General features: G+C 45.0%; 25 protein-coding genes and 1 other RNA gene. 17 read left to right on the top strand and 9 right to left on the bottom strand.

The window, feature by feature from the left end:
- The 3 genes from VMW01_13655 to rho form a co-directional block, all read right to left on the bottom strand.
- The coding region (locus VMW01_13655) for a hypothetical protein (GenBank protein ID HUW07297.1) at positions 1–196 on the bottom strand (196 nt) is incomplete at its 3' end.
- Positions 197–288: 92 nt separating this feature from the next.
- Complete coding sequence (nifJ, locus tag VMW01_13650) at positions 289–3,819, bottom strand: pyruvate:ferredoxin (flavodoxin) oxidoreductase (GenBank protein HUW07296.1); 3,531 nt, start codon at positions 3,817–3,819, stop codon at positions 289–291.
- A gap of 217 nt (positions 3,820–4,036) precedes the next feature.
- On the bottom strand, positions 4,037–5,869 hold the full coding sequence (gene rho, locus VMW01_13645; protein HUW07295.1) for a transcription termination factor Rho: 1,833 nt from the start codon (positions 5,867–5,869) through the stop codon (positions 4,037–4,039).
- Between the two features lie 306 nt (positions 5,870–6,175).
- Here rho and VMW01_13640 point away from each other — a divergent pair, with 306 nt between their 5' ends.
- The 11 genes from VMW01_13640 (at position 6,176) to VMW01_13590 (ending at position 17,208) form a co-directional block, all read left to right on the top strand.
- Positions 6,176–7,039 (top strand): RNA polymerase sigma factor RpoD/SigA, encoded by an 864-nt coding sequence (locus VMW01_13640; GenBank protein HUW07294.1) that lies wholly within the window; start codon positions 6,176–6,178, stop codon positions 7,037–7,039.
- Between the two features lie 62 nt (positions 7,040–7,101).
- Positions 7,102–7,752, top strand: a complete 651-nt coding sequence (gene rpe, locus VMW01_13635; GenBank protein ID HUW07293.1) for a ribulose-phosphate 3-epimerase — start codon at positions 7,102–7,104, stop codon at positions 7,750–7,752.
- A 391-nt stretch (positions 7,753–8,143) separates the two neighbouring features.
- Positions 8,144–8,974: a prephenate dehydratase gene (locus tag VMW01_13630; protein ID HUW07292.1), complete on the top strand. Its 831-nt coding sequence runs from the start codon at positions 8,144–8,146 to the stop codon at positions 8,972–8,974.
- A 23-nt stretch (positions 8,975–8,997) separates the two neighbouring features.
- Complete coding sequence (locus VMW01_13625) at positions 8,998–10,167, top strand: aminotransferase class I/II-fold pyridoxal phosphate-dependent enzyme (GenBank protein ID HUW07291.1); 1,170 nt, start codon at positions 8,998–9,000, stop codon at positions 10,165–10,167.
- 2 nt (positions 10,168–10,169) lie between these two features.
- Positions 10,170–11,021 carry a prephenate dehydrogenase/arogenate dehydrogenase family protein gene (locus tag VMW01_13620; protein ID HUW07290.1) on the top strand — a complete coding sequence of 284 codons (852 nt, stop codon included), beginning with the start codon at positions 10,170–10,172 and terminating at the stop codon, positions 11,019–11,021.
- Between the two features lie 4 nt (positions 11,022–11,025).
- Positions 11,026–12,114, top strand: coding sequence for a chorismate mutase (locus tag VMW01_13615; protein ID HUW07289.1), 1,089 nt, complete (start codon positions 11,026–11,028; stop codon positions 12,112–12,114).
- Positions 12,115–12,169: 55 nt separating this feature from the next.
- On the top strand, positions 12,170–13,201 hold the full coding sequence (gene aroB, locus VMW01_13610) for a 3-dehydroquinate synthase (GenBank protein ID HUW07288.1): 1,032 nt from the start codon (positions 12,170–12,172) through the stop codon (positions 13,199–13,201).
- 23 nt (positions 13,202–13,224) lie between these two features.
- Positions 13,225–13,863 (top strand): type I 3-dehydroquinate dehydratase, encoded by a 639-nt coding sequence (locus VMW01_13605; GenBank protein ID HUW07287.1) that lies wholly within the window; start codon positions 13,225–13,227, stop codon positions 13,861–13,863.
- A complete protein-coding gene (locus tag VMW01_13600) occupies positions 13,856–14,794 on the top strand; it encodes an NAD(P)-binding domain-containing protein (GenBank protein HUW07286.1) in 939 nt (312 codons plus the stop codon). The genes VMW01_13605 and VMW01_13600 overlap by 8 nt, the downstream gene beginning before the upstream one ends.
- Positions 14,763–16,001, top strand: coding sequence for a 3-phosphoshikimate 1-carboxyvinyltransferase (gene aroA / locus VMW01_13595; protein HUW07285.1), 1,239 nt, complete (start codon positions 14,763–14,765; stop codon positions 15,999–16,001). Before VMW01_13600 ends, aroA begins: the two co-directional genes overlap by 32 nt.
- A 238-nt stretch (positions 16,002–16,239) precedes the next feature.
- The gene (locus VMW01_13590) at positions 16,240–17,208 is read left to right on the top strand and encodes a chorismate synthase (protein ID HUW07284.1); all 969 of its coding nucleotides are present in this window, start codon (positions 16,240–16,242) and stop codon (positions 17,206–17,208) included.
- A gap of 34 nt (positions 17,209–17,242) precedes the next feature.
- Here the strand turns inward: VMW01_13590 and VMW01_13585 are convergent, their stop codons facing one another.
- On the bottom strand, positions 17,243–19,576 hold the full coding sequence (locus tag VMW01_13585; GenBank protein ID HUW07283.1) for an ATP-binding protein: 2,334 nt from the start codon (positions 19,574–19,576) through the stop codon (positions 17,243–17,245).
- Between the two features lie 156 nt (positions 19,577–19,732).
- Positions 19,733–20,134: a transfer-messenger RNA gene (gene ssrA / locus VMW01_13580) on the bottom strand.
- A 130-nt stretch (positions 20,135–20,264) separates the two neighbouring features.
- Here ssrA and VMW01_13575 point away from each other — a divergent pair.
- Positions 20,265–21,485 carry an NAD(P)-dependent oxidoreductase gene (locus tag VMW01_13575; GenBank protein ID HUW07282.1) on the top strand — a complete coding sequence of 407 codons (1,221 nt, stop codon included), beginning with the start codon at positions 20,265–20,267 and terminating at the stop codon, positions 21,483–21,485.
- Positions 21,486–21,566: 81 nt separating this feature from the next.
- Here VMW01_13575 and VMW01_13570 read toward each other — a convergent pair whose 3' ends face one another.
- Together VMW01_13570 and VMW01_13565 are read right to left on the bottom strand one after the other, a co-directional pair.
- Positions 21,567–21,920 carry a DsrE family protein gene (locus tag VMW01_13570; GenBank protein ID HUW07281.1) on the bottom strand — a complete coding sequence of 118 codons (354 nt, stop codon included), beginning with the start codon at positions 21,918–21,920 and terminating at the stop codon, positions 21,567–21,569.
- Between the two features lie 2 nt (positions 21,921–21,922).
- Positions 21,923–22,189, bottom strand: a complete 267-nt coding sequence (locus tag VMW01_13565; protein ID HUW07280.1) for a SemiSWEET transporter — start codon at positions 22,187–22,189, stop codon at positions 21,923–21,925.
- A gap of 261 nt (positions 22,190–22,450) precedes the next feature.
- Here VMW01_13565 and VMW01_13560 point away from each other — a divergent pair, with 261 nt between their 5' ends.
- The 3 genes from VMW01_13560 to VMW01_13550 are packed head-to-tail and all read left to right on the top strand — an operon-like array spanning position 22,451 to position 26,636.
- Positions 22,451–24,883 (top strand): TonB-dependent receptor, encoded by a 2,433-nt coding sequence (locus tag VMW01_13560; protein ID HUW07279.1) that lies wholly within the window; start codon positions 22,451–22,453, stop codon positions 24,881–24,883.
- Positions 24,884–24,911: 28 nt separating this feature from the next.
- Positions 24,912–25,655 (top strand): hypothetical protein, encoded by a 744-nt coding sequence (locus tag VMW01_13555; GenBank protein HUW07278.1) that lies wholly within the window; start codon positions 24,912–24,914, stop codon positions 25,653–25,655.
- A 57-nt stretch (positions 25,656–25,712) separates the two neighbouring features.
- A complete protein-coding gene (locus VMW01_13550) occupies positions 25,713–26,636 on the top strand; it encodes a TIGR01777 family oxidoreductase (protein ID HUW07277.1) in 924 nt (307 codons plus the stop codon).
- On the opposite strand, the gene VMW01_13545 is transcribed toward VMW01_13550, so the two are convergent.
- Positions 26,633–27,013 (bottom strand): VanZ family protein, encoded by a 381-nt coding sequence (locus tag VMW01_13545; protein HUW07276.1) that lies wholly within the window; start codon positions 27,011–27,013, stop codon positions 26,633–26,635. The two genes, VMW01_13550 and VMW01_13545, sit on opposite strands and share 4 nt — an antisense overlap.
- Positions 27,014–27,743: 730 nt before the next feature.
- Between VMW01_13545 and VMW01_13540 the strand changes: the two genes are divergently transcribed.
- Positions 27,744–37,430 carry a hypothetical protein gene (locus VMW01_13540; protein ID HUW07275.1) on the top strand — a complete coding sequence of 3,229 codons (9,687 nt, stop codon included), beginning with the start codon at positions 27,744–27,746 and terminating at the stop codon, positions 37,428–37,430.
- Positions 37,431–37,698: 268 nt separating this feature from the next.
- Here VMW01_13540 and VMW01_13535 read toward each other — a convergent pair whose 3' ends face one another.
- The gene (locus VMW01_13535; GenBank protein ID HUW07274.1) at positions 37,699–38,847 is read right to left on the bottom strand and encodes an ATP-binding protein; all 1,149 of its coding nucleotides are present in this window, start codon (positions 38,845–38,847) and stop codon (positions 37,699–37,701) included.
- A 1,540-nt stretch (positions 38,848–40,387) separates the two neighbouring features.
- On the opposite strand from VMW01_13535, the gene VMW01_13530 reads away from it, so the two are divergent.
- Positions 40,388–41,421: hypothetical protein (locus VMW01_13530; GenBank protein HUW07273.1), on the top strand; the 1,034-nt coding region annotated here is incomplete at its 3' end.

Here is a 41,421-nt window from a genome sequence, read left to right as displayed (position 1 = left end):
TAAACTCGTAGCCGTCGAATCGGCTAACACCATTGGCTGTTGCAATCCAAATGTAGCCTTTTCTATCTTGAATTACATGGTATGTTTCAGAGGAAGGGATATCCTCGCCACCCCGAAAATGGATGTAGGGTGGAGTTTGTCCAACCATGGAAAAGTTGGTTAGAACTAAGAAAAACAGGATGACTAACTTCCTCACTGGAACGATGATGTTTATCGGTGAATATAAATAAAATTAAAACAAAAAAAGAGCGAGGTAACCCCCGCTCTCCTTAAGTTTATCAAATAGTTCTACTTTGAGAAATCCTGCTTCGAAAGCCGAACATATCCATTATACCGCCATTCCGCATTCTTCTGCGCAACAGCAAACAACTCAGAGGCCTCCGCTGGGAAAGACTTCTGAAGGGAGGTATACCTTACCTCGCCTTGTAGGAAGTCTTGGAACTTGCTCCAGTCTGGCTCTTTGCTATCAAGGGTGAATGGATTCTTACCCTCTGCTTCCAACATGGGGTTGAAGCGATACAGATGCCAATATCCAGACTCAACGGCGTGCTTAGCTTCGCGTTGAGTTGCTCCCATACCTGCATGTAAACCATGGTTGATACATGGAGCGTAGGCAATAATGAGCGATGGTCCAGGATAAGCTTCTGCTTCCTTTAGTGCCTGGAAGTATTGGTTCTGGCTGGCGCCCATGGCAACCTGTGCAACATATACATAGCCATAGGACATGGCCATCATACCGAGGTCCTTTTTACGAACCCGCTTTCCTGCTGCAGCAAACTTAGCAACGGCACCAACTGGGGTCGATTTGGACGACTGTCCACCGGTATTTGAGTAAACTTCGGTATCCAAAACCAGCACGTTTACATCTTCACCTGATGCCAATACGTGGTCAAGTCCACCGTATCCGATGTCGTAAGCCCAACCGTCACCACCAAAGATCCATATAGACTTCTTCACCAGATATTGCTGAAGATCTAGAATTTGCTTAGCAACAGGCGCAGTCTCTTTCTTCAAAATGGCAACGAGCTTGGCTGAAGCAACCTTCGACTTTTCGGAATTGTTCATGCCATCGAGCCACTCTTGCATAGCCGCTTTAGCCTCTGCACTAACCTCTCCATTCAAGCCCTCAGTCATAATGGATGCAAGGCGGCTGCGGAGATTGTCAACACCTGTAGCCATACCAAATCCAAATTCTGCATTGTCTTCAAAAAGTGAGTTAGCCCAAGCAACTCCCTTGCCCTCTTTATTGGCACAGTATGGAGTGGCAGGTGCAGAACCACCATAAATAGAGGAACATCCCGTAGCATTGGCTACCATCATGTGATCGCCATAAAGCTGGGTGATTGCCTTAATATAAGGGGTTTCGCCACAACCTGCGCAAGCACCGGAGAACTCAAATAGCGGTTGAGCAAACTGGCTGTTCTTAACTGTTTTTGTTTTATCGAGGACGGTATCTTTGTAGCCAACCTTAGTGTGCATGTAATTCCAGCGAGCATCTTCTACCATTTGGCTTTCAAGCGGCTGCATAACAAGTGCTTTTTTAGGTGCTGGACATACATCAACACAGTTACCGCAACCGGTACAATCCAGCGGGCTAATCTGTATCTTAAAGGAGTATTCCTTAATTCCACCATTACCCTTAACAGCCTTAGTGCCTTCTGGAGCGTTCTTAAGTTCCTCTTCGGTAAGTAGGAATGGACGAATTACAGCATGAGGGCAAACATAGGAGCATTGGTTACACTGGATACAGTTTTCACCAATCCACTCAGGAACATTAACGGCAATGCCACGCTTTTCGAAGGCAGTGGTACCTGCTGGGAAAGTTCCATCCTCACGACTGGTAAATGCACTTACAGGAAGGTCATCACCCTTTAGACTATTAATTGGGTCTACCACTTGTGAGATAAATGCTGGTGCATTGTGGCGAGCATTTGATGCATCGGCACCTAGCTTAGCCCACTCTGCTGGTATCGCAATCTTGGTAACGTCACCACCGCGGTCAACTGCTGCGTAGTTCATCTTAACAATATCTTCACCCTTACGGCCGAAGCTCTTGTCAATGGCTTTCTTCATGCTCTTAACGGCAAGGTCCGAAGGAATAACCTCAGCAATTTTGAAGAAAGCACTCTGCATAATGGTGTTGGTACGGTTGCCTAGTCCAATCTCCTCTGCAATAGCTGTTGCGTTGATAATGTAAAAGTTGACCTCGTTTTCTGCGAGCTGCTTCTTAATACTATTGGGCAACTTCGACTTGGTTTCTTCAACATCCCATAGGCTGTTCAACAGGAAGGTGCCTCCTTTACGGATGCCCTTAAGCATATCGTACTTACCAAGATATGAGGGTACATGGCAGGCCACAAAGTCTGGAGTATTTACAAGGTAAGGTGAACGAATTGGTTTATCACCAAACCGAAGGTGTGAAACGGTAATTCCACCAGACTTTTTGGAGTCGTAGGCAAAGTAAGCCTGAGCATACTTTTCGGTATTGTCACCAATAATCTTAATGGAGTTCTTGTTGGCTCCAACGGTTCCATCCGAACCAAGACCGTAGAACTTTGCCTGGAAGGTTCCCTTTGCACCAAGATTAATCTCGGGTCCAAGAGGGAGTGACTTGAAGGTCACGTCGTCAACAATGCCAACGGTGAATTGATTCTTAGGCTCTGCCATCTTGAGGTTCTCAAAAACGGCAATCATCTGTGCTGGTGTAGTATCCTTTGAGCTTAGGCCATAGCGTCCACCAACAACGAGAGGAGCATTAGCCTTTCCGTAGAAAAGTTCCTTAATATCTAAATAAAGAGGATCACCATTGGCACCGGGTTCCTTAGTACGATCGAGCACGGCAATACGCTTAGCCGATTTTGGGAACGCCTTTAGGAAATGCTTAATGGAGAATGGTCGGTAAAGGTGAACGTTGATAAGACCTACCTTCTCTCCTTTGGCATTAAGGTGGTCAACAACCTCCTTCAAGGTATCGCAAACCGAACCCATGGCCACAACGATGTTCTCCGCGTTGGGGTCGCCATAGTAATCAAAAAGATTGTATTCACGACCAGTAAGCTTACTTAACTCCTTCATGTAGCCTTCCACTGTTTCTGGAATGGCATCATAAAAGCTATTAGCCGCTTCGCGAGCCTGAAAATAAATATCGGGGTTTTGAGCGGTACCTCTGGTTACAGGGTGCTCAGGGTTTAGTGCTCTATCGCGGAAGGCTTGAAGTGCTTTCTGATCAACAAGACCAGCAAGTTCTTCCATATCGAGAGCCTCAATTTTCTGAATTTCGTGAGAAGTTCTAAAGCCGTCGAAAAAATGGAGGAAAGGAACGCGCCCCTTAATAGCTGCAAGATGGGCAACTGCTGCCAAATCCATAACTTCCTGAACGCTGCTGGTTGCCAGCATGGCAAATCCAGTTTGGCGAGTGGCCATAACGTCACTGTGGTCTCCAAAAATGGAAAGAGCCTGAGCAGCAAGGCTTCGAGCCGAAACATGGAAAACACCGGGGAGCAACTCACCAGAAATTTTGTACATGTTGGGAATCATGAGCAGGAGGCCCTGCGATGCAGTATAGGTAGTGGTTAGAGCACCCGACTGAAGAGAGCCGTGGAGTGCACCTGCTGCACCTGCTTCGCTTTGCATTTCAACAACCTTAACTGGTTGTCCAAAGATGTTTTTCCTACCAAATGCGGCCCATTCGTCAATATACTCAGCCATGGTTGACGACGGAGTGATGGGATAAATAGCCGCAACTTCGCTAAACATGTAAGCGATGTGAGAGGCAGCGTAATTACCGTCGCAGGTAATAAACTTCTTGCTTTTTGCCATTGTGGTATAGTTGTTTTATAATGTATAAACTAGGCTAACAAAAAAACATTCAAAGTTAGCACAAATTGAAAAATCTCGACTATGTTATTGAGCAAGTTCTGCGCATAATTGACTTATTCATTCTCAATTCAAATAATACTCAAACTACTCAAGATCACTGTACGCCAAAAAAAGTGCGGCTTAACACCGCACTTTCTCATGGTTGTATTAGATGCTTTTAGTCGCTATTCATGGAAATCAAAAACTCATCGTTGGATATCGTTTTAACCAACCTATCGCGGAGGAATTCCATTGCTTCAATAGAGTTCATGTCGGTAAGGTAGTTACGCAGGATCCAAAGTCGACGAAGAACATCCTTGTCCACCAGCAGGTCTTCACGACGGGTGCTGGAGGCAACAATGTCCACAGCAGGGTATACACGCTTGTTGGACAACTTCCGGTCGAGCTGCAGCTCCATGTTACCAGTTCCTTTGAACTCCTCAAAAATAACGTCATCCATTTTTGAACCGGTTTCGGTGAGTGCAGTGGCAAGAATTGTAAGGGATCCACCGTTTTCGATGTTACGAGCAGCGCCAAAGAAGCGTTTGGGCTTATGGAGCGCGTTAGCGTCAACACCCCCCGAAAGCACCTTGCCTGAAGCCGGTTGCACGGTATTAAAGGCACGTGCCAGACGAGTAATGGAGTCGAGTAAGATAACCACATCGTGGCCACACTCAACCAACCGTTTTGCCTTCTCAAGCACGATATTTGCAACCCTAACGTGCCTATCGGCAGGCTCGTCGAAGGTGGAGGCAATAACCTCAGCCTTTACGCTACGAGCCATGTCGGTAACCTCCTCAGGGCGCTCATCGATGAGCAGCACAATCATGTAAACTTCGGGGTGGTTGTCGGCAATTGCGTTGGCAATAGCCTTTAATAACATGGTTTTACCCGTTTTGGGCTGAGCAACAATTAGTCCGCGCTGCCCTTTACCAATGGGAGCAAACATATCCACAATTCGTGCAGAGAGATCGCGGTTACCATTGCCAATGAGGTTAAACTTTTCGTTGGGGAAAAGGGGTGTGAGATAGTCGAAGGAAACCCTGTCGCGAATATATTCTGGGTCACGACCGTTAATTTCAACAACCTTAATTAGAGGGAAATATTTCTCACCTTCTCTTGGTGGACGGATACTGCCGGTAACTGTATCGCCTGTTTTGAGACCAAAGAGCTTAATTTGAGATTGCGAAACATATACATCATCGGGCGAACTGAGATAGTTATAGTCCGAAGACCTTAAGAATCCATATCCATCGGGCATGATTTCAAGAACCCCTGTGGTGTTAATCAATCCATCGAAGTCAAAGCGATCTTGGCGTTTCTCAATACTTTTTTTCGCAAAAGGCAGCTGCACTACGCGAGGCTCATCCGCAACCGGAGGAGTGGCAGGGGCAACTTGAGCAACCTCCTGCTGTGAAGCAGCACCAGTCTCAATCTCAGTATTTAATCTCTCTTCTGCAATGATTTCTTCGGAAACCTCAGGAATATCGGCAGAAAGTTCGATGGCTGTGGTATCTTCAACACGTTGCCTGTTATCAGTCCAAGGTCGACCTTCTGGCGCATCTTTTCTCTTAAAGCGTTTACGCTCGCGAGACCTCTGGTCCGAATCGCCATGTTGTTCCTCTTTTGCAAAACGGGCAGAGGGAAGGATTACCTTGCGCACCTCTTCCTTCTTAACCTCCTTAACCGCTTCGGGTTTCGTTTCCAAAGGCCGACTCTCCGGCATTATCTGATTTTCACGAGGTACCAGTGGTCTAGCCTCTTCTCTACGAATATGTTCCTTCTTAACCAACGGTTCCTTTACTATTTCCTTTGGCTGCTCCCGTCGTCTTTCTATGGGCTCCCTTTTCTTAGGGTCTTTAATGTTTACATCCAGAACAGCCTGCGCATCAAGGATTCTATAAATTAGTTCCTGTTTCTTCAGAGATTCTATTCTTTTAATGTTCAATGTTTTGGCAATTTCCCGCAGTTCGGGAAGAAGCTTCTTATTCAGCTCCAGAATATCGTACATAACGTTATGTAAGGTTGGTAAATACTAGAAAAATATATGCTTTGCTGAGCAATTCGAAAATAATTGACAAGTGAGAATTGGAGCCACTACTGTTGAGGTGGGTACCTCAAGGGGTTGAACCCTAGTGTTTAATGGTGCAATAATAAACAAAATCTTTGAAAGAATGATTGTTTTGACCATTTTTTTTTAAAAAATATGTATAAAAAGACCAAAAAAAGGTCAATGCTTTTTTATTCTCATTCCTTTTATTACTTTCAGGGCGTAAAGAAACCGATTTTGTTCCCTGACCTGACCTGCACTTTACCTATGAGACAGCTCAAAATCACTAAGCAAGTAACCAACCGAGAAACCCCGTCGCTTGACAAGTATTTGCACGAGATTGGAAAGGTTGACTTGCTGTCCACAGAAGAGGAGGTAAGTCTCGCTCGTAAAATTAAGCATGGCGACGAAGCAGCACTACAGCAGCTAATTAAGGCAAACTTACGCTTTGTAGTTTCGGTTGCCAAGCAATACCAAAATCAAGGATTAAGCCTACCGGACCTGATTAACGAGGGTAACCTTGGTTTAATTAAGGCCGCGCAACGCTTCGACGAATCACGAGGATTTAAATTTATATCCTATGCAGTGTGGTGGATTCGCCAGTCGATCCTCCAGGCTCTTGCCGAACAAGCACGTATTGTACGCCTACCCCTCAATAAAATTGGCAGCCTCAACAAAATTAACAAAGCATTTTCGGAATTAGAGCAGCGTTTTGAACGTGAGCCAACCGTAGATGAACTTTCAGAAATACTAGAAATTGCGCCTCGCGATATTAAGGAGGCAATGAAAAGTTCCAATCGCCCTATCTCGATGGATGCCCCCATCAGCAACGACGACGATGGGAATATGTACGACGTGATGCTGAATACCGATACGCCAAGTCCCGACAAGGGCCTGCTTAACGATTCGCTCCGCCGAGAAATTGAGCGCGCTTTGGCGACCCTTACCGACAGGGAATCCACCATCGTAAAGCTTTACTTCGGGCTAAATGGTGCTCCGCCACACACCCTCGACGAAATTGGGCTCGAACTTGATCTTACGCGCGAGCGGGTTCGGCAGATTAAGGAGAAGGCCATAAAGCGACTTAAACATGCTACCCGAAGTAAAATACTCAAAACATATCTTGGCTAGAACCATCCCCCGGCTTTTGGGGGATTTTTTATTTTCATTAGCTTTGCTAAAAATAGTTATCCATGGATACAATTGTTGCCCCTTCGCTCCTATCTGCCAACTTTGGCAATCTTAAGGATGATATTGAAATGGTAAACCGCAGCCAGGCCGACTGGTTCCACTGCGACATTATGGACGGGTTATTTGTTCCAAACCTTTCCTATGGCTTTCCCATTATTGAGCAAATTAAGCGGTTGGCCAAGAAACCATTGGATGTGCACCTCATGATTGTTGACCCTGACCGATACCTAGAACGCTTTAAGGAGGCCGGTGCCGATATCCTGACCGTTCATATTGAAGCATGCACTCACCTCCATCGAACACTTCAGAAGATAAAGGCCTTAGGCATGAAGGCTGGCATCGCCCTTAACCCGCACACTGCTGTTAGCCAGCTTGAGGAGATTGTAACCGATGCCGATTTGGTGCTCATTATGTCGGTAAACCCAGGATTTGGTGGACAAAAATTTATAGAGAATAGCTATGCAAAAATTGCTCGTCTACGCGAAATGGCTGAACAGAAACATCACTCCCTTATAATAGAGGTCGATGGTGGCGTGGACACAGCTAATGCAGCAAGGCTCCACAGCGCAGGCGCAAACGCATTGGTTGCTGGCAATGCCATTTTTAAGGCAAAAAACCCTGAGGAGGTAATTGCAAAGCTAAAAATGTCTTAGTTTCTACGGAACTGTTTTTCATATTAAAAAAAACACTATAATTGTAACATTCAAAAGCACAATAATGATAAGCCAGAATTCATATTACGCCAACTCTTATTACTTTTTCTTTAGCGGAAGAAGGGGCTTGGCTTTGGTATGATTTTTAGATAGATAGTTTGAAATACCAAATAGAAAGCCCCGCGAAAACGGGGCTTTTTTAATTTATGATTATGAACAACCAACGGTACATGCAACTCTCCTCCCCTTGCCTCCAAAATGGAGCAGGTCAGTTTTACTTTTTCTATTACTATTTCTTCGACAACTGAGGGAACTAAGAAAGTGTGTGCAAACAAGACTTTTGAGGTTCCCCAGATGGGGAGCCTCTTTTTTTTATTAAAAGATAGGAATAATGAACCCTTCAAAAGTAGCAATCCAAGGAATTCTAGGCTCATTTCACGAGATGGCAGCCCAGCAATATTTTATGCACCCCATCGAGATTGATGAATGTATGACCTTTCGCCAACTGGTTCAACATGTTTCGGATGGTATCGCCAGTTTTGGTTTAATGGCAGTAGAAAATTCGGTCGTAGGCAGCATTCTGCCAAACTATGCGCTGCTGAGGGAGACAAAGCTCTTTGTTACGGGGGAGATTTACCTTCGCATTGTCCAGAACCTGATGGCTCTGCCCGGTGAAACGGTTGATTCAATAGGGGAAATTCACTCCCATCCGATGGCGCTTGCCCAATGCAGCCAATTTACCAATAGGTTGGCGAGCGTTAAGCTCGTAGAGGTAGACGATACCGCCCTAGCTGCTCAGCAAATTGCACAAAAGGGTCAACATGGCACTGCTGCAATTGGTAGCAAGCTTGCCGCCATTCAGTATGGATTAAATATCATCGCCGCCTCTATTGAATCGAATAAGGAGAACTACACACGATTCCTCATTGTAGAAAAGAAACCCCAGCAGTTAGAAGGGGCAAATAAAGCCAGCCTCTGCTTTTCAGTTGACCACCAGGTAGGTAGCCTAGCCACAACGCTTAAAATATTGGCCGAAAACGGAATCGACCTCACCATGCTTCAGTCGCTTCCAATGGTTGGCCGAAGCTGGGAGTACTACTTCCATGCTGATATAACCTTCACCAATTACAACCGATACCGCAGCACGCTGGAGCAAGTCCGGCAAAGGGTAAACTCGCTGCAACTAATTGGCGAATATCCACAAGGAAAGGTAGTATTATAAACAAAATCTTAATTCGGAATGCAATGATTGTCCCAACATCCAATAGGCTTATCCAGGTAGAGGAATACTTTTTCTCAAGAAAACTCTCAGAAATTGAGCGGCTCAAGCAACAGGGCATTGAGGTTATTAACCTAGGCATTGGCAATCCCGATTTGCCCCCACCCCCCGAAATGTTCGCCAGCTTGGCAGCAGCAAACAACCTTGAGCACAGCAATGGCTACCAGAGCTATAAAGGAATACCAGAACTTCGGAAATCCTTTTCCAATTGGTATAAGCGCTTCTTCAACGTCGATTTAAACCCCACCACAGAAGTGCTGCCGCTTCTTGGTTCCAAGGAAGGAATCATGCACCTCTCCATGGCTTTTTTAAATCCAGGTGATGAGGTATTGGTTCCCAACCCCGGCTATCCAACCTACGCCAATGCCGCGCTGCTCGCTGGAGCCACACCTATACCTTATCTTTTGGAGGAGGCAGCGGGATATCACCCAGATTTCTCTCTTCTTGAAAGTCTTGATTTGAGTAGGGTGAAGATGATGTGGGTAAACTACCCGCACATGCCCACAGGAGCAAAGGCTACGCCAGAGCTTATGACTCAGCTCGTTGAATTCGGAAGGAGGCACAATATCCTCATCTGCGCCGACAATCCCTACAGCTTTATCCTTAACGAAAACCCCGCAAGTATTCTATCAATTCCTGGGGCCAAGGAGGTGGCCGTTGAGCTGAATTCTCTAAGCAAGTCGCACAACATGGCGGGTTGGAGGGTTGGCATGTTGGCTGGACAAGAGTCCGTTGTAAAAGCGGTGTTGCAGCTTAAGAGCAACATGGACTCCGGCATGTCGCTTCCCGTTCAGCTGGCAGCGGCGGCAGCTTTAAACGTCGAGGACGATTGGTACAGCATGCTGAACAAGCACTACAGCATTCGACAAGAACTTGCGATTAGCATGGCTGAGATGCTTGGTTGCAGAGCAAATGCCAACCAAGCAGGCATGTTTGTTTGGGCAAAGATTCCAGACTGGGTATTCAGCACGGAGACCTTCTGTGATGAGATACTAAAACAAACAAGGGTATTTTTTACACCCGGAACCGTGTTTGGCTCAGCTGGAGAAGGATACCTGCGAATTTCACTTTGCGCAAGCGAAAAAACGCTTGCCGACGCCCGGTGTAGACTTCAGTCGTTCGATATACATCGCTAGCCATGGAAAAGCAGATTATAACCATTATTGGAGCTGGAATGATGGGTTGTTCATTGGCAGCAAGTCTTGGCCATTCTTGGCATATAGTTGGCGTAGATAACTCACCTAAAAATTTATGCTTTGCCTTGGATAAAGGCTACATACATGAAGCCCTGCCAATGGAAATGGCTGTAGCCATATCCAACATAGTAATTTTCGCTACACCAGCCGATGTTACGCTAAAGCTAGTATCCTCAATACTTGATACAGTAGGAGTGAATACGGTGGTCATGGATATTTCCTCTACCAAGGAGGTTATATGCCAACGTATTGCCGATCATCCTTACCGGTCGAAGTTTGTAGCTGCACACCCCATGACCGGTAGCGAAAAAACAGGGCCACAGTTTGCTGTTCCAAACCTTTACGAGGGCAAAAGGATTGCTATCTGTGAGTCGGAAAAGAGTTCGGGTAAAGCCCTTTTGGCGGTAAGTAAGCTCATTGTGGAACTAAAGATGAACCCATTCTATCTCACACCCAAATTACACGATTCCATTATGGCTGATATTTCACACCTACCACAAGCAACCGCATTCTGCCTTAGCAATGCAATAAACGGTAGCGATGGAATTTTAGAATGGGTAGGAACAGGCTTTGAATCCACCACCAGAATTTCCGGAAGCACAGCTGAAGTATGGCTTCCCGTTCTTTTTCAGAACAAAACCAACGTGGCAAAAGGAATTCGAAAGTTGATTGAGAATCTTGAAGCAACCGTCGATGCCCTTGAATCGGATAATGTTGCTGCAATGCAAGCCATTATAGTAAAAGCTAACGCACTACAGAACAAAATTGAACAGTTAAAACAACTCAAGGAATAAGAAAATGGAAACAAAAAGATTCGATGGAATAGTTCCTCCCAAGGAGTGGCTACTAGGAATTAACGAGCCGCTAATTATTGCAGGACCTTGCAGCGCCGAAACGGAGGAACAGGTAATGGCAACCGCCACACAGCTCAAAGCAGATGGCCGTGTGCATATTTTTCGCGCCGGTATTTGGAAACCAAGAACCCAACCCAACTCCTTTGAAGGTGTTGGCAGCGTTGGGCTAGAGTGGCTACGACGCGTTAAGAGGGAAACCGGGTTGGCAGTTGCCACCGAAATTGGTTCCGCCAAGCATGCTTTTGAAGCCATTAAGTATGGCGTAGACCTACTTTGGATTGGCGCTCGCACCACCTCCAATCCCTTTGCAATGCAGGAAATTGCTGAGTCGCTTCGTGGCGTTGACATTCCTGTGTTAGTGAAAAATCCGCTTAGCCCCGACCTCGACCTCTGGCTTGGTGCAATAGAGCGACTACACGCTGTAGGAATACGCAAGTTGGGTGCCATTCACCGCGGATTCTTCACTTGGGAAAAAACCGAACTGCGGAATCAACCATCCTGGCATATACCCCTGGAAATGATGCGCAAATTTCCCGAACTACCTGTGCTTTGCGACCCCAGCCACATTTCAGGAAAGCGGGAGCTCGTGCCATCCCTTGCTCAGCGAGCTTTCGACATTAGAATGCATGGCCTTATGGTGGAAACTCACATTACACCCGAAACTGCTTGGAGCGATGCACGGCAACAACTCACCCCTGAAAGTTTCGGCACAATGCTGTCCAGCCTCATACAGTCTAGTGAGGTAGAGCCTAACAACCTCCACCTTAACAACCTGAGGGCGGAAATCGACGAGATCGATGACCAGTTAATTAGTATATTAGCCCGTAGAATGCATACCGTTGAAAAGATTGCAGCATTAAAAAGTGAAGAAAACCTTAATGTGATTCAACCTAAACGCTGGAAGGATGTTATGATAAAGGTAAAGACAACCGCACAAAATCGGGGTCTTCGACCAACCTTTGCCGAAGGGCTTTTCAATGCAATTCATGAAGAGTCAGTATTACTTCAGGCCGATATTCTTCGAGAAAAATGAGACCTAGTATTGAATAATGGTCTAAATTTATGCTGTAATTCCAAATAGCACCGCCATGAAAAAAATAAACGTGCAAGGCCAACACTCCTCTTCTACCATCTTAGTTGGGGAAAGCCTTCTAAAGCTAAAGGAATACATCCCCGAGGAGAATACCTTTATTATTACCGACAAAAATGTTTATCAGCTCTACCAAAGCCACTTCCCTCGAATGCCACTCTTTATTATTGAACCGGGAGAAGAATCCAAATCGCTTAAGGTTGCTGAAGAAATCTACCGATGGTTACTTCAGGAAAATGCTGATAGAAAGTCGTTTATTGTTGGAATTGGCGGTGGAGTGGTATGCGATGTAGCCGGGTTTATAGCCTCAACTTACATGCGTGGAATTCGATTCGGATTTGTTTCGACCACCCTCCTTTCACAGGTAGACGCCAGCGTTGGCGGAAAGAATGGCCTCGATCTTGACGGCTACAAGAATATAATTGGTACATTTAACCAGCCTGAGTTTGTGATTTGCGATACAGCATTGCTGTCCACACTTCCCATTACTGAGCTCCGATGTGGTTTTGCTGAGGTGGTTAAGCATACCCTCATTGCCGATAAGGCAATGTTTGAGAGGTTGGAAGTCAATTACCACAAGGCCCTTTCGCTCGAAAAAGAAATAATAGATGAGCTGGTTATCAACAGCATCAGCATTAAAGCAGCTATTGTTTCGCTCGATGAACGCGAAAAGGGGGAGCGACGCAAGCTAAACCTTGGCCACACGTGGGGCCACGCCATCGAAAAGATAACTGGAATACCCCACGGTGAAGCGGTAAGCATCGGCATAGCTTTTACTGCTTGGCTCTCTGAAAAACGAGGGCTACTCAAGTCGAAAGAGAAGGAAAGAACCATTGCTCTACTTAAAAACTTGGGATTGCCCGTCTCCACCGATGTGTCGCGTGAAGCCGCAGTGGAAGCAATGTTGCGTGACAAAAAACGTGAGGGTGGAAATCTTCATTTTGTGATGATGAATGGGATTGGACAGGTTAAAATTGATAATATTCCTGTGGATAAGCTCAAGGAGTGCATACTTGGAGCAGATCATTAATCGCTCCTAAACGAAACAAAACAATGATTTGTGTAAGCCTTTCGGGTCTCAAAACCTCTGAAATTCTAAATGAAATAAAAGAGTTGCCGATGGTAGAACTTCGGCTCGACCTGATGGACAATAGCCTTGCCGATATTGAGAAAATCTTTCGGTCGCATGCAAACCTTATTGCAACCTGCCGACCAAATAAGTTGAGCGACCAGGAACGGAAGAAACGTCTATCAGCTGCCATTGCTGGCGGAGCAGCCTATGTTGATATCGAAAATGAGGCTGGGCAGGAATGGAAAAATGAGATCAAAGAGATGGCCCACCAAAATAGGGTAAGGGTGATAATCAGTAGCCATAACTTTCAGGAAACACCCGCTTCCACAGAACTTATTAGTCTGATACAAGCCATGCAATCACAAGGAGCAGAATTGGTTAAGCTAGCGTGCCAGTGTAACTCAAAAGAGGATTCAGCTCGTATTCTATCGCTCTATGCTCATTTCACAAAGCTTATTGCTATTGGTATGGGTCCACTGGGAATAGTAACACGCATAGCAGCTCCATTTCTGGGAGCACCCTTTACTTTTGCTGCTGGCAAAGCAGGAATTACCGCTCCCGGCCAGCTACCATACCACGAAATGCAACAAATTTTTCAAATAATAAATAAAGGTGAGTAAGAAACTAATTTTTGCAGTATTTGGGAACCCCGTGCTACATAGCAAAAGCCCCCAAATGTTCAATCACGTATTTGCCCAAGAAAAGGTTGATGCCTTCTACACGCGTGTTTGGTTGGACGACGGTCACGATGTGGTTGACACTATGCGACAGCTAGGTCTCTCGGGTGCTAACATCACTTCACCTTTTAAAGAGGCGGTGTTAAACTGTTTAGACTCAGTTGGAGAAGAGGCCGCGAATATTGGCAGCGTAAATACCATTGTATTACAAGGGACTAAAGCTATTGGCTACAATACCGATTGCTATGGCGTTGTTCGTGCTGTTGAAGAAGCAGGCTTAACAATTGCCAACCGAAAGTGCCTCGTACTAGGTGCTGGTGGTGCAGGAAAAGCAGCCGCTTGGGGGTTACTAAAGGCAGGTGGAAATGTTTTCATAGCCAACCGTAATACTCTAAAAGCTGAACGATTTGCAAATAAGATTGGGTGTAGTGCAATAAGCATCGCAAAAGCAGAGGAGATGATTGGTCAGTTTGACTTACTGGTTTCAACACTACTCCCAGATGTAAATCCATTTAGTTTGAAATCGCTACCCTCTACACTTCCCGTGCTTGACGCTAACTACAAAGCATCAAAGGTTGCAGCGATGGCTACTACATCTGGTTGCAAAGTAATTCAAGGAGAACGATGGTTGGTGCATCAGGCCGAACTTGCCTATAATTTTTTCCTTGGTGACCCTCCACCGCTAATTATGCTCGAAGCAGGGTTTCAGGAGGAACTTAATGCCGATAAGCTAATAATCTCAACGCCTGATTTCAGCGAAACCCTTGACATTGGTGTGCTCAAACCCGATTTAATTATTCCAGTTGGGGACAAAACCGACTTGGACATTCAGGAGATTATTCATGAAGAGAGTAATAAAGCCTTCGGCCGTTAGCGGCACAATTTCGGTACCAGCCTCAAAAAGCGTAGCCCAACGTGCCATTGCGGCAGCAATGCTAGCCACCGGTAGAAGCACGATAACTAATGTGGGGTCAAGTAACGATAGCCTTGCTGCACAAGGCATTGCAACTGCATTAGGTGCGATGGTCGAAGGCGACGCTACCAGACTCTTCATAACAGGAATGGAGGGTAAGCCTGCGAACCAACTTTTCTGTGGTGAATCGGGTCTAAGCATTAGGATGTTTACCCCCATTGCAGCAACATTCTCGGAGGAGATAACCCTAATTGGCGAAGGTTCGCTCGTTACAAGGCCCATGCAGCTAATAGAGGAGCCTCTCCGTATGCTTGGTGCCCAGTGCCATACCACCGAAGGATTTCTTCCAATTTCGGTAAAGGGTCCACTTACAGGTGGTAAAGCTGCTCTCGATGGATCGCTCGGTTCACAAATGCTAACCGGTCTTCTGATGGCTGCACCTTTAGCCAAAAACGATGTAGTATTACAGGTGAAAAACCTGAAAAGCAAACCATATATCGACCTTACTCTCGAGGTGATGCATACGTTTGGAATAGCTGTTAAGAACACCAATTACCGGCAATTTAATATTAAAGCAGGCCAACACTACCAACCTACAAATTTTAATGTGGAAGGCGATTGGAGCAGCGCAGCTTTCATGCTGGTAGCAGGAGCCATTGGCGGTAGTGTAAGGGTTGATAATCTAATATTAAATTCCCAGCAGGCAGATAGAGCCATCCTTGAGGCCTTAAGGCTAGCCGGAGCAAACATCCGATTTAAAGATTCTGCCATTGAGGTTTCAAAAACACCGCTCACCAGCTTCTGCTTCGATGCTACCGACTGTCCCGACCTCTTTCCTCCGCTAGTAGCCCTGGCCGCCTCCTGTTTAGGAAAGTCTGAAATTATTGGTATTGAGCGACTTGCCCACAAGGAGAGCGATCGTGCAAAGGCCCTCCAGCGTGAATTTGAAAAGTTGGGTATTGTCATCAAAATAAAGGGAAACTCCATGCATATTACTGGTGGAAAGATGCACGGAGCCAGAATCAATTCGCATAACGACCACCGAATTGTGATGGCGGTGGCAGTGGCTGCACTTGTTGGCAGCGAGGAGGTAACCATAGAGGGAGCTGAATGCGTGGCAAAATCCTACCCACGGTTTTTTGAAGACTTGGAGAAGATTTGCAAATAGTGAATTGTGAACCGAGCTTGCGAGTTCCGTCAAGTAGCCGGACAGGTCGCCGAAGGCAATAGTGAACTGAACTTGCCCGTTCCGCCCAGATGTTGGACAGGTCGCCGAAAGCAATGGAATTGTGAATAGAAAAAAGTAAAAAGACTCTTGACTGGTTGAAATTTTATGCAAATCCAAGCATGGTATGGTATTAAAATCCTAACAACCTAAAACGCTAAAAACCTAAACTGCAAAAAGAATGAATAGCTACGGTAGAAAATTTCGCATTAGCATATTTGGAGAATCGCACGGGAAATCGGTGGGAATAACTGTTGATGGTTGTCCACCAGGAATTGCTCTCTCCGAACAGGATTTTTTGGCCGACCTCTCCCGCAGAAAAAGCGGAGCCAAGGGCACAACTCCTCGACAGGAGGCGGATTTGCCAGAACTTATCTCCGGCGTTTTTAATGGATTCACCACCGGAGCACCCATATCCATTCTTTTCCGCAATACAAATACCCAATCGGGAGACTATGCAAATCTGCAAGCCTCACCCCGTCCAGGACATGCCGATTTTGTAGCTGACGTAAAGTTCAAGGGGTTTCAAGATTACCGTGGAGGTGGACATTTTTCCGGAAGGTTAACCCTCGCATTGGTGGCTGCCGGTGTGGTGGCAAAAAAAATTATCACTCCTGTAACCATCTCCTCCCACTTAGTTGAGGCAGGTGGCGAATCGAACATTGAGGCTGCAGTTGAAAAAGCAATGGCTACAGGCAATTCCATAGGAGGTATTGTGGAATGTCGAGCGGAAAATTTACCTGTAGGATGGGGAGAGCCATTCTTCGATAGCGTAGAATCGGCTATAAGCCATATAGTGTTTGCCATTCCTGCTGTTAAGGGCATTGAGTTTGGTTCAGGTTTTCAGGCAGCAAAAATGACTGGTAGCCAGCACAACGACCCCATTCTTAACCTGGAGGGAAAAACAAAATCGAATAATGCAGGGGGGATTAACGGTGGCGTTACCAACGGTAATGAGTTGGTCTACCGAATTGCCATCAAACCAACCTCCAGCATTGGTATTGAGCAGCAAACCCTCAACAGGTCAACAGGAAGAGTTGAATCGCTAAAGATTGAAGGGCGCCATGATGCTTGCATTGCACTTCGAGTGCCAGTGGTGCTTGAAGCCGCTACAGCCGTGGCATTAGCTGATCTAAAATTACTCTTTTAAAAGTTCAACGGCATAGGTGCAATACGGATAAGGCTCAATCATCCATCGGAAGCGTAAAGTAGAAGGTTGTTCCCTTCCCCTCCTCCGATTCAAACCATATTTTGCCACCCATCAATTCAATTAAATTTTTGGAGATGGCAAGACCTAAGCCAGTTCCGCTATTAACTTTTTCTGAGGACGAGCCATAGCTCGTAAATCGCTCAAATATTTTGTTACTTCTTTCGGGGGAAATTCCACAACCGGTATCGGAACAGTAAAAGGTGACAATGGAAGAGCCAGCATCCAGTGGTAGAAAACCAAAGTCGACCCTGCCTTCATCGGTGAATTTGTAGGCATTGTGTATTAGGTTCACCAAAATCTGACGCAGCCGCTGTGGATCCACCTTTATGCTCAGCGGTCCAGAGCAAGATAAAGTCAACTTTAGATTTTCATGGTCCTTAGCCTCAAATAATACTTTATGTATTGCATACACCTCCGCAAGCACCTTTGGAACATCAGTCTTCTCTCGAACGATGCGAATTTGTCCCGATTCCAGCTTAGAAATGTCGATGATGTCGTTTATAAGGGTAAGGAGTGAATTGGTCGATGACTGGATTAGCTTAATATACTTTTCTTTTCTTTCCTCTGTTATGCTTGTTTTTTGAAGTAAGGATGAGAAGCCCACAATGGCGTTCATGGGCGTTCGAATCTCGTGAGACATGTTGGCCAAAAATGCCGATTTAAGTTTATCAGATGCTTCTGCACGTTTCTTGGCCATAACCAGCTCCATCTCATGGTTGCGAATCTCGGTGATATCGGTCAGCACCACCATTAACCTATTCTTCAGAGGCTTAATTATTCTGGCAACAAAATACTTATTCTCCCCATTTTTACAGGTAACCCACATCTCCTCCATCGACTTTCCATCCAAAGGGTCAGTCGCAAAGAAAGTGATCCACCGCTCCCTAATCTCTTGCCTGTAATCCTCTTGCCTATACGCTTGCAAAAACCAGTCTGAAAGGGCAGGAACATCCTCAAGAGTATACCCCAAATGCTTTAACCATGCGTCGTTTATATAGGTGAATACCTCGTCCTCCATAATGGTAATTGCGTCGGGATACAGCTCCACAAGTTGGCGAAAGGTTGTTTCAACCTGCGCACGGTTGTCCTCAAGCTCCCGAGCAATGGTGGCAATATTTTGAAACTCTAAGAAGTTTAGCTCTACGGTTGTATCAGTGGATGGGTTTGTAGCAATTGTTTGCATGAATTTAATGAGGCGTTGAGTACTCCGGGCCAGCTGCTTACTAAACCGATATGCCAGTAGATAGGAAAACACCAGGCTAAACAATAATAGCGCAAAGAAATATACAAGCGAAATAAGGTATGATTTGAATAGCTGCGCCTCATTTCGCGCTGATTCTGCCTCCAACTCATCCAAATAAACACCAGCACCAACCATCCATTTTAGCTGTGGCATCCCCTTTACAAAGGAGACTTTAGGGTAAATTAAGGAGTCTACGGAATAGACTTTTTGGCCCGGAGGCGAAACCTTTCGCCAGGAGTAAAATATATAATCACCCTGTGGCTTTTGACAAGCAGTATACTCCATCTGAATAACCTTATTGCCCTTGGGATCCTCTAGGTTCCATAGGTTTGGGTTACCCATTGTTACATTACCGTTGGTAAGAAGTGGATCGCCCGAGTAAGTGTTCACAAAAATATAACCTTCACCATTTTTTCCAAAACGGATGAGCGACAGCTCGTCAAGGGTCTCCTTAGTCCAAACGCTGTTGAGATTAGTCCAGCTGGCAGAGGTACCAATAATTTTATCTAATTTAGGCTGCTTTCTAAGGTAGGTTATCCGAATATTCGGTAATCTATTATCAGGCATGGTGTCATACTGAAAAACGAACACTTCACCATACTTATGAAGAGCGCTGCTCACCTGACCTACTGTTTGGGGAAAAGTATCAATGGCAATAAACTTCGTACCCAATATCTGTGCAAGATTACGACTCTGAAAGTAAAATACACTTCTTGGACAAGCAATTACACCAGCTGAACAAGGTGTAACTAATTTAATTGAACTCTTGTTAGTTGTTTCTAACCCCTCATTTTTACCTGCGCTTACCGCACTTCGCATATTTTTACAAACTGTAGCAAAAAAGGTTGAATGGTGAAAAGCGATAATCTTTATGGCCTTATCAACCTCGTTATGAATAATTGCTTTCTGCTCATTTAGCTTCTCAACCCTGTAACTTTGGCTATTCTGAGTAAACTCGATATATTCGGTGGTAAGGTATACTATGCCCACTATAGCGAAGGAGAAAAGAGTTACCAGTAAGTTGTATTGCCTAAAAGCTTTCGCTATTTTTTTTCTCGATTTCATCTGCAAAGAGGTGTGTTCGACAGAAGGCAATTTAGAACCTAAAACTGGTTATAGCAAGCAATTAGTAAAACAATCATCAACGGATTACCGTCCATCATCATAAGGTCACTGCCTAATGGACACTAAATCAAAAACGCTCCCTATAAAGGAGCGTCTCTGTGGAGCTGCCGGGAGTCGAACCCGGGTCCAAACAAGGAAGCCAGTTGGTTTCTACATGCTTATCTCTTCTTAATTTTCGAGAATGGCCTGGTGAAGAGAACCCGAACCAATCCTTATCCTCTTAATCTCGCTGAGGGGTAGAGGTGTATTCTCAGCTATTCCCGTTGGATCGGTGCCCCATATGCTAGGAGTAACAGGACGGAACTCCTTGCGAGACATCTCGTTCCCCGCTACCTTGAGCAGGGAATGAAGCTTAATTACTCTAAGAGTGATTAGGCAGCGAGAGCGTAATTGTTTTCGCCGTATAAAAGTTTGCGCATTGATATTTACGAGCAAACAACGCAACGCTCGGCATGCTTCCAACCCGTTTCTGCTTGCTGTCAAAACCAAGACAGCCCCGAGTAAAAAGTTTACAAATATACGCAATTGCTGGTTGCCTTTGCAAATAATTTACCGAAAAGGCTGTGAAATTCAGCGGCTATTTGCTACTTTCGCCCCCACCCACCCATTTACTACTAGCTGTATACCTATGAAAGATCATTTCAAAATTGGCGTTTTAAAGGAGACTAAAACACCACCAGACAGAAGAGTTGCGCTCCCGCCTACCCAGGTTAAAGAGTTAATGGAGCGCTATCCAAACATTCAGGTTGTAGTTCAGCCAAGCGATTACCGGTGTTACCGCAACGATGAGTATGAAGCCTTAGGAATCCCCTTGGTGGAGGATGTTTCCGACTGCGATCTGCTCCTTGGGGTAAAGGAGGTAAAAATTGAGGCTCTAATCCCAAACAAAACATACCTGTTTTTTTCCCACGTTGCCAAAAAGCAACACCATAACCAGCAGCTAATAAAAGCCATTGCCAACAAGGGAATAACCCTTCTCGACCATGAATACCTGACCGACAAAAATAACGTTCGGTTGGTAGCTTTTGGCAGATGGGCTGGGATTGTTGGAGCCTACAATTGCCTTCGGGCCAAAGGAATTCGAACCGATTATTTCTCGCTTAAGCCAGCGCACCACTGCCACGATAAAAACGAGCTGTTCGAGCAGCTAAAGCCTATTCGATTACGACCCATTAAGCTGCTCATTACTGGCGGCGGACGGGTAGCCAATGGAGCGCTCGAAACCTTTCGCGCCCTAAATATTAAGGAGGTATCTCCTGAAGATTTTCTCACCAAAACATACGACGAAGCCGTCCTCACTCGACTCGACCCGTGGCATTACGTCAAGCGAAAAGATGGAAAAGAGTTTGAATGGAAGCATTTTAGCGATTCTCCTGCGGAATATGAGTCCACCTTCCTCCCATATACCAAAGTAACCAACCTATTTGTAGCATGCCATTTCTGGGACTTCCGCTCACCCCATTTTTTTACAGCAGAAGATATGCGTAGTCCCGATTTCAAAATATCGGTTATTGCCGACGTAAGCTGTGACGTAGGTGGTCCAATTCCTTCAACCCTCAGGGCCACAACCATTGCTGAACCATTCTTTGGTTACAACCCTATCACCGAAAAGGAGGAAGTTGCCTTTACAAGCAAGAAGAATATCACAATAATGTCGGTAGATAATCTGCCCGGTGAGCTACCGCGCGATGCCTCAGAGGATTTTGGCAAGGCATTAATTGAAAAGGTGCTGCCCTGTTACGTTACCGACGACTGTGATGAAGTACTTCAACGGGCAACCATTCTTGAAAACGGAAAACTAACCGAACGGTACAAATATCTGACAGATTATCTGGCTGGTAATGAATAAACTGGCAAAGTAATTAATAGAGGAGGCTTGGACAGCCTCCTTTTTTTACTAAATGGGGAAAAACATATGAATATTCGGTTACTAAAATACCATACACTTTTCGCTATCGAGAACCCAAGCAGATAGCTCCGCTAAATTGCTGCGCTTGGCTCCCTCTACCAGACGGCTATCAACCATACCGCGAGCATCCATACAACTTCCGCAGAGCTTCACCTCGCAACCCCTGCCAACTAACCCCTTGATAAAACGCTCTACATTGTAGTATCCATCGGGAGTATGCTGGCTTGGTAAGGCACAGAATACAGCATCTGCCATAAGGAAGATACGAACAGTCGTATCGGGTGAATCCTTTTTTATTTGCAATGCAAGTCGTAATGCATTGTACGCCTTCTCACTTCCGTATGGCGCTTCATTAAGTAAAAATAGAATGCTCATGCTTATCGTTGTTTAAAAATATCATTAAGCTTCAAAAAAAGAATGGTTAGCGAGGCAACCAGCGTAAATGCGTTGGCATAAATAATTGGTTTGTCGTTCTGGAGAATGCCATAGACTAACCAAAGCGCTATCCCCAAGTTTATGATGGAATACATCAGCAGTGATATGCTTTGGGTATCCTTCGTTTTAATAATCTTAAACGCTTGTGGGTAAAATGAAACCGTAGTAAGAATTGCTGCCACAAACCCAACCAGCTCGTTTGAATCCATTTTTTCTTTCAAAAATAGGAAAAAGGCGGGGATCAATACTCCGCTTGTAAAAAATACAGGTAATTCACTTTATATCAAGACATAATAACGGAAAAGGAACATAGTGTTTAAACATTGTCTACAAAATAATGAACAATAATATATTAAATGGGTTAATATTTTGAGAAATATCAAAACAGTTGCCGAATGCTACTACAAGAAGTTGTAACTTTCAAAATGGATGATGCTCCATAAAATTTAACACCGATAAAGATTTGACAGATGAAGCAAACACTTCAAGTAAAAATTAAAAAGATAGACCTTTTGATAAGAAAAATATTGCCGCTTTTTATTATTGCTGTAATTAATATTCAGGCCTTCGGCCAGAACAATGGGGCAATAAAAGGCCGAGTATACAACATTAAGAATAACAAGCCGGTGCCATTTGCTAACGTCATTATTTGGGATACCAACATAGGAACGGTATCCGATTTTGAGGGCAACTTTATTTTCACGGGCCTAAAACCAGGCTTTGCTGAGGTGAGAGCTTCATCGGTAGGCTTTAAACCGTTTGTTTCTGCAGAAATAAGAGTCACCAATGCGGCTGCTACCAATCTAGACATTGGCATGGAGGAAACCTCCATACAAATTCAGCAAGTAACAGTTACGGGATCTGTATTTAGGCAAAGTGAGGAGAGCCCTGTTTCCTTGCAAAGAATTGGCATATCGGAGATTGAAAAAGCACCAGGAGCCAACCGCGACATTTCCAAAGTAATACAGTCTTTCCCAGGAGTATCCTCCACACCTGCTTATCGCAACGATATAATTGTTCGAGGTGGTGGTCCAAACGAAAATCGATTCTACCTCGACGGCGTTGAAATTCCAACCATAAACCACTTTTCTACCCAAGGAGCATCGGGCGGCCCCATTGGGATTATCAATGTTGATTTTATCCGCGAGGTGAATTTTTATACGGGAGCATTCCCAGCCGATAAGGGAAATACGCTTAGCTCCATTATGGACTTCCGATTAATAGATGGAAACGCCGACAGGCTCAAGGTAAAGGGAGCTTTTGGGGCCAGCGACCTTGCGCTAACTCTGGATGGACCAATTAGTAAGAACACAACCTTTATACTCTCTGCACGTCGCAGCTACCTTCAGTTTCTCTTCAATGTTTTGGGGTTACCCTTTCTGCCTACCTACAACGACTTTCAGTATAAGGTAAAAACCCGCATAAACGACAAAAACGAACTTACCTTCATTGGGTTGGGTGCACTCGATCAGTTTAAGCTCAACACTAGCATAAAAAACCCAACCGAAGACCAGCAGTATATCCTCAATTCCCTGCCGGTAAACAATCAATGGAGCTACACCGTTGGGGCTGTTTACAAGCACTTTAGAGCCAGCGGATACGACACTTGGGTAGTTAGCCGTAGCTTTCTGAATAACCGAGCATACAAATACAACAACAACGATGTCAACTCCTATAAGCTGCTAGACTATACCTCCACCGAAGGCGAAAACAAAATTCGTTATGAGCACGACCGAACCACCTCCTCCGGCTTTAAGCTCAACTATGGTATCGCCACCGAATATGACCAGTACACAAACAAAACATACCGGCTAACCTCCATGGGGGACAGTGTTCAGACAATAAGCTACAATAGAAATTTGAACTTTTGGAAGTGGGGCATTTTTGGTCAAGCCACCAAGAGCATTTTAGATGATAGGCTAACACTATCGTTGGGAATCAGAACCGATGCCAACAGCTACTCTTCGAAGATGAACAATATGGTCGACCAACTTTCACCCCGCTTTTCGGCCTCCTACATGCTCACAAACAGATGGTCGGTAAACTTCAATACCGGCCGATATTTTGAGTTACCTCCCTATACTACACTTGGTTATGCGGCCAGTGACGGCACCCTCATCAATAGGCAAAATGGGGTTCGCTATATTCAATCGGACCACCTTGTTGCAGGCCTTGAATATCGCCCCAACGAAGATAGTAAAGCCTCGATTGAGGGATTCTACAAGAGCTACCGACACTATCCCTACTCCCTTACCGACTCTGTTGCCATCTCGAGCAAGGGTGCCGACTATGGAACCTTTGGTGATGAGGCAGTGATCCCAATTGGAGAAGGCCGAGCATATGGAATGGAGCTGCTCTACCGTACCAAAAACATTCTGGGATTTAACGCCATAGTTGCATACACCCTTGTTTGGAGCGAATTTAAAAAGGCAGATAAAAATTTTGTGAATACCGACACCTACATCCCAACGGCTTGGGATAACAGGAACATTATCACCATTACGGCAACCCGTGAGTTTAAAAGAGGTTGGGAGTTCGGGTTCAGATGGCGCTATGTGGGTGGTGCGCCTTACACACCATACGATCTTAACCGTTCATCGCTCATCGACGTGTGGAACACTCAGAATAGGCCATATTATAACTACTCCGAATTTAATTCGCTCCGGTTCAAGGCGTTTCATCAGCTCGATATAAGGGCTGATAAAACCTACTATTTCAATCGATGGACACTCAACTTCTACCTCGATATCCAAAACGTATATAACTTTAAGGCCGAAGAGCAACCAAACTATATTGCAACTGTTGTAGACCCTAGCGATCCTTCCCGCTATATTCTAAAGGAGATTCCCAGCAGCGGCTCGGGAACCATTCTTCCAACCATTGGGTTGATTGTTGAATTTTAGTGATTACCGTAATTTTAGCCATCGAGCCATGAAAAAGATTTTGAAAACTAAACTTTACCTAATTGCAGCAGTGTATATGCTTACAGCATGCACAAGCAGTAAGACCAACTCCCCAAATGCTGTTCAGGAGATAAAAACCAAGCCAGACCCAAAAGGTCGAGAACTGCAAGTTGAGGTTGAAAAAGGGGCAGCCTTTAACCATCCACTTATTGCCATCTGGATTGAAAATGAGAATGGAGGATTTATCCAAACGCTCTACGCTTCCAAATCTTTTTCAAAGGGCATTTTTAAGTACGGCGTAAGCGATGGTACCAGCTGGAAACCGGGTCCCCGACGAAGACCTGCTGCCCTACCCTACTATGCTCACAAGCTTGGCATACGCACGTTGGATGGACTTTACCTACCTACCCCCGACAACCCAGTTCCCGATGCGGTTACAGGAGCAACACCAACAGGAAATTTTGTTGTTGATGCAACCACACAGGTTAAACTAAAACACATTAGAGTGTTGCTGGAGATAAATCAACCATGGGATTTTAACGGTTCTTGGACAAACAATCTTTATCCAAACGACGAGGAATACAAAACCTCGGGGCAACCTGCAGTAGTTTATGCTGCAACAATTAATACAGACAGCCTTAAGCCAGTGGTAATGGTTCCAATTGGCCACAGCAGCTACAACGGAAAAGATGGCAACCTCGATGCTGACCTTTCAACATTAACCACGGCGCTAAATATTATAGGCAAGGCAACAGTTACCTTTAAAAACTAGCAATCTCTCTTATACAACATTCTAAGGGCTAAAATGACCCCAACTGAAAATAATGAAATGAAGTCTAACACATCTCATCCCAAGGTTGCCATTCTTGGTGGAACTGGGCTTATTGGTAGATCACTGGCCAATAGGCTCATGCAGGAGAATTACTTACCGATAATTGTAACCAGAAATATTCAGCATGTAAGCCCACAATTCGAAGCTCAGCATTGGGACGGAAAAAGTGCCGGCGAGTTGGCCAATATCCTAAGCGGATGCGTTGCCATCGTTAACCTTGCTGGGGAAAACATTGCCTCTGGCATTTGGACACCTAAGAGGAAGCAAAAGTTGCTTAGCAGCCGATATGACATAACCACCAACCTTGTTTCTGCTTTGGCCCTACTGCATCACAAGCCGGAAGTACTTCTACAAGGTTCGGCAGTTGGCTTCTATGGAACCCACGCCAATGATGCCGACGAACAAACCTCAGCAGGCAAAGGCTTTCTTGCTGAACTTACCGTCCTCTGGGAATCGGCAGCCTACAACGCCGAAAGGCTTGGCATAAGGACGGTTTACCTGAGAACAGGCATTGTGCTCGCTCAAGCAGGTGGAGCATTTCCAAAAATGCTCATTCCATTTAAACTGTTTTTAGGAGGAAACATGGGAAGTGGTAAACGTGTAATCCCTTGGATTCACCTCGACGATGAGGTAAATGCAATTGTTTTTCTGCTGAAGAGCGACAACGCTAAAGGAGCCTTCAACTTAGTTGCACCCGATAAAACAACTCAGCAGGAGCTCAACCAGCTATTAGCGAAACAACTTCATCGACCAAAGTGGCTTCCAATTCCATCATTTCTCTTTCGATTGTTGCCCGGTAGTATGGGACAGGAGATATTCCTTGCCGACCAGCACATTAAACCTACAGCATTGCGACAGCTAGGGTATAAATTTAAATATGAAAAGGTAGGTAACGCGCTGAAGGATTTAATATTAGGCTAAGCACTAATTCTTTCAATGGTCATAAAGAGGACCAATCCTACAGATAATCCAACACAATTGGCAACCATGTCGTGATAGCTAAATGTTCTACCGGTTAAGCCCTGGAGCGTTTCGATGGAAACAGTTAGTGCCAGGCATAGAGCCACAAGTTTCTGCCATCCGTATTGGTTCAACACATCTACACCTCTGCTCCTCGCATGTGCAAAAATGGCTGTAATACCAAAAAATACAAATGCGTGAACTAGGTAGTCGGCCCTAAACACAAACCCAGCAATTCGCGCATGGGTAAACCCTACACCGGGAATTAGAGCCACCACAAATAGCGCGGTAATCCACCCCCAGAACGCCAACTTCATATGTATCGGTCGAACTTTCATAGGGTGGAAAGATAGTGATTATTCATTATTATAATCTTCAGGTGGGGTTTAAAATGAGCCATTTGATTGATGGAAAAGTAGTGACAGAAAAGTGACGGGTTACAGAGTTACAAAAAATCCGAAGTCCGAGGTTGTTTATTTCCGGTCCGCTGCCTAAGTTTCTCTATGGAACACTGTGAAACTCATTGAAGTTTGCTCAATGAATGGCCACTATTTCATAAAAGATAACTTAGGTCAAAATGTGAACTTCAAAAACCGGATGTCCAAAATCGGGCAAGAAAAGTAAAAGATTCCACATAAAATGCATTATTGCATTAATATGCTGAATATTACAATTAGCGGCTTGAAAATTGCAAATAAAAAAAGGCGCACAAACGTTTCATTAACTTAAAATTAGTTTATTAGATTTTTTTCGACTCAACACAACGACTACCTCTAATAGTTGTAGTTGATAATTAATGGTTTAATGCAGACATAGATTGAAAGCAAGTTGAATTTATAGACTTAAAGAAAACAGTTTTCGCTATTGCAGTAATCAAGAGAAAATCGACACGCCCGAATTTGGGCGTTATGTATACTTGAAAAGGAACAAATGAATACCAACTCTAAACGACCAACAGAACCTAGAACTGGCAAAATGCAACTTGAGAATATTTTAGTTAGCATGAATTGTTGCCATAAAAAATTATCAACTGCTGTTTGCGGCTGTAATGATGATTTTAATACTGGCATGAGAAGTTTCCTTCTTACAATTGCCATATTGCTTGGTTCAGTTGGCTTTGCATTGGGGCAAACAACTTTGTTTAGTGAAAATTTTGAGAGCTATCCAACAACATCGAATCTTCCAACAGTTGGCACCAATCAATGGATCCAATACCTAATTGGAGCTAATAATAACCCTTGGGGTATAGGAGGTTCTGCCGGGAGTATATCGGGCAACAATAGCCTAACAATTTATCACAATAATGGTACAGAATATACATATAGGAACAATAGGGCGACAGAAAGAGTTGCCTACTTCTCCAGTGCAATTGATGCAAAACAATATTTCAATTTAAGGCTCAGCTTTAAGTGGAAATGCGTTGGAGAAAATAATTACGATTATGGTCGTGTTGTTTGGTCAACAGATGGTACTAACTGGAATGACGTAAGCACAACAAATTATCAAGGTCAAGCTTCAACCCAAAGCGTAACCAACTTGAACATATCAGTTGCCGACTTTCAAGTTTTCTACCTTGGATTTAGATGGATCAACGATAATAATACAGGAACAAACCCAGGATTTACAGTTGACGACATTGTACTATCGGGAACACCTATTCCAACATATTACTCCCAATCCGGCAATCCAACCCAACTATCCAGTTGGAATACTTCACGAACTGGTGGTGGCACAAGCCCAACTAGCTTTACCGCAAACAACCAAACATTTGTGGTGCAAGCTACTCATTCCATGACTGCCGCTTCGGCATGGAGCATTTCAGGAACCAACTCCAAACTTGAAGTTGAGACCGGAGCCTCACTTACCGCAAATGCCGCCATCACCCTCTCGGCTACTACCACCTTCCAACTCGATAACGGCGCTACCTATAACCACAATGTTACCTCAAACGCAGTGTGGGGTGGAACAGAGTTGATCGATCTTGGGTCAACTGTGAACTATGGTTATGCAGGAGCCCAGAATGTAGCGGCACTGAGCTATGGCAACCTAACCATTGATGGTGGAGGAACAAAGTCACTTCAAGGCAATACTATCGTCAATAGCGTTCTTTCCTTAACAAACGGCAACTTAAGCCTTGGGTCGGGTGCATTCAATTTAACTCTTGCTCCCGGAGCCTCCATTTCAGGTGCATTCGATGGCAATCACATGGTAGTTTGCGATGGAACGGGTAGCCTAATAAAGCAGGGAACCACTCAAAACGATTTTGTAATGGTTTATCCTGTTGGAACAGGGACCTCCTACACCCCTTACGAAGTTTCATCGCTCACGGCAACGGTAACCGGAATAGGAGCCATAAGCTTGAGAGCTGTTCCTCTCATAGCACCAGGTCCCCCATCGGCTGCTAGCACCGACCTCAAAAAATACTGGAATGTTTCCACCTCTGGCCTTTCATCGATAGATGCAAATCTTCGGCTTACCTACATTAACCCTAGCGAAGTGGGGCTTGGTGGAGATCAAACAAAATACATTCCTTACTACTTTAACTCCGCCACCTCAACCTGGTCTATTCCTGTAGTAGCAAGCGGTGCAGGGGTCAACCCCATGACAGTATCGAGCGCCACCTCCCTAACCGGCCAGTGGACCGCAAGGGAACAACCAATCTATACAACATACTACAGCTATCAGTCGGGGCCATGGAACACCTCCACAACCTGGACCACCGACCCATCAGGAACCCTTTCCGTAAGTCCTGCCGTGCCCGGTGCTAACGACCGAGTGGTAATATTAAATGGTAGAACGGTAACAACTCCTGCAAATGGCTATCAGGTACTGTCGGTACAAATTAATGAAGGTGGAACTTTAGATCTTGGCAACTTTACCACACAAACATTTACGGCTGTTCGTGGACAAGGACTAGTCCGTCTTCAGAATACTACTTTCCCATCAGGTGATTGGAGCAATTTTGTTTCAGCCGGTGGAGGTACCGTTGAGTACTACAACACCTCCAGCTTCAACTTCTCGCAGCTGGTTTACAACAACCTAATCATAAACCTCTCCACCAATGCGCTAGTTGCCACGCTACTCGGCGACATGACCGTTAATGGGAACCTAACAATCACAAGAGGTAAGTTCCAGATTAATGACAATAGCAACGTTAGCCGGAACCTATCAGTCAATGGAAATGTGTACGTTAGTCCGAATGGTAGCATAGGTATTGGCACCGGCAATATAAACCATCGTATGGTTGTTAATGGTAATTTTACTAACGATGGTACTGTTGTTTTTACTGAGTTGAATGCCGCTGATTATAGTGGCACTAATTTATATAATTGGTGGGCACCCACTACCCCCCTTTACGCAACTGCAGATGTGGTTTTCAACAATCCAACTTCAGATCAAAACCTTCAGTGCAATGGAACTAGTAATTTCTACCGAATAGAGATTGATAAGGGCTTTGACCAAACCTACGTGCTGAATATCGATGCCAGCGACAATACTAAATTTAGGCTGTTTGGTAGAAACGATCAACAATCTAGCCCTCCTTTAAATGCTCCTCCTTCCATTGAGAATGGCAACGCTCTGGGTCTTCTTGCTGGAACGGTAAGACTTGGTCCGAATATTGTGCTACCAAGTATGGCCGATAACGCGGTATACAATGTTGACCTCGACGCGCAGCTATGGCTTGATGGCGCTACCGTTACCTTTTCGTCAATTGCATCCAACACGGCGTTTGTTATTTATGGTAAGCTAAAGGTTACTAATGGGGCGACCTTCAATGCCAATGGTGGTCAAGGGATTGTTATGCGCGATCAGAGTGCCATCACTATGGAATCTGGAACAGTGACTACTCCGGTTATTCGTACCTCCTACATCAACGGTATTCATAGGGGCGCATTTACGCTATCGGGTGGAACCATTAATATTACTGGAAACACTCTAAATATAAGCGGACTCGAGATATACGCAACTTTGACGTTACCCTATCCGGATAATGTTTTTAGAATGAGCGGTGGTACCATTAACATTAGTGCACCAAATACGCTTACAGGAGGACCGGCAACCAACTTTAGCATGCTACTTGGCTCCAATCCAAATAATGTTTCGGTTACCGGTGGAACAATAAACATTACAGTGCCAACCACTGTGGATGCCTATATTAACTCTACTGTTCCACTATGGAATGTTAATTTCACAAGTACTTCTAATGCTCGTCGCGGCCAAATTCAGGGCTACGCTGGTAATACCACTCCCTTTATTCCGGCAATTACTGCTCAGCCACTTATTGTTTACAACGATCTAAACGTTCTGAATTCAGCAGTTTTTAATGCCAACGGCAGCAATGTAACCGTTGGTCACGATTTTACCATTAACACTGCAGCCGAATATAGAACAGGAAATAACACTACAACCTTCAATGGTAACGGAGGACAGCGATTTACCAATATTGGAATAGTAAATAACAACACTGGGCTCTATAACCTAACCATTTCCGGCAGTTCCAACACCGATATCTTCTCCAATAACCTCATCGTAAGAGGAGATCTCGACATTGAACCCAACTGCTTCCTCAACGATGTGGGACATACCATTAGCGTTGCCGGAAACATTACTAACTCCGGAACCCACACGAGTCAGGCTAGTGGAGCGGTTCTGCTAAATGGTACCTCGCTCCAAACCATTGGAGGCTCAGGCATGGGTGTATTTGGAAACCTAAATTTAAACAACGCCACAGGAGCTGCACTTGCAGCCAACCAGTCGATAACCGGCAATCTGCGTTTGGCAACTGGTCTCCTAAACATTGGCACCTACAACCTAACGCTTGGTGCAAGTAGTAACGTTTATGATGCCCTTACAGGTACAACCACCAACTTCTCCGGAACCAAAATGATTCGGTTGGCAGGGAACTTGAGCGATGGCGGGTTAACCAAAACTTACAGCAACACAAGCAGCTTCCTTTTCCCCTTTGGAACGGCAAGCGATTATACTCCGGCTACCCTTCAATTTACCATGGCTCCAACCAATTGGGGTTCGGTAACCATACGTCCGGTTGCTCAAATAGAACCCTTTGCTACCTCAACCAACACGCTCACCTACTACTGGAAGGTTACCAGTGATGGCTTTACTGGTGTGCAGGCAGGATCGGTAAGCCATAGCTACAAGTATGTGGACTCCGACCTTTTAGGACACGGTACGGAGGCAAATTATATTCCGGCGGCCTATCGCCCGTATAGCTGGGTTCCAATCAATGACATATCGAAGGTGGTGGATGCCTCTAACACTATCCTTTTCAACAATATCAACTTTATCGATGGCGACTATACTGCCGGAGAACTGTCAGCATTTCAGGCGGTTAAAGTATACTATAGCCGTCAATCGGGTAACTGGAACGATATTAATAGCTGGAGCTCCGTAGCCGTTGGAGGAGCCGTAGATGGAACCATCCCAGGAGCAAGTAATCCAGTTGTAATTGGTGATGCGGCAAACCATGACACGATTATAGTTCCCCTTGGCTTCAACAATATTGTGGTAGGTGGCCTTCAGATTAGTAAGGGTTCTGTTCTTGATATTCAAACCACCACTGGACATAACTTTGGAGCCATTCCCGACACCAAAATCCAAGGTAATGGAACGCTTAAAATATCCACTGCTGCGGCTACTGCAACCTTTCCGAATGGGGACTTCGGCAACTTCTTGTCGAAAGGTGGAGGAACCGTGGAGTACTATAGCACGGCCACACTTGGGTCAGCCACCTTTAAGCTACCCACAACTTACACTTCTGGGGCCTCAACCATCAATATTGTGGGGTATAACAACCTTATTACCTCTCCCGAAGTTGGGAAGAGCATTACCTTACCCAATACCAACTTGGAAATCTACGATGATTATACGGTGGCTGGAACCGGTATTTCTCAACTAAATAATACCGCCACGTCTCGCCTAGTAACCGTCGACTCTAACTTAGTAGTCCAGAGCGGAACCCTTCGTTACACTAATGGAAACAATACTGCTCAGAATGTTGTGGTAAATGGTGATGTTACAGTTAATGCAAGTGCAACATTCGACGTTAATACTACTGGGAATGCTGCCAACAGCTTAACACTTTACGGTAACCTCACCAACAATGGCATCTTCGATATGAATACCGGTGCCAACCAAGTTTGTAATGTAACCTTTACAGGCAATACCAACAAGGAGATAAATGGCTCGGGTAGCACCACCGACTTCAACACCATTGTGGTAAACAAAGGTAGTTCGCGGAACACTTTGTTGGAGGTAAAATCTTCGGCACTTACCCTGAATGCAAACCTTGCCACCGCCCTTACTTTAACCAACGGAACATTTAGACTTACAAGCCCCATTACCCTAAACCTAACCAACTCAGGAAGTTTCAATATTCCTGTTTCGGGCTCTCTGTCGGCAAACGGTGGAACAATAAACATTGGTGGTCCCTTGGCCACCGATGCCACCGATTTGCAACTCGATGGGCGGCTTGAAGTAATTGCCGGTGGAGTGAACATTGGAACTCCCGGGACAAATTTCAACAACGACATAGAGTACTCCTCGGCAGGCTATCCTGAGATTATTGTTAGTGGAGGAAGCCTCTACGTTAACGGGCAAATTCGAAGAGTCACCACCATTAATACCGGTTCGCTTAATTACTCCCAAAGCAACGGCTCGAGCACGGTAACCATTGCCGGAAGTAACGCTAACAACGCCCGAGCCTTGCTCGAAATACTCAATACCGGAAGTAAATTCAATATGAGTGGCGGAACGCTAAATATTATTGGAAGTTTTAATAGTTCTGCCTACAATGACCTTTACTTGGCACCGGACACCAGCAGCGTTACCGGAGGGACCATACTCTTTGGCTCATCCATTACCCCTGCCAACACCGACTTCAACATGGTTACCTCCGTTCCACTCTATAACCTGGAGGTGGATGCAACAACCAACGATAAAATCCTTGATCTTCGCATTTATCCGCTCACGTTAACAAACAACCTTACCATAAATGGCAATTCCATTTTTAGGACCAACGGGCTGAATGTTACCATTGGTGGGAATTTGGTGAATACCAACTCCAATGCTGCGGCAGGACTAAATGTTGGCGGTTACCAGCCCGGAATCTCAACACAGCTGACCACTTTCAACGGCTCTGGCATCAAAAACATTTCGGGTATTGGTGCTAACCTAACAAACTTTGCAAACCTAACCATCAACTCATCAGGCACCTTATTGCTAAATTCCAGTAGCAATATCAAGATTAATAACAGCCTTACCCTGAATAGTGGCACGCTGGATGATGGAGGCAACTCCATTTCATTGGTGGGTAACGTTAAAAATAGTGCGACCCATGCCAGCTCCATTGCCGGTGGTGGGCTCTATTTTGAAGGCAGCCAGCCTCAGGTGATTAGCGGAAGCGGAACAGGAGTTTTTGGCAACGTAGTGCTCAACAATACCACCGGCATTAACATGGTGGACAATAGCATGATTAACGGCAAGTTGACATTTACCTACGGAAGCCTATACATCGACGACTACTTGCTGACACTTGGTGCCGGAGCCTCAATTGGTGGAACACCCGACGCCACAAAGATGATTATCTTGAATGGTGTAATATCCGACGAAGGGGTTAAAAAGATTTATCCTACCGGAACCAGCACCTTCACCTATCCCATTGGAGTAGCGGGAAAGTATACGCCTGCCACCTACAACTTTACGGCAAATGCCAACAGCAATGCATTTATCACCGTTAAACCTGTAAATTATGCTCATCCTGCCTTGGCCAACCCCATTGGTGATGAGCTTAAATACTACTGGAATGTTATTTCAGGAGGGTTTAGTGTTGCTCCAACTATTTCCCACACATACAATTACTTGGCCAGTGATGTTACGGGTGATGAAAACACCTACGTCACTGGGCGCTTTTTAGCCGGGGTTTGGAATCCACTGGCTGGAATTCCCGGAACGGTGACCCCCGCAACCCATCAAATAGATCTGAGCAATGTATCCTATATCGATGGTGAATACACTGCTGGAACAACAACCAACTTTACGCCTAACCTTCCCATCTTATACAGCATAAAATCTGGAAATTGGTTTGACGATACCGTTTGGTCTGCAGTAAGCAGCAGTGGAGCATCTTGCAGCTGTCATCCCGAAGGAAATCCGGTTATTATTGCTGCAGCCCACACCATAACCATGGATGCCGATGGTGCCGATGCCTACTCCGTAGAGCTTAATGGCACGCTCGACGTTAAACAAACCGTATTTCATAACATCGGTCACGTTACAGGTGGTGGAAAGTTTAATATTACCTCTACCAGTGCAGGTTTCTTTGTATTTCCTGGTGGTAACTACGATGTATTTATGGCCACCCTCGGAAGCACCATCGAGTTTATGGGTAACAACGATGCCAGCTTGCCGCTTAAGCCGGGTAACAACTACAAACCTTATCAAAACGTAATTTTCTCCGGAACAGGTAAGAAGCTCATTTCGGCAGAAGACCTTAAAGTGCTCAACAATTTAACCATTAAAGATGCCGGTTCAATTCTCAGCAACGAACTGTTTAGCAGAAAGATAACCATACTTGGCAACTGGACTGACAATAACACCACGGCCGTTGGTGGATTTATTCCAGGATCGGGCATGGTTTACTTTAACGGCAGTGCAAACCAAAATCTAACCATCGCAATAGGTGCGGCAACAGAGCAGTTCTACAACCTAACTATTAATAATCCTGCCGGGGTTACCATTACCGGAGGAGGAAAGGCCAACGTATCGAACCTGCTTTACCTGACTAATGGGAATATTACAACCAGCAATACCAACCTGCTCTCCATTTCAAACAGTAGTCCAAGTGCAGTAATTGGTGGTGGATCAAGCTCGTTTGTAAATGGTCCTCTGCAAAAGAAGATGCTGGCTGGTGGCTCGTTTGCATTCCCAGTGGGCGATGTAAATGGCATGAGGTATGGAAAACTCATTGTTTCAGAAACGTCTCTTACCGGTAACTATATTGCCCAATATCTTAACCACAATCCCTTGCTGGAAGGTTACGATCCTACAATCAAAACGCCACCCGTGGATGTGGTGAGCAACCTCGAATATTGGAGGGTAAATGGCCCCGCAGCATCCAGTGCTAACGTAACCGTTCGATGGGACAGCAACAGCGGTATTATTCCCATTGATGCCCTTACTCGACAAAAGCTAAGAGTGGTGGAATGGAGTGCCTCTTGGGTAAACCGAGGCGCTGTTGTTACCGACGGAGGAATTTCGAGCGGAACCATAAAAACTTCACCAACCGTTGCCCTGGTGGGTGACCACTTCTTTACCATTGGGGTAGAAAGCTTACCAACCGCCACAATTACAAGTGGTAATGCCAGCATTTGTAACGACGGCTCCTCAACGCCCATCGGCATTTCTCTGACTGGAACTGGGCCATGGACCATTAAATACAAAATCAACGGAGCAAATGAGACAACCATCAGCAATATTGCTACCTCGCCCTATTCGTTGGTAGTTTCCAACGCCATTCCTGCTCTGGCTTCTGGTGGACCAGGCAACTATGCCTTCACCATCTCCTACGTGAAGGACGCTACCGGCAGCACGGGTATTCGCGACTTTACTACCTCTGCAACCATTACCCTGAATGCATCACCAAGCCCTGTAATTTCAGGACTTGCAACCACTCCAGCCAATTCGGTTGTTACCTATAGCACTCCAAATGTGAGCGGAGTAACCTACCTCTGGAGCGTAACAGGTGGAGTAATCCAAAGTGGGCAAGGCACATACCAAATTCAGGTAAAATGGGGTGCAGGCCCAGCCGGGACGGTAACCCTATCGGAAACGGTGACCACCGGCGGCTGTAGCAAAGTTACTCCTACCTACAATGTAACAATTACCGATATTCCTAACCCATTAGTTTCGGGCAACGATGTGGTTTGTGCAGGTGCAGGTTACGAAACCTACTCCACCCCATTGGTTGGAGCTCATACCTACTCGTGGACTGTGGTTGGCGGCACCATTGTGTCAGGACAAAACACCAACACCATTTCGGTTGATTGGACAATAGCCGGAGCCGGATCGGTAAAGGTTACTGAAACAGGGTCGACCTCCGTATCGAATACCTTACCCGTTACGGTTAACCCGCTGCCGCCATCGACCAATGCCGTTTCGGACCCCACCGTGTGTGCAGGTGATGTTGCCAATGTTGTGGTAACAGGAGCTCCGGCGGGTATAACCTACCAGCTGCGGCTGAATAGCGATGATACTCCAGTTGGAAGTCCAGTGAGCAGCGGACCAGGCGGCGATGTAACACTTCCGGTTACAGTTGCGACCAACACGGTATACAACGTTTGGGCAACCAACGAGTATAGCTGCGGCGTAGAACTTACCGACCTTGCAAACGTAACAGTTAACCCCAAGCCCACTGCATCGTGGATTTCGAGCAACACCTCTACCTGCGCAGGCAATACGGGTGATGGATTCTCGGTAACCAACGTGGCAGGTTGCACCTATGCTTGGACCATTGAAGATAATGTGGGAACCATTGTTGGCTCAGGCAACGCCATTACGGTGAATTGGAACAGCAACTCCGCCATATTTACTGGCCTAATTACCAGCGTAGTTAAAAAGGTAACCGTAACCATAACCAACGCCGGTGGCTGCTCCACCATTCTGGAGCAGGATGTAACCATTCATCGAGTTCCGGAAGCCGGACCAGTGTACCATGTGAGCAATAGCTTTGGGTATTGATTGGGAGGTTAGGAGATTAGGTTGTTAGGGTATTAGGTTATTAGGAGTTTTCTAAAATAGTGGATTGCAAAAACCCCCGGCCAATTGGTCGGGGGTTTACTTTTTGATTGGAGATTAGGATGTAGGTTTTAGGTGATCAACTTCGGTCTTCAGACTCTTTTGCAACACAGAGTTACACGGTGGGTACACAGAGTTTCACAGAGAAAAATTAATAGAATTTATGCCATCGATGGCAGCCGCACAACTTCCGTATTCCATCTCTTTCAAGTCAATGCTCAACTATCTTTGGTATTTTCTTCCAGTTCACTATTGATATTTCTCCGGTCATCAGTGATTCTTCCCCCGTGTAAACTACCATCAACTGAGCCTGCTTATCGGGGAATTTTTTGAAGTTTTGTAAAAAGTCCTTACTATAAGTTTGACCAGCTTTTACCTCAATGGCCAATGTATCTTGGCTCCCACGCTCAATTATACAATCTATCTCAGTCCCATTACTTTCGCGCCAATAGTAAACAGAAGGTCTAATGCCTGAATGGTAGAACTGCTTCATGATGTCACTGATAACCAAGTTTTCAAAGAGCGCTCCGTAGAGGTAATGGGTCTTAATCATTTCTGAATTGCTTATGCGGAGCAATGAACAGGCGAGACCAGTGTCAAAAAAATAGAGCTTGGGAGACTTAATTATCCGCTTGCTGAAATTTTTGTAATAGGGTTGCAATAGGAAGATAATAAAGCTGGCCTCAAGAAGCGAAAGCCAAGATTTTGCTGTATTCACGGCTATACCAGCGTCGTTGGCCAACGAGGTAAGATTGAGAACTTGACCAACTCTTCCTGCGCACAGCCCGAGGAATCGGGCAAAGGTGTTCAGGTCTTCCACTGCTTTTAAAGTCCTTACATCTCGCTCTATATAGGTTTGAAGGTAGGATGGGTAAAAATCAGGTGAATTAATGCCCATGTCGTGAAGGCGGGGATAAAATCCCTTGAAAATTGTATTGTAGCTATCGTCGTTGCTGTTAAGTTCTGCAAAGCCATATGGCAGCAAATGGCTCACGTAAACACGGCCCGCCAAGGATTGGGTAATCTGCTGATTCATCAGAAAACTCTGAGAACCGCTGAGAATGTATTGACCTGCGCTATTCCGTTCGTCGGAAACAACCTGGAGGTAGCTGAATAACTCCGGCAAGTTTTGAGCCTCATCAAAGATAACTTGGGAGCCATTATTCCTTAGAAAGCCGATTGGGTCATCCATAATAAGCTGACGATGATCCAAACGCTCCAAATTGAAGTATTTGAAATGTGGAAATGCATTGCGCAAAAGTGTTGTTTTTCCGGACTGGCGCGGTCCAGTAATCGAAACAATGGGAAATTGCTTGAGCATTCGCTCAAGCTGGGGTTGTAACTCTCTTTGAATAAACATAACTTATGCAATTATGCAATCACATTGCAAATATACATAAATTTCAAAGATTAGTCAAGGGTGGCATACGAAATTCGCTCAATGCGTTTTTGTGGATGTGCTCTAAACCTCTTTTGGCGGTTGCTGTGCAGGGTAACGGCAGAGCAACGAACAACATTGGAGCGTGCACCGCTGCTCGCTAAGCCATGTCTCTTCTACAAACATTGCACCCCGCTGGGGTGCTGAATGGTGTTTTGCACAATAGGTGGGTTCCTTGTTCCTCGTTCCTCGTTCCTTGTTCCTTGTTCCTCGTTCCCTGTTCCTTTTGTCTTTTCACTTTTCACTTTTCACTTTTAACTTTTAACTTTTAACTTTTAACCCCGATGAATCGGGATCTCCACTACGCTCCAACACGTCACTCTACCAGCAAATTAGGATGTTAGCGATTTAGGTTATTAGGGAAAAAGGCTGCAGGTATTCACACTTTTATTTTGGATATGCTCTATGCACCTTTCGGCGGTTGCGGTGCAGGGTAACGGCAGAGCAACAAACAACATTGGAGCGTGCACCGCTGCTCGCTAAGCCATGTCTCTTCTACAAACATTGCACCCCGCTGGGGTGCTAGGTCTCCCGCCTCTTTTAGCTACACAGGGTTACATGGTAGTTTCACGAAAAAAAGTAATTGAATTTAAACCATTGATGGTCACTGCACATCTTCGGTCTTCCGACTCTTTTGTAACTCTGTCACTGTCGTAGCACAGTGTTCCACAATGTTTCCACAGAGTTTCACAGGAAAATTATGGCTTAGGGATGCAGTTAGTTGCACATATTGTGAATAAAGCAGTTTTTATCTTTCAAATTTTTGTCTTTTGTCTTCTATAATGGGGCTATAGTTGCAAATCTTCGGTCTTCCGACTCTTTTGTAGCTCAGTCACTAGTCACTTTTTATTGGAAACTTTGTTGCACTCCGACTCGCCACTTTCCCGTCACCCCTAACTATTCACCACTCTTTTCAGCCCATACATCCCATAAAGAATTAAAGCAGTCAAAAAAAAGGATGTTGTAGCAATAGCATGGAAACATATCATTTGGGAACCTCGTTAATTGCTGTAAGCTTTGTAGTGGGCAGGGGCTAGATTTGAACATGCAAGCCTTTACCTCATTTTAGAGCTATTTTTAACGTATATTTAAGCTCTGATATTTGGTGTTAATACGCTGCAGGAACGTATTGATATGATTAGGGTTGGGCAATATATGAATTTTGAAAAAAATGTTGCTTCCCCTATTTTTGTTCGGAGTGTATGGGATCACCAGTTTTCTAATATAAAAAAGGTATTACAGCATAACGCCCATACTCGGACGTTTGCTTATTTAAATATTTAGTATTTATGTTCGAATATAGATTATTACAACGCTACACTGCAATTGGTTCGAGTATTGGTTTAAAAATCCGATTGCTGCATGTTGCTCATTTATGGAAAATGAGCAAAAATTTTTGTGAAAGCCTCGAAATTCAGGTGAAGAGATGATACACTTTTTAGCTACAAATAACGAGTGCCCTATGAAACGTAAACCTCACACCGCAAACCATACCATCATGATGACCTTTACCCAACTCCCTTCAGCTACAACTCAAATCCGACAGGTTTTTTTGAGGAGACCAATGGTCCAAAATTATTTTCTTAAAGGACTACTTTTTCTCCTGCTGATGCTTTCGTTTGGAGGTGCGTGGGCGCAGGTAAACGGAGATTATAGAACCCGTAATTCTGGAAATTGGAGTGCCAATGGCACCTGGCAGGTCTATAATGGTGGTTGGGTAAACTGCGCGCCAGGCGATTACCCCGGAGCAACCGCTGGGGCTGGAACCGTTACAATTACAAACAATATTGATGTAACCTTAAATACAACACCGACTAACAGTATTGGTGCACTAGTATTAGCAACCGGCAATAGAGCTTCCTATATAACATTTTCTGGAACTAATTCATTAAATGTTACAGGCGTAACTACAATTGAATCACCTACATCTACAAATGCAAGTCGTTACAAATACATAAATGTTCTTGCAGGATCATTATCCACCGCAAGTATTGTTATGGATGGAAGTACCAATAATGGAAGGGATAGTTACATAGAAATTTCAACAGGAACTGTTACTGTAAGTGGAGATATAACCATGAATAGTGCCGACCCACGAACCTACTTTCTATTTTCTGGGACAGGAATGCTTAAGGTTGGTGGCAATATGAGTGGAGGCGGTATTACAAGCGCAACTGGAGGTGGTGCTTCTGCTCCAACAAGTGGTTCAGTTGAATACAATGGAGCCTCAGCCCAACAAATAGGATCCTATACCTATTACGACCTAACAACCTCCGGCGGTGGAACAAAAACACTTACCGGAGCAACAACCGTAAACAACAACCTTACCCTTACATCAGGAATACTGCAGCTGGGTAACAACAGCCTAACCATTGCCAATACTGCAACTAATGCCATTCAGGGTGCCGCATTTAGTGCAACAAATATGATCGAAACCAACGGTACAGGTTATGTTGTTAGAAGCGCTGCCACTGCCCTACCCATTCTATTTCCGGT

The organism is Williamwhitmania sp. (assembly GCA_035529935.1).
Taxonomy (GTDB): domain Bacteria; phylum Bacteroidota; class Bacteroidia; order Bacteroidales; family Williamwhitmaniaceae; genus Williamwhitmania.
This window is presented reverse-complemented; position numbering and strand designations above follow the sequence as displayed.

Excerpts from the sequence above, each read along its gene's own strand:
- nifJ (HUW07296.1), bottom strand. The coding sequence starts at position 3,819 with ATGGCAAAAAGCAAGAAGTTTATTACCTGCGACGGTAATTACGCTGCC.
- rho (HUW07295.1), bottom strand. The coding sequence starts at position 5,869 with ATGTACGATATTCTGGAGCTGAATAAGAAGCTTCTTCCCGAACTGCGG.
- VMW01_13640 (HUW07294.1), top strand. The coding sequence starts at position 6,176 with ATGAGACAGCTCAAAATCACTAAGCAAGTAACCAACCGAGAAACCCCG.
- rpe (HUW07293.1), top strand. The coding sequence starts at position 7,102 with ATGGATACAATTGTTGCCCCTTCGCTCCTATCTGCCAACTTTGGCAAT.
- VMW01_13630 (HUW07292.1), top strand. The coding sequence starts at position 8,144 with ATGAACCCTTCAAAAGTAGCAATCCAAGGAATTCTAGGCTCATTTCAC.
- VMW01_13625 (HUW07291.1), top strand. The coding sequence starts at position 8,998 with ATGATTGTCCCAACATCCAATAGGCTTATCCAGGTAGAGGAATACTTT.
- VMW01_13620 (HUW07290.1), top strand. The coding sequence starts at position 10,170 with ATGGAAAAGCAGATTATAACCATTATTGGAGCTGGAATGATGGGTTGT.
- VMW01_13615 (HUW07289.1), top strand. The coding sequence starts at position 11,026 with ATGGAAACAAAAAGATTCGATGGAATAGTTCCTCCCAAGGAGTGGCTA.
- aroB (HUW07288.1), top strand. The coding sequence starts at position 12,170 with ATGAAAAAAATAAACGTGCAAGGCCAACACTCCTCTTCTACCATCTTA.
- VMW01_13605 (HUW07287.1), top strand. The coding sequence starts at position 13,225 with ATGATTTGTGTAAGCCTTTCGGGTCTCAAAACCTCTGAAATTCTAAAT.
- aroA (HUW07285.1), top strand. The coding sequence starts at position 14,763 with ATGAAGAGAGTAATAAAGCCTTCGGCCGTTAGCGGCACAATTTCGGTA.
- VMW01_13590 (HUW07284.1), top strand. The coding sequence starts at position 16,240 with ATGAATAGCTACGGTAGAAAATTTCGCATTAGCATATTTGGAGAATCG.
- VMW01_13585 (HUW07283.1), bottom strand. The coding sequence starts at position 19,576 with ATGAAATCGAGAAAAAAAATAGCGAAAGCTTTTAGGCAATACAACTTA.
- VMW01_13575 (HUW07282.1), top strand. The coding sequence starts at position 20,265 with ATGAAAGATCATTTCAAAATTGGCGTTTTAAAGGAGACTAAAACACCA.
- VMW01_13570 (HUW07281.1), bottom strand. The coding sequence starts at position 21,920 with ATGAGCATTCTATTTTTACTTAATGAAGCGCCATACGGAAGTGAGAAG.
- VMW01_13565 (HUW07280.1), bottom strand. The coding sequence starts at position 22,189 with ATGGATTCAAACGAGCTGGTTGGGTTTGTGGCAGCAATTCTTACTACG.
- VMW01_13560 (HUW07279.1), top strand. The coding sequence starts at position 22,451 with ATGAAGCAAACACTTCAAGTAAAAATTAAAAAGATAGACCTTTTGATA.
- VMW01_13555 (HUW07278.1), top strand. The coding sequence starts at position 24,912 with ATGAAAAAGATTTTGAAAACTAAACTTTACCTAATTGCAGCAGTGTAT.
- VMW01_13550 (HUW07277.1), top strand. The coding sequence starts at position 25,713 with ATGAAGTCTAACACATCTCATCCCAAGGTTGCCATTCTTGGTGGAACT.
- VMW01_13545 (HUW07276.1), bottom strand. The coding sequence starts at position 27,013 with ATGAAAGTTCGACCGATACATATGAAGTTGGCGTTCTGGGGGTGGATT.
- VMW01_13540 (HUW07275.1), top strand. The coding sequence starts at position 27,744 with ATGAGAAGTTTCCTTCTTACAATTGCCATATTGCTTGGTTCAGTTGGC.
- VMW01_13535 (HUW07274.1), bottom strand. The coding sequence starts at position 38,847 with ATGTTTATTCAAAGAGAGTTACAACCCCAGCTTGAGCGAATGCTCAAG.